Here is a 53,237-nt window from a genome sequence, read left to right as displayed (position 1 = left end):
AACAAACCCAACTCACCCTCGCCCTCACCCACCGCCAACAGCGACACCACACCCGACACCACCACACCACCCACCGCCGCACGCAGCTCACCCGCCACCCCAGCCCGATCCCCAGCCCCCACCTCAACCACCCGCACATCAACCCCACGCCCCGCCAACCCACGCACCACACCCTCCAACCACACACCACCAGCCCCACCAGCAGCCTCACCAGCAGGCACCACAACCACCCAGCAGCCACCCACCACACCAGCCGCCGACCCCATCCCCACCGGCTTCCACACCACCCGATAACGCCAACCGTCCACCACCGAACGCACCGACTCCTGCCGCCGCCACGACGACAACGCCGGCAACACCTCACCCAGCGAAACCCCCGGATCCACCGCCAACTCCGCCGCCAACGCGGCCACATCCCCACGCTCCACCACATCCCAGAACCGCCCATCGACGGCACCACCCGGCACAACCTCCGCGCCCGGTCCGGCCGGGGCCGGGGCGTTGAGCCAGTACCGCTGGCGCTGGAAGGCGTAGGTGGGCAGGTCGATCGTGCGGGCGCCGGTGGTGGCGTACGGGGCGGCCCAGTCGGCCTTCTTGCCCCGGACGTACGCCAGCGCCACGGCCGCGGTCAGGGTTTCCGCCTCGGGGCGCCCGCCGCGCAGCGCGGGGGCGTACCCGGTGCCGTCGGCGTCGGCGTCGGCGTCGGACAGACAGTCCTGGGCCATGGCGGTGAGCACGGCGTCGGGGCCCAGCTCCAGGAAGGTGGTGGCGCCCTTGTCGGCGAGGGTCCGCACACCGTCGAGGAAGCGGACCGCCGCACGGACATGGTTCACCCAGTACTCGGGCGAGCACAGCTCCTCGGCGGTGGCGACCCGCCCGGTGACGGTGGAGACCACGGGGATGTGCGGCGGCGCGTACTCCAGCACCTGGGCGACGCGCCGGAACTCGGCGAGCATGCCGTCCATGAGCGGGGAGTGGAAGGCGTGGCTCACGGTGAGCCGCTTGGTCTTCCGGCCCCGCGCCTCGAACGCCGCCGCGATCTCCAGCGCCACCTCCTCGGCGCCCGAGACGACGACGGAACGGGGGCCGTTGACGGCGGCGACGCCGATCCGGTCCTCGCGTCCGGCGAGCAGCGGCAGCACCTCGTCCTCGGTGGCCTGGAGGGCCACCATGGCGCCACCGGCGGGCAGTTCGCCCATCAGCCGGCCGCGGGCGGCGACCAGCGCGGCGGCGTCCTCCAGGGACAGCACCCCGGCCACATGGGCCGCGGCGATCTCGCCGATGGAGTGTCCGGCGAGCAGGTCGGGGCGCAGCCCCCAGGACTCGGCGAGGCGGTAGAGCGCGACCTCGACGGCGAACAGGGCGGGCTGGGTGTAGTCGGTGCGGTCGAGGAGGGCGGCCTCGGGGGTGCCCGGCTCGGCGAAGAGCACGTCGAGCAGGGGAAGTTCGAGCTGCTCCTCGAGATACCAGGCGGCGTCGTCGAGGGCTTCGGCGAACACGGGGTAGGTGTCGTAGAGCTCGCGGCCCATGCCGAGGCGCTGGCTGCCCTGCCCGGTGAACAGCAGGGCGAGCTTTCCGGCGGCGGGCGCGCCGCGGACGACGGACGGCCCGTCGCCGCCCTCGGCGAGGGTGCGCAGGGCGGCGAGGAAGCCGTCGCGGTCACCGGCGAGGAGCACGGCGCGCTGTTCGAAGGTGGCGCGGGTGGTGGCCAGGGAGTGGCCGATATCGGTGAGGGCGAGCCCGGGGTCCGCCTCCAGCAGCGCGTGCAGCCGCCGGGCCTGGCCGCGGAGGGCGTCGGGGGTCTTGGCGGAGAGGGCCCAGGGCAGTACGGCGGGGACCCGCCCGGCGGACTCCGCGCTCCCCTCGTCGCCCTGACCGTCGAGCCCGCCCTGGCCACCGAGACCGTCCTGACCACCGAGCCCGTCCAGTCCGTGCTGGACGGCCACCCCCTGCTGACCGTCGGCGGGGGCCGGGGCCTGTTCGATGATGGCGTGGGCGTTGGTGCCGCTCATGCCGAAGGAGGAGACGCCCGCGCGGCGCGGGCGGCCGGTCTCCGGCCAGGGCCGCTCCTCGGTCAGCAGCTGGATGTCACCGGCGGTCCAGTCGACGTGCGGGGTGGGCTCGTCGATGTGCAGGGTGCGCGGCAGGACGCCGTGGCGCATCGCCATGACCAACTTGATGATGCCGCCGACCCCGGCCGCGGACTGGGTGTGGCCGATGTTGGACTTGAGCGAGCCGAGCCACAGCGGCCGGTCGCCGTCCCGCTCCTGCCCGTACGTGGCGAGCAGCGCCTGCGCCTCGATGGGATCGCCGAGGGTCGTGCCGGTGCCGTGTGCCTCCACCACGTCCACCTCACCGGCCGACAGCCCGGCGTTGGCGAGGGCCTGGCGGATGACGCGCTGCTGGGCGGGGCCGCTGGGGGCGGTGAGGCCGTTGCTGGCGCCGTCCTGGTTGATCGCGGTGCCGCGGACGACGGCGAGGACCCGGTGGCCGTGTCTCCGGGCGTCCGAGAGCCGTTCGACGAGCAGCATGCCGACGCCTTCGCCCCAGGCGGTGCCGTCGGCCGCGGCGGCGAACGGCTTGCAGCGGCCGTCGGGGGCGAGTCCGCGCTGGCGGCTGAAGGCGATGAACGAGCCGGGGTTGGCCATGACCGCCGCGCCGCCGGCGAGCGCCATGGTGCACTCGCCCGCGCGCAGCGCCTGGACGGCCAGGTGGAGCGCCACCAGGGAGGAGGAGCAGGCGGTGTCGACGGTGACGGTGGGGCCTTCGAAGCCGAAGGTGTAGGCGATCCGGCCGGAGGCGACGCTGGCGGCGTTGCCGGTGACCAGATAGCCCTCGAAGCCCTGTTCGGCCTCGTGCAGCCGGGGGCCGTAGTCCTGGGCCTCGGCGCCGACGAACACACCGGCCCGGCCGCCCCGGAGGGTGGCGGGGTCGATACCGGCGCGTTCGAAGACCTCCCAGGAGGTCTCCAGCAGCAGCCGCTGCTGCGGATCCATCGCCAGCGCCTCACGCGGCGAAATTCCGAAGAACGCCGGGTCGAACTCATCGGCGTCGTGCAGGAATCCGCCTTCACGGGTATAGCTGCTGCCCGCCCTGTCCGGATCGGGGTCGTAAAGCCCGGCGAGATCCCAGCCCCGGCCCACCGGGAATTCGGAGATGACGTCTTTTCCGCCCGCGACGATTTCCCACAGTTCTTCGGGGGAGTCGACCGAACCGGGGAACCGGCAGCTCATTCCGATAATCGCGATGGGTTCGTCGGCGGCGATCGGGCCCATTGCGGCGTCGGCCGCGGCCGGGCCGGAGCCGTCGCTCTCACCGAGCAGTTCGGCCCGCACATGGCGGGCGAGGTCGGCGGGGGTGGGGTGGTCGAAGGCGAGGGTGACCGGCAGCCGCAGTCCGGTGGCGGCGGTCAGCCGGGCGTGCAGTTCGACCGTGGCGAGGGAGTCGAAGCCCAGGTCGAGGAAGGGGCGCTCGGGGTCGATGACATCCGGCGCCTTGTCCTTGAGGGCCTGTGCGACGATCTCGCCGACCCATGCGGTGAGGGCCTCGGCGCGCTCGGCCTCGGGGAGCCCGGCGAGCCGCTCCCGCCACGGGGACGCTCCGTCGGGGCTCGCGCCCCGCATTTCGGTGTGCTCGGGCGTGAAATCCACGGACTCACTCACCATCGCGCGCCCCATTACCCTCGCAGACATAACACCAAGACCGTACGTCAGCTTTACACAGGGCAGGGCCGCTAGAAACCCCTTCAAACCCCCTATGGACCCCTATCATCCCTGTGGAGTCCCGTATCCGGGGGGTGTCGCGCAAGGGCCACGCTTAATTCACCAGAGTGCATGAGAATTCCGGTGGCGACAAGGATCTCTCGCAAATAAACGCGTCCAGTATTCGGTTGTTTCAGAGGTGGAGGGGCGGCCTTTCGGTCCGCCCCTCCACCTCTCGGGGGATCGCCAGTTGGTCTCGGGGAGGGTCAGCCGCGGTCGGGGGCTCTCTCGATGAACGGGGCCAGCAGCCCCGGTACCGCGGTCTCGGCGAAGGCGATTCCCTGGCCCTCGGTCAGGTCGTGCACGTGGTAGACGCCTTCGCCCGCGGCGGTGGTGGCGCCCACGGTGAGCAGTCCGGCCCGGCGCTGGAAGGGGGTCCGGGAGAACTTCCAGCCGATGATCCCCTCGCGCTGGAGGGCGACGGTGCGGCGGGCGAACGCCCCGGAGGACGCCACCAGATAGTGGCCGCGCAGTCCGTGGCCCAGGGTGCGGTAGGCGGTGAAGGCGAACGCCACCAGGACCACCACCAGCACCACGCCGGTGATCACACCGGTGGTGATGAGCCAGGAACCGAACCACAGGCCCAGCACCACGGGGACGGCCGCGATCAGGACCGACCACATGAGGGCCCGGTTGATCCGGCGCCGCAGGGCCGCCTTGGGGTGCGGGAGCAGGCCCTGGCGCTCGATCAGACCGGGTCCGCCCGGCAGCGCCTGGGCGGCGACCCGCAGCGCCTCACCGCGCGGGGTGGGCGGGGTCAGGCCGCGCCGCCTGCGGTTGTCCTCGCGGTCGCCCAGGCCGCTGGCGACGGCGTTGAGCTTGGCGCCCTTGGCCCAGCGCAGCGGGATGGGCTCGACGAGTTCCAGGCCGCGCAGATGGCGTTCCTCGATGCTCACGGAGCGGGTGGCCAGCAGTCCGCGGCGGATGCGGAGGACTCCGCCGTCCTCGCGGCGCAGTTCGTAGCCGGCCCAGTTCTCGATGAAGGTGGCGGTGGAGCCGGCCATGCCGAGGACGACGATGACGACGACGGCCAGCAGGATGCCGTACCAGAGCGGAATGGTGCCGAAGCGGTGCTCGATGTCCTTGACGATGCCGAGTTCGAGCGGGTTGACCTGGAGTTCGTGGAGCACGCGGAAGGCACTGGCCGCGGCGATGAAGACACCGCCCACGCCCCATACGGTCAGCGGGCCGTAGCGCAGCCAGGACCAGTCCAGCCGGCTGAGGACGCCGTCGCTGTCGGCCACCGGCCGGGCCCGTCCGGCGTCGCGCAGGGCGATGATCCGGCGGCGCAGTTCGAGGGCCTCGGCCTTGGTGATGCCGTCGAGGGAGAGCCGGCGGCCGGCGTCGGCGCTCTGCTCCCCGCTGTCGATCCGCAGGGTGGTGAGGCCGAAGATCCGGTGGACCGGGTTGGCGGTGAGGTCCACGCCGCGGATCCGCCCGATCGGGACCGAGCGACGGCTGCGGAAGAGCAGACCGGAGTGGAGTTCGAACCGGTCCTCGGTGAGCCGGTAGCGGGTGGTGAACAGCCGCATCAGCCCGATGCCGCTGATGACCAGGAGGGTCACGAACAGCGAGCCGAGCGTGATGATGACCTGGAGGTTGGCCTCGCCGCCGGTGATCGCGAGGCTGGCCAGGAACATGGCCACCGGTGCGGCCAGGATGGAGAGGTTGACCAGGAGCAGCCGGCCGTTGAGCCGCCCCCAGTCGTGGTCGGCCGCGTGGGACGGCGACCGCACGGAGGTGTCGGACGTCATGTGGCGTCTCCCGGGACGGCCTGGGTGCACTTGGCCAGGTACTCGACCAGATCACTGGCCAGTTGGTGGTCGATGCCCTTGATCTTCACGGCGGCCGAGGAGGAGGCGGTGGTCACGGTGACTCCGGAGAGCCCGAACATCTGCTGGAGCGGGCCGCGCAGGGTGTCCACCGTCTGGACCCGGGACAGCGGAACGACCCGCCACTGCTGCCAGAGCCATCCGGAGGCCGCGTAGACCGCCTCGTTGGTGGCCTCCCAGCGGTGCACCCGGTAGCGCCAGGCCGGCATGACGGCCATGTAGAGCAGCCCGGGGACGAGCGAGATCAGCGTGGCCCACATGAAGAACTCGCGGGTGGGCGGGATGGAGGCCCACAGGATCCCGAAGGTGAGCGGCAGGGGCAGGGCGAAGACGGCGGACTGCAGAGTCCACCAGCCGATGGCGCGGCGGTCGACCCGGTGCCGAGGCGGTCGGAGCCTCAGGTTGTCATGGCGTTCCACTGGTTCACCCTGCTCTTGCGTCAGACGGGTGCCGGGTCCGGCCCGGCGGGGGTTGATGGACTATGAAACCAGGCGGTTCAGACCGACGCACCGGTGGCGCTCTGCTGCGGCAGCCGGCCGCCGCCCGTTCCCTGGGCGTTCAGCTTGCGCATCTTGGCCAGCAGGACGGCGGTGCGGGTCAGCACCATGGCCAGCGACATGAAGACGAACGCGTTGGCGTAGGTGTCCTGGCCGCTGATCTTGTAGTCGATGGAGAACTTGACCAGGTCCATGGTGAACCAGTGCTCGGCGCCGTAGGCGAAGAGGATGCGTCCGCTGGACAGGACGATCCACACCAGGGCGTAGCCGATGCCACCGATGGTGTACAGCTCACCGGATGTGGCGTCCCGGTAGGCGGGCAGCAGCACTCCGGCGATCAGACCGCAGATGACACCGGTGCCGACGCCCACGAGCTGCAGGGACAGGTCGTTGCCCTTGGTCGGGAAGGAATCGACGAAGATCGCGATGACCACGGCGACGGCGATGACCGAGCGCACCATCCGCATCGTGGTGATGCGGCGGCGGCCGATATCGGTCGCCAGGATGATGATCAGGATCGTGCCACTGGCGATCAGTGCGGACATGAACTGGCTCATCTGTGGCATATGCGACGTTCTCCAAGCCAAGGGATGATGTGCGTCCGGTGCGACGGCTTTCCGTCCCACCCAGCTCAACGCTAGGAGCGGACCGATCGCCGCGAGACGACTGAACGGTGGGTTCTGACTGTCAACCGTCCGGTGGACACGGTGGACACGCGTGGTAGTACTGAGGCCGTGCGCAATCACTCTCCGGGGGAGGGCTCGCCGACCGGGGCGTACTACGGTCCGGAGTCCGGTACCCGCTGGTTCGGCCTGTGGGACGGCTTCTTCGCCGTCTCCTATCTCGTCACGGCGATCCTGCTCTTCCTCTCCAGCGACTCCCAGGTCAACGGCTCCGTCCCGATCGCGGCGCTGACGCTGATGGTGCCCTGGTACGCGGCGGTCGGCCGGTCGCTGATGATCGAGGACGTCCACGGTCCGCGGAACCTGGTTTTCGCGGCGGGCCTGGTGACCCTGTTCTGCGTCACCACGGCGTTCAACCTGATCGGCGCGTTCGCGCTGTTCGCGGTCATCCCGATGCTCATCATGAGCCTGCCGATGGGCTCGGCGGTGGCGCTGGCCACGGTGGCCAACCTGTGTCCCGTGCTGGTGGTCGCGTTCATCGGCGAGGAACTGGGGCTGAGCGTCTGGGGCGTGCTGCCCGTCTCGCTGCTGAGCATCGCGCTGTCGGTGCTGCTGGGGATGTGGATCAAGCGGGTGGTGCGGCAGAGCAAGGAGCGCGGGCAGCTCATCGAGGAGTTGCGGCACAGCCGGGAGCGGGTGGCCCGGCTCTCCCACGAGGCCGGTATCTCCGCCGAGCGCGAGCGGCTGGCCCGGGAGATCCACGACACCCTGGCGCAGGGTCTGACCAGCATCATCAGCCTGGTACAGGCGGCCGAGTCGGAGGTGCGCGACGCTCCCGACCAGGCGGTGAACCATCTGTCGCTGGCCGGCCGGGTGGCCAAGGAGTCGCTCGCCGAGGCCCGTGACTTCGTGGCCGCCCTCACCCCGCCCGCGCTGCGCGGCGGTTCGCTCACCCAGGCGGTGCGCCGCCAGGCGGAGGGCCTGATCGCCGAGACCGGCCTGGAGGTGCGGTGTTCGGTGAGGGGCGAGGAGAAGCCGCTGCCGATGGCGGTGAGCGTGGTGCTGCTGCGCACGGTGCAGGAGGCCATCGCCAATGTGCGCAAGCACGCCCGGCGGGCCCGTACGGTGGATGTGATCGTGGTCTTCGACCAGGGCGGGGTGCGGCTGCTGGTCCGCGACGACGGCGAGGGGTTCACCCCGGACGGTACGCAGGAAGGCTACGGGCTGCGCGGAATGCAGGCCCGGGTGGAGGAGATCGACGGGGTGGCGTCCGTCACCAGCAGCCCCGGACGGGGCACCACCGTGGAGGTGAGCGTGCCGGTGACGGCGCTGACCGGGGAGGCAGTGAATGGCTGAGCCAACGGCGAGCGGCCGGAGCGGTCCGATCAGGGTCCTGCTGGCCGATGACCATCCCGTGGTGCGGGAGGGGCTGAGCGCCATGCTGGAGTCGGCCGACGGGATCACAGTGGTCGGCCAGGCCGGTTCCGGTGAGGAGGCGGTGGTCCAGGCGGTCGCGCTGCGGCCGGACATCACCCTGCTGGACCTGCGCATGGGCGGTATGGACGGGGTCGAGGCCACCGGGCAGATCCTGCGGCAGGTGCCGGGCTGCAAGGTGGTCATCGTGACCACGTACGAGGACGACTCCGACATTCTGCGCGCGGTGGAGGCGGGCGCCGCGGGCTATCTGCTCAAGGGCAGTTCGCGTCAGGAGCTGATCGACGCGGTGCAGACGGCGGCGCGCGGCGAGACGGTGCTCACCCCGTCCCTGGCGGGCAAGCTCTTCCGCACCCGGGTGGCCGAACCGTCCCCGCTGTCCGGCCGTGAGCGCGAGGTGCTGCGGCTGGTCGGCCGAGGGCTGACGAACGCGGAGATCGGCGCGCAGCTGTTCGTCAGCGAGGCCACGGTCAAGACGCATCTGCTGCGCTCGTACCGCAAGCTCGGCGTCTCCGACCGCACGGCGGCGGTGATGACGGCCATGGAACGCGGTCTGCTCTCCTGACCGCGGCTTGACGACGCCGTCGCCGTGGCCGAACGCCGCCTTGCGGACACAACGCCGCGTTCCGTGCGGCGAACGGCGCGCTCCCCGCGGCCAACGGCACGTTCCGTGCGGCACACGCCGCGTCCCCCCCGCGGCACACGGCGCGCTCCCCGCGGCACTCGGTGGCCGACGGGCCCTCACACCGTCCCGGTCAGGCTGCTGTCCGAGAGTTTCGCGGGCAGGTCGCGGCGCCGCTTGACGTTCAGCTTGCGGTAGATGCGGGTCAGGTGCTGCTCCACGGTGCTGACGGTGACGAACAGCTTGGAGGCGATCTCCCGGTTGGTGTTGCCGTGCGCGGCCAGCACCGCGATCCGCACCTCCGCCTCGGTCAGGGCCTCCACATCGCGCTGCGGCTCGCTCCCCTGGCCCGGCTGGGCGGCGGCCGCGGCGAACTCGCCGCTGTCCGCGTGCCGCGGCATCAGCTCCCGGCACAGCGGATCGGCGCCGCAGGTCTTCGCCACGTGCCAGGCCTTGCGGACGAACACCCGCCCCCGGTTGAAGTCGCCCAATGAGCGGTAGGCGCGGCCGAGTTCACCGAGCGCGCCGGCCAGCTGGACGCGGTCGTCGCCGCCCTCCAGGATCTCGACGGCCTCCTTGAGCCGGGGCACCCGGCGCTTGAGCTCGTCGGTGCGGGCCAGGACGACCAGCAGGGCGCCGCGCAGCCGGGCGTCGTCCGGGCCGCGCCGCAGCTGCTCCTCGGCCAGCGCGCGGGCACGCCCCGGATCGCCGAGGGCGAGCCAGGTCTCGGCGGCGTCCAGCCGCCAGGGGATGAGCAGGGGCATGTCCATCCGCCAGGTGTCCATCAGCTCACCGGCGGTCGTGAAGTCGCCGAGCGCGGCGTGGTAACGGCCGGTGGCCAGATGGCAGCGGCCCCTGGCCCGCAGGTAGAACAGCCCGGGGAGGGTCCGGAAGAGCTCGTCGGGCAGCGGCTGTTCGAGCAGCGCCATGGCCTCGTCGTAGTGGCCCATCCCGGTCTCGGCCTGGATCAGGGTGGACAGCGGCAGTCCCAGCCCCACGCCCCAGCCCTGGACCGGGATCCGCGCCATCGCGGTGCGCGCCTGGTTCGCGGCGACCTGGAGATCGCCCTGGCGCAGCGCGATCTCGGCCCGTACCGCGGACAGCAGCGCCTGCCAGCTGGGGACGCGGCGGGAGGCGCATTCGCCCAGCAGCCGCTCGCACCAGGACAGGGCGAGGTCGAGCCGGCCGGCCAGGACCAGCGCCAGCAGCGCGACGACCAGCGGCTGGAGGGTGCTGTCGCTCAGGTGGTAGCGCTGGAGGGCGCGTTCGGCCTCGATGACGGCCCGGTCGGCCTGGCCGTCGGTGAGCGCGGCGGACATGGTGGCCGCGGCGTGGGCGTGGGCCAGGCCGGCCGGGTCGCGCGGGGCGCCGGTGGCCGCCGCGCCGCCGGCCCCGACGGTGGGGAGGCGGTCGCGCAGCGGCGGGCTGAGCATCGTCAGCCACTGGGCGGCGGCGGAGACGGCGGCGGTCGTCGCGGGGTCGTCGCCGGTGCCGGCCGTGCGGGCCAGGGCGCTGACACCGTCGGCCGCCGCGTCCAGCCGTCCCGACCAGGCGAGGTAGGAGGTGATCGGGGCGATGTCGCGCGGGGCGAGCAGGCCCTTCCGCGCGTCCTCGGTGAGCTCCGGCAGATGGCTTTCGGCGGCGGCCGGGCCGTTCCGCCAGGCGACGCCGGCCAGCCGGGCCTTGAGCGCGGTGCGCTCGGGGCCGGGCTCGCAGGCGCGGTGGGCGTGTTCCAGGCAGCGGAGCGCGAACTCCAGCTCCTCGTCGACCAGGGCGAACTCGGCGGCCTCGCGCAGCACCGGGACGGTCCAGCGTTCGGCGTCCTGGCGGGCGGAGACCAGCTGGCGGGCGACGTCGAGGGCGGAGGCGCCGTCGGTGTGCAGCAGCCGGGCGGCGCGGGCGTGCAGGGCGCAGCGGGCGGCCGGGGGGATCGCGTCGAGCACCGCGGTGCGGGCCACCTCGTCGCGGAAGGCGTTGTGTTCCAGCAGGGCGCACTGGTGCAGGTCCTGGACGCCCTGCTGGACCGTGTTGACGCTCAGGTCCAGGAGCTGGCCCAGCAGGCGCGGGGAGCGGGCGTCGCCCAGGACGGCGATCCCGCGGGCGATCGGCACCACCTCGGGCTCGCCCCGGTGCAGACAGCCGAGGACGGCGTGGGCGAACGCCTCACCGGGCGCGGGGCGCTGAAGGGCTTCGCCGTGCTCGCCGAGGGTCCGCCAGTCCTCCAGCAGGGCGCGCAGCAGCAGCGGGTTGCCGCCGGAGACGCGGTGGCATTCGGGGGCCAGGCGGGCGGCGACGGTGGTGGACATCGAGCCGGCCAGCGCCTCGGCGACACCCGCCTCGGTGAGCATGTGCAGCCGCATGCGGACGCAGTTGGGCTGGCGGAGCAGTTCGGCGTGGAAGGTGAACTGTTCCTGGCGGAGCCGGGGGGATTCGGTGAGGACGATGAGAACCTTCGCCTGACGCACCCGGCGGGCCAGATGGAGCAGGAATTCCAGGGACTGGTCGTCACCGCAGTGCACATCGTCGACGAGGACGACAAGAGTGCGATCGTCGACCATTCGCAGCAGTACCGAGGAAATCTGGGACATCACGTGCATGCGTCCCGCGGCGGTGCTTTCCAGTGCGTTCCCGTCAAGCAGCGCGATCGCTTCGGATCGCACATCGGGGGGCATCGCGGCGTTGTCGAAAATCTTGCGCAGAATTCCGAAGGGAAGGTCGCTCTCGGCGCGCGAACCGGTCGCTTCCAGGAGCAACGCGCCATTTTCGATGACCTGTTCGGCAAAGGTGTTCAGCAGCGTGGTCTTCCCACTGGCCACCGCACCGCTGACAAGAGCCAGCCGGCCGCGGCCCTGCGTCGCACCGCGAAGCATTTCGCGCAGCGCCGACAGGTGGTTCTCCCACTCGAAGAGGTTCGCAGGCAAAGAATTCATCCCCCGAGGAACGCCACCTGGTGCCCCCTGACGGACCGCCGGGTACATCGGGCGTGGCGCGCGGTGTTTTCCAGTGCGTCGGCTAGGTTTCGAAGCGGTCGGCTCAGGGTCTCGGCCCCGAAAGCGCCTCCGCGACGAGGCTCATGATCTGCTCTTGATGTCCGGCCAGGAAGAAATGGCCGCCCGGGAACACCCGGATGTCGAACGCCCCGGTGGTGTGCGACCGCCACGCGGTGGCCTCCTCGAGGCTGGTCCTGGGGTCGTTGTCGCCGGTCAGCACGGTGATCGGGGTGCGGACGGCGGCGCCGGGCGCACAACGGTAGGTCTCGATCGCCTTGTAGTCACCGCGAATCGCCGGCATCGCCATGCGCAGAATCTCCTCATTTCCGAGGACGCGCGCATCGGTGCCGCTCAGCAGCTTCATCTCGCGTACGACACCGTCGTCATCACGCCGGTGCACATTCTCCTCGCGGTAACAGGACGGCGCCCGGCGGCCCGAGGCGAAGAGGGCGAGCGCGGAGAACTCCGCGTCGGCCTCCTCCAGCCGGCGGGTCACCTCGAACGCGAGAACCGCGCCCATGCTGTGCCCGAAGAAGACCAGCGGGAGATCGAGCCAGGGCTTCAACTCCGCGGCGATGGTGTCGGCGTACTCACCGATGTTCTCGATCAGCGCGTCCTGCCGCCGGTCCTGACGCCCCGGATACTGCACGCACAGGACATCGGCGGACGAGGAAAGCGTTTGGGACATCGGGAAGAAGAACGACGCGGAACCCCCGGCATGCGGCAAACAGACCAGCCGGGCGCGGCTGCCGGGCGCCGGATGGAATCGTCGTATCCAGACGCTGTCTTCTCGCTGTGCACCCATGCGTTGGGAAAGTCTTTCACTCATCGGGCAATCCGTGGGGGGACAGGCAGGGCAGCCTCCCGGCGAAGCATCCCAGGACGCGCCGGAACAGCACTGCCCCCTCATGACTAACACGACCAATGATGTAGGGGGCACCCCTAGTTTAGGGGGATCCTCATTGACTGGGGCCTCGGGGCGTGCGCCGCTGCCGCGCGCTCTTGCCGAGCGCCTCCGCCAGATCGTCCAGGGCGTCCTGGAGTTGACCGGCCCCGCGCAGCGCCACCCCCGGGCGGTCCCCGGCCTTCCGCTGCCACCGCTCCAGCGACCGGCGCACCGCCTCCCAGTCCAGCGGCTGCCGCTCCCGCACCGCCTCGACCGCCTTCGGCAGCGCCTGCCGCAGCGCCGCGGCGAAGTCCGCGGCCTCCTCGGACGGCGCCGCGTCACGCTCCGGCAGATGCGCCTCGAGCAACATGACGACCCGTCCCATCGTGGACAGCGCCGTCTGCGCCGCCCGTGCCGCGTGCCGGGACAGTCCGCGGTGGCGCACCGGTTCCCGGTGGGCCTGTGCCTCGCTCCGCTCCCAGGCCGCCCGCGCCGCGCGGGCGTCCAGCAGGGCGTCCCGCACCTGGCGGGGCCGGCGGTCGGCGGGGCGGGCGTAGGCGTCGAAGACGGCGGTGGCGAAGGAGCCGTTCGCGGCCAGCCAGTCCGCGAGCCGGTCCCGCAGCCGTGGCGTCTCCCAGGCGGGGAAGACCGCGTACGCGGCCATCGCGATCACCCCGCCGAGCAGCGTCAGCGCCACCCGCGCCTGGACGGTCTGCGCCCACGCCTCGCCCGGGATGCTGAGCAGGAAGACGACATAGGCGCTCACGCACGCGGAGGTGACGATGAAACCGGTGCGCAGCAGCAGGTACATCGACAGGACGCACAGCACCGCCAGTACGGCGCTCAGGTACGGGCCGGGGTGGACCAGCGCCACCAGCCCGCCGCCGACCAGCACCCCCGCTAGGGTGCCCAGGAAGCGGGCGATGCCGCGGGAGTAGGTCTGGGCGAAGTCCGGCCGCAGGACCATCGTGGAGGTCAGCGGCGCCCAGTAGGCGTGCCCCAGCGGCAGAGCCGTGCTCAGCAGATAGCCGCTGGTGGCGACCGCGCACAGGCGCACCGCGTGGCGCAGCACCGGCGAGGACCAGCGGGCCTCGCGGCGGATGGCGCGCAGCGCCGCGGCCACGGTGCCCGGGATACCGGGGCGGGGCAGGAAGCGGTGGACCGTCCGGCCCTCGGCGGACACCTCCTCCACCGGCTCCTCGGACGCCTCCACCACGTCCGCCACCAGGGAGATGAGCCGCAGCGCGGCGCGGCGGGCGGGGCCGCTCAGCTTGGGGCCCTCCTCCGGCACCTGCAGGACGGACATCGCGTCGGAGGGCACCCGCACCGGTCTGCCGTGGCGGATGGCGTGGGCCACGGCGTCCAGGACGGTGCCGGTGGCGGCCAGCAGTTCCCGCACCCGGTCGCGCTCCGGCCCCTCCTCGGGGGCACCGACGACCGGGTCGGCGAGCGAGGCGAGCACCGGGCGGATCCGTTCGGCCAGCAGCCGGTAGCCCCGCAGCTGGCGCGGGCGCCGCCGGGCCTGACGAGGGGTGAGGGCGGCCGCGCTGCGGGCCTCCATCAGCGGCTTGGGGTCGAACGGCGCCATCGGGTCGTGGCGCAGTCTGCGGGCGTAGTCCGCGACGGCGGCGAGCGCGTCCGCGAGGGCGTCGCGCTGTACGCCCCAGGGCCGCACCGGGAAGAGCACGATCAGCAGGGCCTGCACCACACCGCCGAGCCCGATCAGCAGGGCGTGCCCCAGTGCGCCCAGGACCGAGGTCGGGAGGGTGACCGTGACCAGCATGACGGCCACCATCTGCGTGGAGACCAGCCCGGAGACCGGGCCGACCGCCCAGGACATGCCCGTCAGCAGCGTCCAGACGGCGAGCATGAGGACGAAGGTGGCGGTGTGGCTGGCGGCCAGGTAGCCGAGGAAGGTGCTCACCGCGAGCCCGGCCGCGGCGGCCAGCGCCAGCCAGGGGCGGGGCCGCCAGCTGCGCTGGAAGGTGGCGATCCCGGCGGAGAAGGCGCCGAAGGCCGCCGAGACGGCGAGCGTCGGCGAGCCGAGCCACAGCGCCATCCCGATGATGAGCGCGACACCGCAGGCGCCGCGGATCGCCACCAGCGGTTCGGTCCTGGTGCGCTCGATGGCGAGTCCTGTGCGGGCGGTCTCCTTCAACGCGTGCGACCAGGTCATACGGCGAGACTACGGGGTGGCCCCAGGAGAACTGAACCAACCGTTCCGGACCCGCCTCGGTAACGCCCGCCACATCCCTGCCACCCGCTCACCCGCCGCGGCCCGGCCCTTCCGCAACGGGTCACCTGTCGACGCGCCGCCGCAGCAAAGCGGCGATGCCCCAACGGCATGGTCGAGGACTCACGGCGGTCCAGGCGGACGGCTGGCCCCTCATCTTTGGACCACGACGGGCCGCGCCCGGAAATGCGGCCCGGCTTGTGAGTACGTGTACTCATGAGCCGCCGTATTGTTCCCTCTAGCCTGGCCGCGACTGATGAGGGTGATGCGCGGCTCAAGCGTGGTGGAGGGGGAAGATGAGTTCGTTTCGAGGAGGAACGGGCGCGACTCAAGGGCGGCGCCACGAGCGGGCCCGGGATGCGGCTGGCGGGCGCCGTGCACGGCGGCGGCGGGGAAAGTGACCTGAGCCATGGACATCGAGGCGCTGAAGACGCTCAAGCTGCACGAGTTCGAGGACCAGGCGACCGGCTACCGCTCGGTCAGCGACATGGCGAGTCAGGCGAAGGACGCGCTGGAGCAGCGGATCACCATCCAGATGCGGAAAGCGCTGAAAGGTGAGGCGGTCGATGCCGCGGTCGTCCAACTGCGCGCGGTGGCGGAAAACTTTCATTACGTGCAGGTCGAGTGCGGTCTGGTCGCCACAGCCCTGAACGCCTTCGCGGCGGACATGCGCCCGGCGCAGGACAAACTGAAGCGGGCGCTGTCGGAGGCGGCCGAGCACACGTTCACGGTGGGCGCCGATGGCTCTGTGGCCTATCCGGCAGCCGGTGAGAACCCGGGCGGCTCCCCGCCGCAGCCCGGTTCGGCCAGCGCACCCTGTCCGAACAGGTCCGGGCGATCCAGCGCCAGGCGGGCAACTTCGACCCGAACCCGAACTACGCGATAGCCCAGGGTATCGCCAACCGCATCGCGGAGGCTCTGAAGGAGGCCACGGACGCGGACCAGAAGTGGGCGCCGCAGCTGCGCAAGCTCAAGGCGGACGACGACCTGGTCGTGTCCGCCGAGGACTGGGCAGATGCGGGGAAGGACACGGAGGGCGTCCGCAGGGTGGGCCGGGACTATCTGGACTCCCTGCCGCAGCCCCCGAAGGACGGCAGCCCGAAAGCCAACGCGGACTGGTGGAAGGGGCTCGACCCCGAACAGCAGGCGGCCTGGACCGCGCTCCAGCCGAACACCGTCGGCGGGCTCGATGGCCTGCCCGCCACGGCTCGGGACGAGGCCAACCGTATCGTCCTCGACGAGAAGCGGGGCCAGTACCGGACGGAGCTGAACGGGATCCCCAAGCCGCCCGCGAACGAGTGGACATGGATCACCGCCGGCATGTTTATCCTCCAAGGTACACACCGACGAGTGGATGGAGTGGGACAAGAAGTACGGCGACCAGTACCGGCACCTGAAGTCGTCCCTCAAAGGCATGAACGCCATCCAGACCCGGTTCGACCAGACCGGCGTGGGCGGCTTGCCCGAGGCGTATCTGCTCGGCTTCAGTCCGGAGGGCAACGGCCGGGCCATCGTGGCCAACGGCAACCCGGACACCGCTCGGCACCAGGCCGTATACGTGCCCGGCACGACGTCGAACCTGGGCAGTATCGGGGGCAACGTCGACCGGATGACCGAGCTGTGGCGCCAGACACAGCAGGCGACATCGAATGCCTCCGTGTCGACCATCACCTGGCTCGGCTACGACGCCCCGCAGAGCATCGTCAAAGATGCCCCGTTCGAGCACTACGCCTACGACGGAGCGCCCGCTTATCGGAAGTTCCTGGACGGTCTCGACGCCTCGTACAGTGGTTCCAGCGAGCCGCACCGCACGGCCATCGGGCACTCCTACGGCACCACCCTCATCGGGGCAGCGGCCCAGACAGGCGACCTCAATGCGGATGATGTGATCTTCGCCGGGAGCCCAGGGGTGAAGGTGGGGTCGGCCGATGAGATGGACGTTCCGAAGGGGCACGTGTGGAACGAGGAAGCGGACGGGGACAAGGTCCCGGACATCGGCCGCTGGGGTCACGGCGGCAGTCAGTGGAAGATGGGCGGCGGCGTATTCCTCATCCCCAGCGACGATGCCTTCGGCGCGCACCAGATGAACACGCACGCTGAGGGCAGTGGCCCCCAGGCGACCACGGGAGCGGAGGGTCACAGTGAGTACTGGGAGAAGGGCACGACCGCGCTGAAGAACCAGGCTCTGGTCGTGGTCGGGGAGTACGGCGACGTCACCGCTCCCCGGTAACGAACCCCACCCAGGCGTGCAAACACCCACCCCCATCGGCCTGCCGGACAACACCAAGGACTCGCATGCTCCGCGCACCGCTTCCCACCGCTCATCGGCGTCGCCCGGGGCGTGCCGTGTTCCCTCTGGTGTTGACCGGCCTTCTTCTCAGTGGATGCGGCATGACCAACGACGACACCCCCGAATCTCCCACCACCAACACCAGCGAGTCGGGCGACTCGGCGTCGGGGATTCCCCACGCGGGCACGGCCGGCACCGACGAGGCGGTCGCCGCCGTGAAAGCGGTCTCCAGCCAGATCTACGACTTCCTCGGGGTGCCCGGTACGGCGTCCCAGGCGGGGCCCGGTGTCAAGGCGTGTTCCGGCAAGGACCCGGACACGTACTTCCAGGTCTACCACCCGTGGAACTTCACGCCCGAGTCCGGCGCGGACAACGACGTCGCCATGGAGAACCTCAAGGAGAAACTCGGTACGGGCGATTGGGTGATCAAGAGTTCTTACCGCGACAACAGTGCGAACAAGAACCTCAATGTCGTCGCGGACAACGACGCCAAGAAGATGAGTGTCTGGATCGTCGGGTACAGCAAGCGGGACACCCCGAGCATCGGCATCGAGGTCACCTCGGGCTGCTACCGGGTCCCCGAAGGACAGACGATCCAGCACTCCTAGCCGCGCCCCGGCGGGATCAGTCCCCGGGGGCGCAGTCCACGTCGAGGAGCTGGAGCGGCCGACTGCCGTCGAGGTCCACGTACGCGGTGAAGGCCGCGGTTCGCGGCGACTGGGACCAGTGGGTGGTGATGGTCGCCCAGCCGACCCGCGCGGACTGGGCGGTGGTCACCTCGCCGACCTCGATGTCCCGCGGCTCGTTCTGCGCGCACAGCAGCAGGTCGTAGCCGGGTGTCTGGGCGATCCGCTCCTTGAGCCGGTCCGAGACCAGGTGCTCGCGCTCCCAGGGGCGCGGGCCGTGGTTGCCGTAGAAGCCCTCCAGGAAGTGGTGGATCTCCTCGGCGGTGTAGCGGTCGTTGGGGTCGGTCCGGTCGGTGGCCGAGGCGGGCGCCCCGGCGGCCAGGGCGGCTGCGATGCCGAGCGCGGCCACACAGCCTCCGGCCGCCGCGACACGGGAACGAAGCATACGAAGCATGGCAAATCCCCCGGTGTGTAGATGTGCGGTGATGAATCGCTCTTTAAGCGGTCGCACACCCGAGAAGACCTTTCAGCCGCCCGAATGGTTGCCTCAGCTGTCGCGGGGACACCGAAACTCGCCGTGCGGACCCCAGCGCGTGATCCGCCCCGCCGGATTCTGGGTGAACGCGCCGCAGTACAGCACCGGCTCCGAGCCCCGGTCGGTGTGGTGCAGGACGATCACCGGTTTGTCCCGGGGCACCGAACGGCCCCGCCCGACGTCCAGATAGCCGCTGGCCCCCTGCTTCCGGATGCCGTTGTCGAGGCCGATCTGCACATTGGAGCGCTCCACGTCGTGGGTGCTGCGGTACGCCCGGTTGGCCGCCTCGGCCATCAGCTGCATCGCGTCGTGGGCCAGGGCGGCCCGTCCGTCGTCGCGCCACAGGTCGTGGGAGCCGAAGCGCCGGGCGTAGTCGGCGTTGAACTTCTTGGCGATGTCGCTCAGCCGCGGATGGCCCGCGGGCAGCACATGGACGGTGTGGTACAGCCGCAGCCAGGGCCGGTCCGCGTACTCACCGGCGAGGGCGGCGGTGGTGAGGTCGTTGCCGCCGAGCACCGTCAGGCTTCTGCCCTCGCACGCGGTGTTGTCCTCGAAGTCGTCGAGGAACGCGCTGAACTGGAGTGCGCGGGAGGCCCAGTAGACGACCGTACGGGGGTTGCCGCTGATCCGCTCGCACACCGCGTCGGCCAGATCGCTGATGCTGTCCGTGCGGGCGACACCGTCCTCCCCCGGGCCCTGGGCGCCCCCGTCGGCCCGGCCGCCGGGGGTGTATTCCAGGGTGAAGGGCCGGGCGCCGAACCGCTCGGCGAACAGCGTCCCCACCTCGTCGCTGTACAGGTCCCGGGGGTCCTTGACGACCACGGCGGCGGCGGCCGGGGAGCACTTCCCGGTGCCGTCGTCCATGATGTTGCCCCGGCGGGCGAAGCCGGCCTCGACCGCCGCCTCACGGCTGTTGGTGGGCGCCACCCGGCGGTAGTACCCGTCCACCTGCATCAGATCGGCGGTGGCCGTGGTGCCGACGACGGGGATCTGCGCCCGGCCCAGGATCCGCACGGCCTCCTGGGTCTGCCTCAGACTCTTGGAGAAGCCCACCACACCGATGATCCCGGACCCCTTCTTCCGGGCGTCCTCGGCGACCCGGCGGGCGATGCGGGGCGCGTCCGCGAAGTCCTGGCCCGCGTTACGGCTGTCCACGCGCAGCCACACCTTCTGGGAGTCGTTGCGCGCCTCGTCGTTCAACGCCCGCTGGGCCAGTGCGATACCGCGCAGCTCGGGCACGGCCGCGTTGTACCGCTGCCCCTCCTGGTCGGCGGCCACGTCCGAGCCGATGTGCACCACCGTACGGGCCGTGCCGTGGTGGTCCGCGACCGCGCGGTCCACCCGCGCGTTCTCCTCGCGGATCAGCCGCCGGGCGTCCTGGTAGCTCTTCCGCGGCGAGTCCGCGCTCAGCTCGGGCCGGGCGGCGACGACCTCGCTGGACGCCCCGCCCAGACAGGAGCGGTCCGGCTCGTCCGGGACCCGGTCCAGCAGCCATCCGCCCAGCCCGCTCAGCACGGCCGCCACCAGCACTCCGGTCAGGGTCAGCTCGGCGACCGGGCCGAGCCGGAACGTGGGCGGCGAGACGGCGTCCGGCTCCAGCGCCTCCGACTCCGGCGCCGGCTCGGGCAGCACGGCCCGCAGCGGCCCCGGCGCACGCTGCGGCACCCCGCTCGCACCCCGCAGCCTGGCCGCCGCACGGCCCAGCCCACCGCGCTCTCCCTCGGCCGCCCCGCCCGCCGGGACGACGGCCACCACCACGGCCGCGGCGCACCGAGTGTCCCGGGCCGCGGCCCCGTACCGCTCCAGGAAGCGCTCCCCGGCCGCCGCGCCGCCCGCGTCCTCCGGAAGCTCCAGCAGGAAGACGCACCGGGTGCGCCGCCGGCGCCGCCACGGCGAGATCCGGCCCGGCCGCGCCACCCGCCGCAGATCCGCCAGCAGCGCCCGCAGCAGCAGCTCCTCGAACCTGCCGACCGCCGCCGCCCGGTCCCGTCCGCGCTCGGCGCGCAGCAGCCGCGCGACGTTCTCGAAGAACTCCTCGGCGGTGCGGCCGTGGCTGATGCCCCGCCAGTCGGCGTACCAGCCGCGGCGGGTGGAGCGCAGCAGCCGACGGGTGCGGCGGCGCCCCCACCACCAGCGCGGCAGCGACTGGAAGACGGGGCGCACCAGCAGCCGGCGCAGTTCCGCGACCCAGCCCGGCCCCGCGGTGCCGCCACCGTCGCCGCCCTCCCCGCCGAGCGTCCACAGCGCCCCCAGCAGCGGCCCCCGGGCGATCCGGCGCGCGTAGCAGTGGTCCCGCAGCGCGGTGCCGTCCGGTTCGGGGGCCCGCGGGTCCAGCGCTTGCTCGACGATGTCCCGCATCAGGTGGAAGTCGGGGACCCGCAGTCCGCCGGTGCGGCGGGGCACATCGACGCACAGCTCCTCGCCGAGGGCCAGGGTCAGCGGCCGCCGCCCCGCGGCCTCGCGGATCTCATCGGGGCCGAGCGCCGCGTACGGCACCCGCTTGGCGCCGTCGGGACGCAGGACCTCGAGCAGCCCCCGCATCACCTGATGGGCGCGGACCGCCGCCCGCTCGCCCTCGGCGAGCAGCAGCACGGGCGGCAGCAGATCCCGCAATGTGGCCTTCCGGTCCCGGGGCAGCACAGCGCCCTTGAACGCCTCGATGAACTCCTCGGCCCCTTCTCCTGCCGTGAACCCAGGCATGCCGCTCCCCCGTTCCCCCGCCCCCTGAGGCTTGTTGGGCCTGGATTCCCCGCCCTCCGGGACGGCGAAACCCCCTGCCGGACCGGGTCCGGCAGGGGGCGGGGAAACCACTCGGACGTGCGAATCACACGTCACATAAGGTCAGTTGTGCCTCAGTGGTTCTTCGCGTTCGTCCTCAGTGGCACGATGCCTCGGTAGCACGGCGCCGCAGTGGTGCTACGCCTCAGTGGTTCTTCGGGAAGCCGAGGTTGATGCCGACCTCCTCCGACGGCTCCGGCCAGCGGGTGGTGACGACCTTGCCGCGGGTGTAGAAGTGCACCCCGTCGTTGCCGTAGATGTGGTGGTCGCCGAAGAGCGAGTCCTTCCATCCGCCGAAGGAGTGGTAGCCGACGGGCACCGGAATCGGCACGTTGACGCCGACCATGCCCGCCTCGACCTCCAGCTGGAAGCGGCGCGCGGCGCCGCCGTCCCGGGTGAAGATGGCCGTGCCGTTGCCCCACCGGGAGCTGTTGATCAGCTCGATGGCCTCGTCGTAGGTCTCGGCGCGGACCACGCACAACACCGGGCCGAAGATCTCGTCGCGGTAGGCGTCGGCGGTCGGCTTCACCTTGTCCAGCAGCGAGACGCCGATGAAGAACCCGTTCTCGTGGCCCTCGACGGTGTACCCGGTGCCGTCCACGACCACCTCGGCGCCCTGGGCGGCGGCCCCGTGCACGTAGGAGGCGACCTTGTCGCGGTGCTCCTTGGTGATGAGCGGGCCCATCTCGGAGGACGGGTCGTTCCCGGGGCCGATCCGCAAGCGGGCGGCCCGGTCGGCGATCTTCTTCACCAGTTCGTCGCCGATGCCGCCGACCGCGACCACGACGGAGACCGCCATGCAGCGCTCACCGGCCGAACCGTACGCCGCGTTGATGGCGTTGTCCGCGGCGAAGTCCAGATCGGCGTCGGGCAGCACCAGCATGTGGTTCTTGGCCCCGCCGAGCGCCTGCACCCGCTTGCCGTGCTCGACGGCCTTGGACTGGATGTACTTCGCGATCGGGGTGGAGCCCACGAAGCTGACGGCGGCGACGTCCGGGTGCTCCAGCAGGCGGTCGACGGCCACCTTGTCGCCGTTGACGACATTGAGCACCCCGTCCGGCAGCCCCGCCTCGGCGGCCAGCTCGGCCAGCCGGTGGGCGGCCGAGGGGTCCTTCTCGCTGGGCTTGAGGACGAAGGTGTTACCGCAGGCGATGGCCACCGGGAACATCCACAGCGGCACCATCGCGGGGAAGTTGAACGGCGTGATGCCCGCGACCACGCCGAGCGGCTGCCGGATCGAGGACACATCGACCCCGGTGGAGACCTGGGTGGACAGCTCGCCCTTGAGCTTCTCGGCGATCCCGCAGGCCAGCTCCACGATCTCCAGACCGCGGGCCACCTCGCCGAGCGCGTCGGAGTGGACCTTGCCGTGCTCGGCGGTGATCAGCTCGGCGATCTCGTCGCGGTGGGCGTCCAGCAGCCCGCGGTACGCGTGGAGGATCGCGGTGCGCTTGGCGAGGGACACCGACCCCCAGGTGCGGAACGCCTCCTTGGCCGCGGCCACGGCCGTGTCGACCTCTTCCACGGAGGCGAGGGCGACCTGGGTGTCCTGGGCACCGGTGGCGGGGTTGTAGACCGGGCCGTACGCCCCGGTCGCGCCCTCGACGGTCTTTCCGCCGATCCAGTGGTTGACGGTCTTCATGGGTGCGGAGCCTTTCTCTCGAAAAACGTCAGAGGTGGCGGCGGCGTGCGGCGGCCTGCCGGTCGTACTCCTCACGGGCCTTCACGGCGGCCGGACGGGTCGCGGTCCGGGCGACAGGCACATCCCACCACGCCTGTGCCTCGGGTGCGCCGGACACTGTGTCGGCCGTTTCGGTCTCCACATAGACACATGTGGGCCGGTCCGAGGCGCGGGCCGCGGCGAGCGCCTCCCGCAGCTCGCGCACGCTTCCCGCCCGCAGCACGTCCATGCCGAGCGAGGCGGCGTTGGCGGCCAGATCGACCGGGAGCGGATCGCCGGTGTACTGGCCGTCGGCCGCCCGGAAGCGGTAGGCGGTGCCGAAACGCTCGGCGCCGGTGGCCTCCGACAGACCGCCGATCGAGGCGTAGCCGTGGTTCTGGACCAGCACGACGTTGATGTTGATGCCCTCCTGGACCGCGGTGACGATCTCGGTCGGCATCATCAGGTACGTACCGTCGCCGACCAGCGCCCAGACCGGGGTGCCGGGCGCCGCGAGCCGTACGCCGATGGCCGCGGGGATCTCGTAGCCCATGCAGGAGTAGCCGTATTCGAGGTGGTACTGGCGCGGGGAGCGGGCCCGCCACAGCTTGTGCAGGTCACCCGGGAGCGAGCCCGCGGCGTTGATCACCACGTCCTCGTCGCCGACGACCGCGTCCAGCGCGCCCAGCACCTGGGTCTGGGACGGGCGGGCGGTCCCGTCCCCGGCGGCGTAGGCGGCGTCCACCCGGCGCTCCCAGCGCTCCTTGCCCGCGCGGTACTCCGCCTGGTAGGCGTCCTCGACCCGGTGTCCGGACAGCGCCTCGGCAAGCGCTTGCAGCCCGGCGCGGGCGTCGGCCACCAGGGTGGTGGCGCCGAGCTTGTGGGCGTCGAACGGCGTGATGTTGAGGTTGAGGAAGCGGACGGCCGGGTCCGCGAACAGGGTCGCGGAGGCGGTGGTGAAGTCGCTGTAGCGGGTGCCCACGCCGATGACCAGGTCGGCGGTGCGGGCGAGGTCGTCCGCGACGGCGGTGCCGGTGTGGCCGATGCCGCCGATGTCGGCGGGGTGGTCGTAGCGCAGCGAGCCCTTGCCCGCCTGGGTGGAGGCCACCGGGATGCCGGTCGCGTCGACGAGGGCGCGCAGGCTGTCCTCGGCCTCGCTGTGGTGGATCCCGCCGCCCGCGACGATCAGCGGCCGGCGGGCGGCCCGGATCGCCCGCGCGGCGGCGGCCACCTCGGCCGGCTCCGGGGCGGGGCGGCGGACCGGCCAGACCCGGTCGGCGAAGAACTCCTCGGGCCAGTCCAGCGCCTCGGCCTGGACGTCCTGCGGCAGGGCCAGGGTGACCGCGCCGGTCTCGGCCGGGTCGGCCAGCACCCGCATGGCCTGCAGCGCGGCCGGGATCAGCGACTCGGGGCGCACCACGCGGTCGAAGTAGCGGGAGACCGGGCGCAGCGCGTCGTTCACCGAGATGTCGCCCGCGTACCCCACCTCCAGTTGCTGGAGCACCGGGTCGGCGGGGCGGGTGGCGAAGATGTCGCCGGGCAGCAGCAGCACCGGCAGCCGGTTGACGGTGGCGAGCGCGGCGCCGGTGACGAGGTTGGTGGCGCCGGGGCCGATGGAGGTGGTGACGGCCTGGGCGGCGAGCCGGTTGTTCTGGCGGGCGTAGCCGACCGCGGCGTGCACCATCGCCTGCTCGTTGCGGCCCTGGAGGTACGGCATGGTGTCCGGTCCGGACTCCAGCAGCGCCTGGCCCAGCCCGGCCACATTGCCGTGGCCGAAGATGCCCCAGGTGGCGTTGATCAGGCGGTGCCGCCGCCCGTCCCGCTCGGTGTACTGGTGGGCCAGGAACTCCACCAGGGCCTGGGCGACGGTGAGGTGACGCACGGCCGAAGCGTTCATCGTTGGTCTCCAGCGGGTGCTTGGTAGCGGGGCAGGCGGGGGTCGACGGGCTGGTCCGGCCAGGTGGCGCGGATCCAGGCGTGGTCGGGGTGGTCGCGGATGAGCCAGGCGCGCTCCTCCCCCGGGCCGGCCATGACGTTGAGGTAGTACATGTCGTGGCCGGGCGCGGCGATGGAGGGGCCGTGCCAGCCGTCGGGGATCAGGACGGTGTCACCGGAGCGGACCTCGGCGAGGACGTCGGTGCCGCTGCCGTGGCCCGAGGGGGAGACGCGCTGGTAGCCGAGGCCCTCGGTGCCGTGGGCCGCGGCGATCTCGAAGTAGTAGATCTCCTCCAGCTCGCTCTCCTCGCCGGGGCGGCACTGATCGTGCTTGTGCGGCGGGTACGAGGACCAGTTGCCGCCCGGGGTGAGCACCTCGACGGCGATGAGCTTGTCGCATACGAAACCGCCCGTTGATGTTCCGCCCCCGGCGGGGGCCGCGGCGGCGAAGTTGTTGACCTGGCGCGAGCAGGCGCCGCTGCCGCGCAGTTCCACGGGGACGGCGGAGGCCGGTCCGTAGCGGGCGGGCAGCCGGCGCTCGCAGCGGGCGCCGGTGAGCGCGAACCGGCCGCCCGCGCCGCCGGCGATCCGGGCGTGGGAGTCGCGCGGCAGATAGCAGAAGTCGCTCACCCCGCTGAACACGCTCTCGCGCCCGTGCAGTTCGAAGACCTCGCCCTCGGCGATCACGGTGCAGCCGCCGCTCAGCGGCAGCACGATCCACTCGCTGTCCCCGGTGGCCAGGGAGTGCGAACCGCCGGGCGGCAGATCGAGGATCCGCAGACTGGAGTAGCCCCAGCCGGCCCGCGCGGGGTCGATGTGCACGGTGTAGGGGCCGTCGGCCGCCGTGCCGGCGGGCAGATGGCGGCCGGGGAGGGGATCGGTGGTGGTCATGGTGTGAAGTCTCTGCCTTTCGTCGCGTCACAGCAGGCCGACGGCGGTGTCCACGGCGGTGGCGACACTGCCCTCCGCCGGGTAGAGCAGGGAGCGCCCGACGACCAGCCCCTGTACGGTGGGCAGGCCCAGCGCCTTGCGCCACTTCTCGTACGCCTCCTCCTGGTCCCGCGGAGACTTCCCCACATCGCCGCCGAGCAACACCGCCGGCAGGGTGCTCGTCTCCATCACCGTCGCCATCTCGTCGGCGTCCCTGGTGACCGGCACCTTCAGCCAGGTGTAGGCGGAGGTCCCGGCGAGGCCCGAGGCGATGGCGATGGACTTGGTGACGGCCTCGGCACTCAGATCGTTGACGACCCTGCCGTCCACCCGGCGGGAGATGAACGGCTCGACGAAGACGGGCAGCCGCCGCTCGGCCATCTCGTCGATGGCGCGGGCGGTGGTGGCCATGGTGGTCAGCGAGCCGGGGTCGTCGTAGTCGATCCGCAGCAGCAGCTTGCCCGCGTCGAAGCGCAGCCGGGTCAGGTCCTGGGGGCGGTGCCCGGTGAACCGGTCATCGAGTTCGAACGAGGCCCCGGCGAGACCGCCGCGGTTCATCGAGCCCATGGCGACCTTGCCTTCGAGGGCCCCGAGCAGCAGCAGGTCCTCGAGGATATCGGCGGTGGCGAGCACCCCGTCGACACCGGGGCGGGACAGCGCCACGCACAGCCGCTCCAGCAGATCGGCCCGGTTGGCCATGGCCAGTTCGCGGCCGCCGACGGCGAGGGCGCCGCGCGCCGGATGGTCGGCGGCCACGATCATCAGACGGCCGCTGTCACCGATGAGGGGGCGGCGGACCCGGCGGGCGGCCGCCTCGGCGATGGCCTCCGGGTGACGGCTCCGGACCGTGACGAGGTCGGAGATGCTGATGCTCAAGGTTCTTGCTCCTTCTTCTGTGAAGGCTCGTTCGCCTTTGTGAAGGCTCGATCGCCTCCGGGGCACTTCTGCCTCCCCCAGCCACCGCCGGGAGGGCTCCGGCCGGACGTCCCCAGGGGGCCGGAACGTCAGTCCCCCGCCAGCAGGGCCTCGACCTCCGCCTCCGTGGGCATCGCGGAGGAGCAGGCGAGCCGGGACGCCACGATGGCGCCCGCGGCGTTGGCGTACCGCATGACGTGTTCCAGCGGCCGGCCGGTGAGCAGCCCGTGGCACAGGGCGCCGCCGAACGCGTCGCCCGCGCCGAGTCCGTTGACCACCTCGACCGGGACGGGCGGGACCTCGGCGGTGGTGCCGTCGCGGTGCACGGCCAGTACGCCGCGGGGGCCCTGTTTGACGACGGCCAGCTCCACCCCCGCGTCCAGCAGCTTCTGCGCGCACGCCTTGGGCTCCCGCACACCGGTGGCGATCTCGCATTCGTCGACGTTGCCGACGGCGACCGTGGCGTGGCGCAGCGCCTCGGCGTAGAAGGGGCGGGCGGTTTCCGGGTCGGACCAGAACATCGGCCGCCAGTCGAGGTCGAAGACGGTCGTGCCGCTCTTGGCGCGGGCGGCGAGCGCGGCGAGGGTGCTGGTGCGGCTGGGCTCCTCGCTGAGCCCGGTGCCGGTCATCCAGAAGATCCGGGCGGCGCGGATGGCGTCGTAGTCCAGCTCGTCGGGGTGGATTTCCAGATCGGGCGCCTTGGGGCGGCGGTAGAAGTACAGCGGGAAGTCGTCGGGCGGGAAGATCTCGCAGAAGGTGACCGGGGTGGGGTACCGCTCGACGGGGGTGACGAAGCGGTCGTCCACCCCGAAGGCGCGCAGCTCCTGGTGGATGTAGTCGCCGAACGGATCCGCCCCGGTGCGGCTGATCACCGCGGCGCGGTGGCCGAACCGGGCCGCGGACACCGCGACATTGGTCGCCGAGCCGCCGAGGAACTTTCCGAACGATTCGACCTGCGGCAGGGGCACACCGGTCTGCAGCGGGTAGAGGTCCACTCCGATGCGGCCCATTGTGATCAGGTCGTACGGCTCAGTCATGCCTGCCCCTTCGGGAAAGACGCGGCTCAGGAACTGGTGCACAAAAAATTCCGGGACACCCGGCGTTCCAGGTCTAGACGTGTTGCCCCCACACTGTCAAGACTTTGTCCTGACATACTGACGTGACCATATGAGCGATGGCGCGGGGGCGGGCCCAGACGGCCGCTCCCCCGCAGTGTCGCACCCCTGACAAGACGTCCGAATGTCCTGACGAAGTCTTGACGGCCGCCCGTCCGGCCGGTGAAGCTGCCCGGAGCAGCACGACGCGGGCAACCCAGCACAGCGAGGAGACCCTCTGCCATGACCGCCGACGCCTCCCCCGCCCCCGCCTTGAACCGCATCCGGGTCGGCTCGGCCCCCGACTCCTGGGGGGTGTGGTTCCCCGACGACGACCAGCAAGTCCCCTGGCAGCGCTTCCTCGACGAGGTCGCGGAGGCCGGGTACGAGTGGATCGAGCTGGGCCCGTACGGCTATCTGCCGACCGACCCGGTCCGGCTCGCCGAGGAGACCGGGAGGCGCGGCCTCAAGGTCTCCGCGGGCACCGTCTTCACCTCGCTGCACCGCGGCCCCGAGGTCTGGGACGCCACCTGGGACCATGTCTCGCAGGTGGCCGAGCTGACCCGGGCGATGGGCGCGGGCCACCTGGTGGTCATCCCCTCCTTCTGGCGGGACGACAAGACCGCCGAGCTGATCGAGCCCCCGACGCTCAGCGCCGAGCAGTGGCGCCATCTGTCCACCGGGATGGAGCGGCTCGGCCGCGAGGTGCGTGAGCGCTTCGGGCTCGACATCGTCGTCCACCCGCACGCCGACACCCATATCGACACCGAGGAGAACGTGGCCCGCTTCCTGGACGCCACCGACTCCGGCCTGGTCAGCCTCTGCCTGGACACCGGCCACTACGCCTACTGCGGCGGCGACAGCGTCAAGCTGATCGAGACCTACGGCGAGCGCATCGGCTATCTCCACCTCAAGCAGGTCGATCCGGAGATCCTCGCCGATGTGGTCGAGAACGGGGTGCCGTTCGGCCCGGCCGTCCAGCGCGGCGTCATGTGCGAGCCGCCGAACGGCGTCCCGGCGCTTGGGCCGGTCCTGACGGCGGCCCAGAACCTGGAGGTGGACCTGTTCGCCATCGTCGAGCAGGACATGTACCCCTGCCCGCCCGACCAGCCCTTCCCCATCGCCGAGCGCACCCGGCGCTTCCTGCGCTCCTGCGGCGCCTGACCTCCCCTCGCCCCACGGGCTTCCCACACCCACGCAGAGCACGGACAGAACAGAGCACGGACAGAAGAGAGAAAAGCCTATGACGCAGCAGGGGACGCTCGGGGTCGCGGTCATCGGGACCGGCAAGATGGGCGCCGACCACGTCCGTCGCATCAACGACGTGATCAGCGGCGCCCGGGTGGCCGCCGTGGTCGACATCGACGAGACACGGGCCAAAGCGGTGGCCGACACCGCCGACGGCTGCCAGGCGTTCACCGACCCGGCCGCCGCGATGGCCGCGCCCGGCGTGGACGCGGTGCTGATCGCCTCGCCGGGGCCCGCCCATGAGGCCGCGCTGCTCAGCGCCTTCGAACACGATCTGCCGGTGCTCTGTGAGAAGCCGCTCACCCCGGACTCGGTGTCCGCGCTGCGGGTGCTGGAGGCCGAGCGGAAGCTCGGCCACCGCCGGGTCCAGGTGGGCTTCATGCGCCGCTACGACACCGAGTTCATGAAGCTCAAGGCGCTGCTGGCCGGCGGCGAGCTGGGCCGGCCGCTGCTGCTGCACTGCCGCCACCGCAACCTCGCGGTGCACTCGTACTTCACCAACGAGATGATGATCAGCGACTCGGTGGTGCATGAGATGGACCAGTCGCGCTGGCTGCTGGAGCAGGAGATCGCCGCGGTCACCGTGCTCAAACCGGCCCCCAGCTCGCTCTCCCCCGAACCGCTCAGCGACCCCCAGCTGGTGATCTTCGAGACCACCGGCGGCGCGCTCGTCAATGTGGAGATCTTCGCCACCTGTGGCTTCGGCTACCAGGTACAGACGGAGGCGGTCTGCGAACGGGGCACCGCCCGCGTCGGCGACGCCCACGGCATGCTGGTCAACCGGCCCGGCACCTGGGGCGGGGAGATCGCCCCCGACTTCGTGGTCCGCTTCGAGGAGGCGTACGACCGCGAGGTGCAGAGCTGGGTCAACGCCGCCCGGCGCGGGGAGGTCGAGGGCCCCAGCGCCTGGGACGGCTACGCCGCGGCCGCCGTCTGCGAGGCGGGGATCCGGGCCCAGGCCACGGGGCAGCGCACGGCCGTCGAGATGATCGAGCGCCCCGCCTTCTACCGCTGACGCCCCTTCCGCCCAGGTCTCCGGCCGACGCCAGCGGGCCGCACGACGCCCAGCGGCCTGGCCCACGCCCCGCGGCTCGGCCGACGCCCAGCGGCCTGGCCCACACCCAACGGCCTGGCCCACACCCAACGGCCTGGCCCACACCCAACGGCCTGGCCCACACCCAACGGCCTGGCCCACGCCCAACGGGCCCAGCCCACGCCCCGCGGCTCGGCCGACACCCAGCGGGCCCGGCCGACGCCCCGCGGGCCCGGCCCACATCCAACGACCCGACCCACACCCGCGACCCGGCCGACACCCACCGGGCTCGGCCGACACCCAGCGGGCCCGGCCCATGCCCTGCGGCTGGCCCACATCCAACGACCCGACCCACACCCGCGACCCGGCCGACACCCACCGGGCTCGGCCGACACCCAACGACCCGGCTCGCCGCCGGTGTCACCCGGATGTCACAGCCGTCACGTCTCCACACGCCTTCCGTCACAGGTGCTCAACAGCCCCCGGCCGCCCTTCACTCGGCGTCGTTGACCGAGCACAGGCTGATGAGCGCGAGCAGGCGCGCCGCGGCTCCCCCGACGGCCCCACCGGGCCGTGGCCGCGGCGCCTGCGGAAGGGCAGGGGAGATGACCGACCGGAGGCTGTGGTCCTACAAGGAGATCGCCGCGCATATCGGTGTGCGGGTCGACACCGTACGGTCCTATCGCAAGCACGGCCTGCTGCCATCCCCCGATCTGGTGGAGAACGGCAGGCCGTACTGGTACGCGGACACGATCCGCTCCTGGGTGGTCCGCAGACCCGGCAACCGCCGCGCCCGGCGCGACGCCGAGGATTAGCGACGCCGAGGGCTCAGGGCGCCAGGGGCAGGCCATGCCGGGGGCCGGGGCGCCAGGGGCCGAGGGCGCCCGAAGACAAGCGACACCGAAGACCGAGGGCGCCAGGGGCAGGCCATGCCGAAGTCCGAGGGCGCCAGGGGCCGAGAGCGCCCGAAGAAAGCGACGCCGAAGACCGAGGGCGCCGACGGCCAGCGACACCGAAGGCCGGACCGAGGGCGCCGACGGCCAGCGGCGCCGAGGGCCTGCCGCGCCGCGGACTGATGGCGCCGACGACCCGTGCGGCCTCGGGCTCACGGTGGCGAGCATGGCGTTCGCCCTGGGCAGGCCAGGGCGGCGCTGGTCCTCGGCCATGCGGGCGCGGAGCGGGAGGCGCATGCCGCGACGCTGGGGTCCACGCTGGGGTCCGCCCGGTACGGCCATCTCGCCCCCGCGCTCGGTACCGGGGGAGTCCCCGCCCGCCCCTGAGCACCCCCGCGCCGCTCCCCACCCCTTCATCCGCCCGCCCTCCCGCCCGCGCGCCGGATCGAGGGGCGTGCGCGCGGGCGCGGGGCCCGTTCCACGGACCGGTGCGCCACCGGCTTCCGGGAATACCCCCTAGGGGTATAGAGTTGGTAGTGCCAGGAGACGCTGGGGCATTCTGGCGCCCCCTGCGCACCGACCGTCACGCTCACCCCACACAGGAGAACCACCATGAGCTCCGAGGCTGTCACCACCGTCTACCAGGTGACCGGCATGACCTGCGGCCACTGCGAAGGCGCCGTATCCGAGGAGATCGGCGCCCTCGACGGCGTCACCTCCGTCAAGGCCGTGGCCTCCACCGGCCAGGTCACCGTGGTCTCGGCGGCCCCGCTGGACGACGAGGCCGTCCGCGCCGCCGTGGACGAGGCCGGATACGAGCTCACCGGCCGGGCCTGAGCCCCACCCAGCTTCCGCCGGGCCGTACCGCCCTGCTCATACAGCCGCCGTACGGCCCGGCCCTCCTCCCAGGAGACCAGACATGACCAGCACGGCTTCCCCCGCCGCGCCCACCGCCGGCACTCCGGCGCCGGCCGGCGGGCACTCCTCCCAGGTCGAGCTCGCCATCGGCGGCATGACCTGCGCGTCCTGCGCGGCACGCATCGAGAAGAAGCTCAACCGGCTCGACGGCGTCACCGCCACGGTGAACTTCGCCACCGAGAAGGCCAAGGTGTCCTACGCCGAGGGGATCGAGGTCGCCGACCTGATCGCCACCGTCGTCAAAACCGGCTACACCGCCGAGGAACCGCGCCCCGCCGCGCCCGAGCCGCGCACCACCGAGGACACCGGCACCCCGCCGGACGACCGGCACGGCGAGTCCGGGCCGGACCCCCTGCGCCACCGCATGCTCGTCTCCCTCGCCCTGTCGCTGCCCGTCGTGGTGCTGGCGATGGTGCCGTCGCTGCAGTTCGACAACTGGCAGTGGCTCTCGCTCACCCTGGCCGCGCCGGTCGTCGTCTGGGGCGGCGCGCCCTTCCACAAGGCCGCCTGGACGGGCCTCCGGCACGGCGCGGCCACCATGGACACCCTCGTCTCCATCGGCACCCTCGCGGCCCTCGGCTGGTCCCTGTGGGCGCTGTTCTTCGGCGACGCGGGGATGCCGGGGATGCGGCACGGCTTCGACCTCACCGTCTCCCGGTCCGACGGGTCGTCCTCGATCTACCTGGAGACGGCCGCCGGGGTGACCACTCTGATCCTCCTCGGCCGCTTCCTGGAGGCGAGGTCCAAGCGCCGGGCGGGCGCCGCGCTGCGCGCGCTGCTGGAGCTGGGCGCCAAGGACGTGACCGTGCTGCGCGGGGACCGCGAGGTACGGATCCCCGTCGGCGAACTGTCGGTCGGCGACCGCTTCGTGGTGCGTCCCGGTGAGAAGATCGCCACCGACGGCACGGTGGTCGAGGGTTCCTCCGCCGTGGACACCTCGATGCTGACCGGCGAATCGGTGCCGGTGGACGTGGTGTCCGGCGACGCGGTCGCGGGCGCGACCGTCAACACGGCGGGCCGGATCGTGGTCGAGGCCACCCGCGTGGGCGCGGACACCCAGCTGTCCCGCATGGCCAAGCTGGTGGAGGACGCGCAGAACGGCAAGGCCGAGGTGCAGCGCCTCGCCGACCGGGTCTCCGGGATCTTCGTGCCGATCGTGCTGCTGATCGCCGTCGGCACCCTGCTGGGCTGGCTGCTCACCACGGGCGACGCGGTCGCCGCCTTCACCGCGGCGGTGGCCGTCCTGATCATCGCATGCCCGTGCGCCCTGGGCCTGGCCACCCCGACCGCGCTCATGGTCGGCACCGGCCGCGGCGCCCAGCTGGGCATCCTGATCAAGGGCCCCGAGGTGCTGGAGTCGACCCGCCGGGTGGACACCGTCGTCCTGGACAAGACCGGCACGGTGACGACCGGACGGATGCGGCTGCGCGGGGTCGTCCCAGCACCCGGTGTGGACGAGGAGGAGCTGCTGCGGCTCGCGGGCGCCCTGGAGCACGCCTCCGAGCACCCGGTCGCCCGTGCCGTCGCGGACGGCGCGGCCGAGCGGATCGGCACCCTCCCGGTGCCCTCGGACTTCCGGTCCGAACCCGGCCTCGGCGTCCAGGGCGTGGTGGACGGACACGCGGTGCTGGTCGGCCGCGAGAAGCTGCTCGGCGCATGGGCCATCGAGCTGCCCGAGGAGCTGTCCGCCGCCAAGGCGGCGGCCGAGTCGGAGGGCCGGACGGCGGTCGCGGTGGCCTGGGACGGCGAGGCGCGCGGCATCCTCCTGGTGGCCGACGCCGTCAAGGAGACCAGCGCCGAGGCGGTCGCCCAGCTTCGGGGGCTCGGCCTCACCCCGGTCCTGCTGACCGGGGACAACAGGCTCGTCGCCGAATCGGTGGCCCGCGAGGTCGGCATCGAGGACGTCATCGCCGACGTACTGCCGCAGGACAAGGTGGACGTGGTGCGACGGCTGCGGGACGAGGGCCGTACGGTCGCCATGGTGGGCGACGGGGTGAACGACGCGGCCGCCCTGGCCACCGCCGACCTCGGTCTCGCGATGGGCACCGGCACGGACGCGGCCATCGAGGCCGGGGACCTGACCCTGGTCCGGGGCGACCTGCGGGTGGCGGCGGACGCGATCCGGCTGGCGCGCCGTACGCTCGGCACCATCAAGGGCAATCTGTTCTGGGCGTTCGGCTACAACGTCGCCGCGCTGCCGCTCGCGGCGGCCGGACTGCTCAGTCCGATGATCGCGGGGGCCGCCATGGCGTTCTCGTCGGTGTTCGTGGTGACGAACAGTCTGCGACTGCGGTCCTTCACAGCGTCCACATAGCTTCACCAAGTCCCCATAAGCCGCACAACACCCATACGGCAGAGCCTCGATCTTCAAATCGAGGCTCTTGCCCTTTTGCGGCCCATATGGCAAGAGACGCAGATCACAGACAACCCAACGTAACCATCGCGGGGGATCGCGAGTCTAATGGGACGGTGGGGATTCGTCTTGGGGGACGCAATCCTGCTACGCGTGGCCGGGGCGACGTACTCGGGGAGCTTTGAGCGGCCCTCCCGTAGGTACGCGTCCCGGCAGATCGCGTCACCATACGGCCCGCGAGGGCCCGTAGACGCCCGGCCGGATCCCGTGGGGGGAATCCGCTCCGGGGCAAGGGGAGCGCCCCGCTCCGACCCGTGGGGGGATCGGAAGCGGGGCGCTTCTCGTACCTTCTTTTTTGAGGCTCGGTTCGCCTCCGGGGCGCTTCAGTCGCTTTTTTTGAGGCTCGGTTCGCCTCCGGGGCGCTTCAGTCACTGTCGACGGTCGACCGTGCTCGGTCGCTCGTTCCTCGCTCCCTGCGCGCGCTCTCCCTTTCGACAGCGACGCGCCCCTTCGGCTCACTCGCCGGAAGACCCAAGGGCGCCGGAAGACCCAAGGGGCCGGATACGACTGAGGCGCCCGGCCCTTTCAGAGGGGCGCCCGGCCGGGGACCAAGCACCCGTATGCACCAAGTGCCCCCGGCCCAAGCAGGACGGGGGCACTCGCTCCCTGCGCGCGCTCTCCCTTTCGACAGCGACGCGCCCCTTCGGCTCGCCCCCAGCTACCGCCGGGAGGTACCCCCGGCCGGAAGACCCAAGGGGCCGGATATGACTGAGGTGCCCGCCCTTTCAGAGGGGCGCCCGGCCGGGGACCAAGCACCCGTATGCACCAAGTGCCCCCGGCCCAAGCAGGACGGGGGCACCGGAGAAGTGAGGGTCAGCGCTGCTCCACCGGGACGAAGTCGCGCTCGACCACGCCGGTGTAGATCTGGCGCGGGCGGCCGATGCGGGAGCCCGGCTCCTTGATCATCTCGTGCCACTGGGCGATCCAGCCCGGCAGCCGGCCGAGCGCGAACAGCACGGTGAACATCTCGGTCGGGAAGCCCATCGCCCGGTAGATCAGACCGGTGTAGAAGTCCACGTTCGGGTAGAGCTTGCGCTCGACGAAGTAGTCGTCCGCGAGGGCGTGCTCCTCGAGCTTGAGCGCGATGTCGAGCAGCTCGTCGGACTTGCCGAGCGCGGAGAGGACGTCGTGCGCCGCCGACTTGATGATCTTCGCCCGGGGGTCGAAGTTCTTGTAGACGCGGTGCCCGAAGCCCATGAGCTTCACGCCGTCTTCCTTGTTCTTCACCTTGCGGATGAAGGTGTCGACGTCGCCGCCCGACGCCTGGATGCCCTCCAGCATCTCCAGCACGGACTGGTTGGCACCGCCGTGCAGGGGGCCCCACAGGGCGTTGATGCCCGCCGAGATGGAGGCGAACATGTTGGCCTGCGAGGAGCCGACCAGCCGGACCGTGGAGGTCGAACAGTTCTGCTCGTGGTCGGCGTGCAGGATCAGCAGCTTGTCGAGCGCGCTGACCACGATCGGGTCGAGCTCGTACTCCTGGGCGGGGACCGAGAAGGTCATCCGGAGGAAGTTCTCGACGTAGCCGAGGTCGTTACGCGGGTAGACAAAGGGGTGGCCGACCGACTTCTTGTACGCGTAGGCCGCGATGGTCGGCAGCTTGGCCAGCAGCCGGATCGTCGAGAGGTTGCGCTGCTTCTCGTCGAAGGGGTTGTGGCTGTCCTGGTAGAAGGTCGACAGCGCGCTGACCACGGAGGACAGCATCGCCATCGGGTGGGCGTCACGCGGGAAGCCGTCGTAGAACCGCTTGACGTCCTCGTGGAGCAGCGTGTGGCGGGTGATGTCCTCACGGAAGGCCGCCAGTTCATCGACGGTCGGCAGCTCCCCGTTGATCAGCAGGAAGGCCGTCTCCAGGAAGGAGGCGCGCTCCGCCAGCTGCTCGATGGGGTAGCCGCGGTAGCGCAGGATGCCCTGCTCACCGTCCAGATAGGTGATCGCGGATTTGTACGCGGCGGTGTTGCCGTAACCGGAATCCAGGGTCACCAGACCGGTCTGGGCGCGCAGCTTGCCGATATCAAAGCCCTTGTCGCCGACCGTGCTGTCGACCACCGGGTAGGTGTACTCGCCGTCCCCGTACCGCACTACTACAGAGTTGTCGCTCACGTCATCCCTCACCGACGTCTGGTTCTCTTCTTCGAGGTGCCCTGACTCCCCCCACCTTCCCCTACTCGGGTCGCGAACGTGCACTCGGGGTCGGCTGAAGAGCCTTTTGGCGGCACTCAGTGCCGCCTTCACGGCCATCTTGCCCCGTTCGTCATCGTTCGGAAACCCATCCGACACGCTCGACTCGCACTTCGCCGCCGAGTCGGTGATCCAGCGCGGTACAACGCCTCCCCGCCGAGACGGTGCGCACCGCCTGCCCCAGTGCCCGGCGCGAGCCGACCAGCACCACAAGACGCTTGGCGCGGGTCACGGCCGTGTACAGGAGATTGCGCTGCAGCATCATCCAGGCTCCGGTGGTCACCGGAATCACGACGGCCGGGTACTCACTGCCCTGTGACCGGTGGATGGTCACGGCATAGGCGTGAGCCAGCTCGTCCAGCTCGTCGAAGTCGTACGGTACCTCCTCGTCCTCGTCCGTCCGCACGGTCAGCCGCTGCTCATCGGTGTCGAGTGAGGTGACGACGCCAACCGTGCCGTTGAAGACCCCGTTGGCTCCTTTCTCATAATTGTTGCGGATCTGGGTCACCTTGTCGCCGACCCGGAAGACCCGGCCTCCGAAGCGGCGCTCCGCGAGGTCCGGGCGGGCCGGGGTGATGGCCTGCTGAAGCAGTCCGTTGAGCGTGCCGGCGCCCGCCGGGCCCCGGTGCATCGGGGCCAGAACCTGCACGTCACGGCGGGGGTCGAGACCGAACTTCGCGGGGATGCGGCGGGCCGCGACATCGACGGTGAGCCGCCCGGCCTCCTCGGTGTCGTCCTCGACGAAGAGGAAGAAGTCCGACAGGCCCTGGGTGACCGGCGGCACCCCCTCGTTGATCCGGTGGGCGTTGGTGACCACCCCGGACTGCTGGGCCTGGCGGAAGATCCGGGTCAGCCGCACCGCCGGGACCGGGCTGCCGGGGGCCAGCAGATCGCGCAGCACCTCCCCGGCGCCCACGCTGGGCAGCTGGTCCACATCTCCGACGAAGAGCAGATGGGCGCCGGGCGGGACCGCCTTGACCAGCTTGTTGGCCAGCAGCAGATCGAGCATCGACGCCTCGTCGACCACCACCAGATCGGCGTCGAGCGGGCGGTCCCTGTCGTACGCCGCGTCCCCGCCGGGCTTGAGCTCCAGCAGCCGGTGGACGGTGGACGCCTCGGCGCCGGTCAGCTCGGACAGCCGCTTGGCGGCCCGGCCGGTGGGCGCCGCGAGCACCACCTTGGCCTTCTTGGCACGGGCCAGCTCCACCACGGACCGCACGGTGAAGGACTTGCCGCAGCCCGGCCCGCCGGTCAGCACCGCGACCTTCTCGGTGAGCGCGAGCCGCACCGCCTGGCTCTGCTCGGGCGCGAGATCGGCGCCGGTGCGGCGGGCCAGCCAGCCCAGCGCCTTGTCCCAGTCCACATCGCGGAAGGCGGGCAGCCGGTCCTCCTCGGTGCGCAGCAGCCGCAGCAGCTGGCCCGCGAGGGAGATCTCGGCGCGGTGGAAGGGCACCAGATAGACGGCGGAGACCGGCTCACCGCCCTCCGGGCCCGGGACCGGCTCGCGCACCACGCCCTCCTCCTCCGCCGCCAGCTCCCCCAGACAGTCGATGACCAGGCCGGTGTCCACCTGGAGCAACTTCACGGCGTCCGCGATGAGCCGCTCCTCGGGGAGGTAGCAGTGGCCCTGGTCGGCGGACTGGGACAGCGCGTACTGCAGACCGGCCTTCACCCGGGCGGGGCTGTCGTGCGGGATGCCGACCGACTGGGCGATCTTGTCGGCGGTGAGGAAGCCGATGCCCCAGACGTCGGCCGCCAGCCGGTACGGCTCGTTCTTCACGACCGAAATCGACGCGTCGCCGTATTTCTTGTAGATCCGCACCGCGACGGAGGTGGAGACCCCCACCCCCTGGAGGAAGACCATCACCTCCTTGATGGCCTTCTGCTCCTCCCAGGCGGCGGCGATCATCTTGGTGCGCTTGGGGCCGAGGCCCGGCACCTCGATCAGCCGCTCGGGCTCCTGCTCGATGACGTCGAGGGTGTCGATGCCGAAGTGCTCGGTGATGCGGTCGGCGATGCGGGGGCCGATGCCCTTGATCAGACCCGAGCCGAGATAGCGCCGGATGCCCTGGACGGTGGCGGGGAGGACGGTCTGGTAGTTCTCGACGGTGAACTGTTTGCCGTATTGCGGATGCGAACCCCAGCGGCCCTCCATCCGCAGCGACTCGCCCGGCTGGGCGCCCAGCAACGAGCCGACGACGGTCAGCAGATCACCGGAGCCACGGCCGGTGTCGACCCGCGCGACCGTATAGCCGTTCTCCTCATTGGCGTAGGTGATCCGCTCCAGGACCCCTTCCACCACCGCGAGTTTGAGCATGCCCCGACCGTACCGCCGGGAGCCGACAGGCGGTTCGGGCCTGTGGACAACGCCCGCGGCGGCGCGCGAGCACGGCCGCCGGACGGTCGCCGGGCGGCCACCGGGCGGGCACTGGGCCGGGCACTGGGCCGGCCACCGGGCGGGCACTGGGCGGAGGACGTGAGGCGGAACATCACGATCCGGTTTCAGCGGGGGCCGGCCTCTTGCCCCACCCTCATGTAATCGATTCCAATTCCGTGTAATCGATTCCACAAGGAGGTGGACGATGCCGGCCATCAAGGATGTGGCGCGGCGTGCCGGGGTCTCCGTGGCGACGGTCTCACGGGTGCTCAACGACCACCCCTCCGTCCGCCCGGACACCCGCGAACGGGTGCTCGCCGCGGTCGCCGACCTCGGCTATCGCCCCAACGCGGTGGCCCGCTCGCTGCGCACCGACCAGACCCGTGCCCTGGGGCTGGTCATCAGCGACGTGCTGAATCCCTTCTTCACCGAGCTGGCCCGTTCGGTCGAGGACGCCGCCCGCGAGCTGGGCTACAGCGTGGTCATCGGCAACGCCGACGAGCGGCCAGAGCTCCAGGACCACCATGTGCGCACCCTGATGGACCGCCGCATAGACGGCCTGCTGATCAGCCCCACCGACGGCGGCTCCCCGATGATGCAGGCCGCCGCCCGCGCCGGCACCCCCATGGTCTTCGTCGACCGCTGGATCGAGGGCGCGGGCCTGGACGAGGTGCCGGTGGTCCGCACCGACGGACGGGCCGCCATCCGCGATCTGGTGGCCCATCTGTACGCCCTGGGCCACCGCCGGCTCGCGATCATCTCGGGCCCGGCGGCCACCACGACCGGCCGCGAGCGGGTGGACGCCTTCCGCTCCGCGCTGCGCGAGTTCGGCCTGGTCTTGTCCAACGACCACATCGGCCAGGGGGACTTCCAGGCGGACAGCGGTCGCCGGGTGACCGCCCGCTTCCTCGGTCTGCCGCACCCTCCGGACGCGGTCTTCGCCGCGGACAACCTGATGGCGCTCGGCGCGATGGACGAGATCCGCGCCCGGGGGCTGCGGGTGCCGGACGATGTGGCGCTCGCCGCGTTCGACGACATCCCCTGGTTCCTCCACACCGATCCGCCGATCACCGCCATCGCCCAGCCCACCGGAGCGCTCGGCCACGCCGCCGTGACGGCGCTGGTCGATCTCGTCGAGGGGCGGCCCGCCGAGTCGGTGACCCTGTCCGCCCGTCTGGTCACCCGCCGCTCGTGCGGCGAGCCCGAAGGGAGCACGCCATGAGCCGGACCCCGAACGCCGAGGGCACGTCCGCGGCCGGTCCCGGCGCGGAGCTGCTGCGCATGGAGGGGGTCCGCAAGACCTTCCCCGGGGTGGTCGCGCTGGACGGGGTGGACTTCGACCTGCGCCGCGGCGAAGTCCACGTCCTGCTGGGCGAGAACGGCGCGGGCAAGTCCACGCTGATCAAGATGCTCTCCGGCGCCCACCGCCCCGACGGCGGCCGGATCCTGGTCGACGGAAGCCCGGTGCGCGTCAACGGCGCGCAGGACGCCGAGCGGCTCGGAATCGCCACCATCTACCAGGAGTTCAACCTCGTCCCGGACCTCACCGTGGCCGAGAACATCTTCCTGGGCCGCCAGCCGCGCCGCTTCGGCATGATCGACCGCAAGGCGATGGACGAGCGGGCCGCCGAGCTGCTGGCCCGGGTCGGACTGGACGTCTCACCGCGGGCCCGGGTCCGGGACCTCGGCATCGCCCGGCTGCAAATGGTGGAGATCGCCAAGGCGCTGAGCCTGGACGCCCGCGTCCTGATCATGGACGAGCCGACCGCCGTGCTCACCACGGAGGAGGTCGACAAGCTCTTCCGGATCGTGCGCACGCTGCGCGCGGACGGTGTGGGGATCGTCTTCATCACCCATCACCTGGAGGAGATCGCGGCCCTGGGCGACCGCGTCACCGTGCTGCGCGACGGCCGCAGCGTGACCCAGGTACCGGCCGGCACCGACCGGGACGAGCTGGTGCGGCTGATGGTGGGCCGCTCCATCGAGCAGCAGTACCCACGGGAGCGCGGGGACGCCGGTGAGCCGCTGCTGAAGGTCCGGGGGCTCACCCGGAACGGCGCCTTCCAGGACATCGGCTTCGAGGTCCGGGCCGGGGAGGTGGTGGGCCTGGCCGGGCTGGTCGGCGCGGGCCGTACGGAGGTCGTCCGGGCGCTGTTCGGCGCCGACCCCTACGACTCCGGCACCGTCGAGGTGCTCGGCCGCCCGCTGCCCCGCCATGACGTGGTGGCCGCCATGCGGGCCGGGATCGGCCTCGTCCCGGAGGACCGCAAGGGGCAGGGCCTGGTCCTGGACGGCTCCGTGCAGGAGAACCTGGGCCTGGTCACCCTGCGCTCCGCCACCCGCGCCGGGCTGGTCGACCGGGCCGGTCAGCGGCGCGCGGCGGCCGGTGTCGCCGAGCGGCTGGCCGTCCGGATGTCCGGGCTGCACCAGCGGGTGCGCACCCTCTCCGGCGGCAACCAGCAGAAGGTCGTCATCGGCAAGTGGCTGCTCGCCGACAGCAGGGTGCTGATCCTCGACGAGCCGACCCGCGGTATCGACGTGGGCGCCAAGGTCGAGATCTACCAGCTCATCAACGAACTCACCGCGTCCGGCCACGCCGTCCTGATGATCTCCAGCGATCTGCCCGAGGTCCTGGGGATGAGCGACCGGGTGCTGGTCATGGCCCAGGGCCGGATCGCGGGCGAGCTGACCGCGCGGGAGGCGACCCAGGACGCCGTGATGGCCCTGGCGGTCACGGACGTCAAGGACGTCAAGGGTATTGAGGGCGACGAGGACATCACGGACGTCACGGACGTCGAAGGAAGCGTAGAAGGCGTCGACGAAGGAGTCGGCGGCAACGGAAAGGAGGGCTCCCGTGGCCACTGACACGCGTCTGTCCACGAAGGACCCCGGGGGCTCGGCGGCGCTGCGCCGCGTGCTGCTCGACAATGGCGCGCTGAGCGCCCTGGTGCTGCTGGTGGTGGCCATGTCGCTGCTGTCCGGCGACTTCCTCACCACCGACAACCTGCTCAACGTCGGTGTGCAGGCGGCGGTCACCGCGGTCCTCGCCTTCGGCGTCACCTTCGTCATCGTCTCCGCGGGCATCGACCTGTCGGTCGGCTCGGTGGCCGCGCTGTCCGCCACCGTGCTCGCCTGGTCCGCCAGCTCACAGGGGCTGCCGGTGTGGTTCTCCGCGCTCCTGGCCGTCGCCACCGGTGTCGCCTGCGGTCTGGTCAGCGGGGCGCTGGTCTCCTTCGGGAAGCTGCCGCCGTTCATCGCCACGCTCGCGATGCTGTCGGTCGGCCGCGGTCTGGCCCTGGTCATCTCCCAGGGCAGCCCGATACCCGTCCCCGACGCGATGTCCGGTCTCGGCGACACGCTCGGCGGCTGGCTGCCCGTCCCGGTGATCGTGATGGTGGTGATGGGGCTGATCACCGCGGGGGTGCTGGGCCGTACGTACGCGGGCCGCGCGATGTACGCGATCGGCGGCAACGAGGAGGCCGCCCGGCTCTCCGGGATCCGGGTGGCGCGCCAGAAGCTCGTCATCTACGCGCTCTCCGGCGGTTTCGCGGCCGTCGCGGGCATCGTGCTCGCCTCCCGGCTGTCCTCCGCGCAGCCGCAGGCGGCCGTCGGCTACGAACTCGACGCGATCGCGGCGGTCGTCATCGGCGGTGCGAGCCTGTCCGGCGGTGTCGGCAAGGCGTCCGGCACGCTGATCGGCGCGCTGATCCTCGCGGTGCTGCGCAACGGGCTCAACCTGCTGGAGGTGTCGCCCTTCTGGCAGCAGGTCGTCATCGGTGTCGTCATCGCGCTCGCGGTGCTGCTGGACACGGTGCGCCGGCGCGCCGGGGCCGGTCCGGGCGCGCCCGGGGCCGCGGCGGGCGGGCCGTCCGGTGGCGGCCGTAAGGCGGCCGTGGGCGCGGGCAAGTTGGCGCTGGCCGCCGTGGTCGTCGTCGCCATCGCCTTCGGCGCCTCCTTCTGGCGCTCCGGCTCCTCCGACGGCGCGTCCACCAAGGTCGGACTGTCGGTCTCGACGCTCAACAACCCCTTCTTCGTCCAGCTGAAGGCGGGCGCCCAGGAGGAGGCCAAGCGCGCCGGGATCAGCCTTACGGTCACCGACGCCCAGAACGACGCCTCCCAGCAGGCCAATCAGATCCAGAACTTCACCAGCCAGAACATGAAGTCGATCATCATCAACCCGGTCGACTCCGATGCGGCGGGCCCCTCGGTCCGGGCCGCGGACAAGGCGGGCATCCCGGTGCTCGCCGCCGACCGCGGCGTCAACAAGGCGACGATCGCGACCCTGGTGGCCTCCGACAACATCGCGGGCGGCAAGCTGGCCGCGAAGGCGCTCGCCGAGCGGCTCGGGGAGAAGGGCACGATCCTGGTGCTCCAGGGCACGCCCGGCACCTCGGCCTCGCGTGAGCGCGGCAAGGGCTTCGCGGAGGGCCTGAAGGCGTACCCCGGTATCAAGGTCGTCGGCAGGCAGTCGGCCGACTTCGACCGGGCCAAGGGGCTCGATGTGACCGCCAATCTGCTCCAGAGCCACCCGGGCGTCGACGGGATCTTCGCCGAGAACGACGAGATGGCGCTCGGGGCGGTCAAGGCGCTCGGGTCCAAGGCGGGCAGGTCGGTCAAGGTCGTCGGCTTCGACGGCACCCCGGACGGGCTCAAGGCGGTCGAGAACGGCACCCTCGCCGCGACCGTCGCCCAGCAGCCGAAGGAGCTGGGCCGGATGGTGGTGCGGAACGCCGTCAAGGCCGCCGAGGGGAAGAAGATCAGCGGGACGGTGAAGGTGCCGGTGAAGGTCGTCGCGGCGAAGTGAGCGTCCCACCACCGGGGACGTCGGACGTCCCGCCGCCACGGACGTCAAACGTTCCACCGACACGGACGTCGAACGTCCCACCCGGGGACACGTCGAACGTCCCGCCTACGGGCACGTCGAACGTCCCGCCGCCACGGACGTCCGACGTCCCCACCCACGGGCACGTCGAACGCCCCCGCCTGCGGGCACGTCGGACGTCCCGCCACCGCCGATCGTCAAACGTCCCACCACCGCGGACCGGACCGTCATCGGTGTCCGTGAGGTGAACGAGCGAAGCGAAAGGACGCGCGCATGCACGACTACGACCTGCTGGTCGTGGGGTCGGCCAACGCCGATCTGGTGATCGGAGTCGACCGCCGCCCCGGGGCCGGTGAGACCGTCCTCGGTTCCGACCTGGCGGTCCACCCGGGCGGCAAGGGCGCCAACCAGGCCGTCGCCGCGGCCCGGCTGGGGGCCCGGACGGCCCTGCTGGCCCGGGTCGGGGAGGACGACTACGGCCGGCTGCTGCTGGACTCGCAGCGGACGGCCGGGGTCGACACCGCGGGCGTCCTCGTCGGCGGCGCGCCCACCGGGGTCGCGCTGATCACGGTGGACCCCTCGGGTGACAACAGCATCGTGGTCTCCCTGGGGGCCAACGCCCGGCTGAGCCCCGGCGACATCCGGGCCTCGGCACGCCTGCTGGCCGCGGCGCGGGTGGTCTCCCTCCAGCTGGAGATCCCGCTGGAGACGGTCGCCGAGGTGGTCCGCACGGCGACCGCGGGCTTCGGTGACCGCCCCGGGCCGCGGGTGGTGCTCAACCCCTCGCCGCCCGCGCCGCTGCCCACCGATGTGCTGGCCGCCTGTGACCCCCTGGTGGTCAACGAGCACGAGGCGCGGTTCCTGCTGAGCGACGGCCCGGCAGGGTCCTCCGAGGACCCCGAGGTGTGGGCCGAGGCCCTGCTGTCGCGCGGTCCGCGCTCGGTCGTGGTGACCCTGGGCGGCGAGGGCGCGCTGGTCGCCGACCGCGACCGTACGGTGCTGGTGCCCAGTCTCGCGGTGCCGGTGGTGGACACCACGGGCGCCGGGGACGCCTTCACCGGCGCGCTCGCCTGGCGCCTCGGGCTCGGTGACGAACTGGAGGACGCGGTGCGGTTCGCGGTGCGCGTGGGCGCGGCGGCGGTGACCCGGGCCGGGGCGCAGGCGTCCTTCCCGGATGCCGGGGAGGTGGCGGCCCTGTGAAGCGGGCCGGGATCCTCAACCGCCATCTGAGCGCGGGCATCGCCCTGTTGGGCCACACCGACACGGTGCTGGTCTGCGACGTGGGCCTGCCGATACCGGACGGCCCGTTCGTGGTGGACCTCGCCTTCACGGCCGGGGTGCCGTCGTTCGAGCGGGTGCTCACCGGGCTGATGGACGAGCTGGTGGTCGAACGGGCCACGGCGGCACGGGAGATCCGCGGGGCCAACCCCGGGGCGTCCGCCCTGCTCGACCGCATCTTCCCGGCTCCCGCACTGGACCTGGTCCCGCACGAGGAGCTGAAGGCGCGAACCGCCGGGGCGAGGCTGGTGGTGCGTACGGGGGAGGCGCGGCCGTACGCGAACGTGCTGCTGCGGTGCGGGGTGCCGTTCTGAGCCGGGGCCGGTGGGAGCGGGGCGGCCGGTCCGAGCAGGCGCAGTCCTGAGCCGGGGGCGGGTCGCCATAGGCGTCCCACGCGCCGAGGCGGGGGTGCGCCGGGGTGCGGGGGCGGTGGACGTACGACGTTTCGAGGGGCCCGGTCCATGGCCGGGCCCCTCGTGTCCCCCTCCCACGAGCTTCCTCCGGATCCCCCCCGAGATCCCCCCCCAGGAAGCCCGATGCCAGGTACGACCTGCCAGGGGCCGGAAGGGTTGCACGGGTTCCGGCGGTTATCAGTTCGTTATGGGGCGTCGGCTCCGTAAGGGGTCGCGGATGGTCGCGGATTTTTTTCCAGGCCGCGGCAACCTCCGGTGCGGCCGCACGTCTGGTGGGGTGAAGGCGGGTTCCGGAACGGGTCCTCGGGCCCTCGGTGCGCGCCTCGCCCATCAGCGTTCGCCCAATCCTTTCGGGAGTCGTTCCGTATGCAGCACGTCCGCGCCAAGAAGCCGAACCGCCGTCTGCGCCCCTGGATCCTGGGGTCGGCCGCCGGTGTCGTCCTGCTCGTGGGCGGGGGCGTGGCCGCCCAGGCGGCCACCTCCGACCACTCGCGCCCGGCCAAGCCGGCCCCGGCCACCACCGCGAAGCCCGCGCCCGCCAAGCCGGTCCCGGCCACCACCGCGAAGCCCGCGCCCGCCAAGCCCGCGCCTGGGCGGACCAGCACGCCCAAGCCCGTGCCCACGCGGACCAGCACGCCCAAGCCCGTGCCCACGCGGACCAGCACGCCCAAGCCCGTGCCGACCCTGCCGGCCACCAAGCCCGCGCCGACGCAGCCGCCGACCAGCGTGCCGGAGTCCACGCAGCCGCCCACCAGCGTGCCCGCCCCCACCAAGGCCAGCCGCTAGCCGCGAGTCACGGATGCGGCGGGCCGGGTCCGGAACCGGCCCGCCGCACCGATGAGGTGAACGAGGACGATGCAGCTCACTCTTGTCCTGCCCTGGTGGGCCCGGCTGCTCCGCCGCGCCCGGACGACCGCCTCGACACCGGCGGTGGAAACGCCGCGCGCCGGGCGGCGGTTCCGGGTGCTCGGACCGGTGGGCGGCCGGGACGACGAGGAGCCCGGCCCCACGCTGGCCGATCTGTACCAGGCCCGGCGGCTGGACATGGTCCGGCTGGCGGTCTTCCTGGTGGACGATCTGCACACCGCCGAGGACGTCGTCCAGGACGCCTTCGCCGCCGTCTGCCGCCGGCACGGCTCACGGCTGGACAGCCTCGAGAACGCGCACGCCTATCTGCACACCGCGGTGGTCAACGCCGCCCGCTCCGTGCTGCGCCGACGCCGTACGGCACGTGCGTACACCCCGCCGTACCAGGGGCCCGGGGCCCCGGTCGACGAGAGGTTGCTGCTCGCCGAGGAGCACCGGCAGGTCCTCGCCGCGATGGCGCGGCTCACCTCGCGCCAGCGTGAGGTACTGGTGCTGCGCTACTGGTCGGAGCTGACCGAAGCACAGATCGCCGAGACGCTGGGCATCTCCCGCGGCACCGTGAAGTCGACCGCGAGCCGTGCGCTCGCCACCCTGGAAAAGCTGCTGGAGGTGGACCGATGAGCACTCCCCCGTCGCTCGAGGAACGGCTGCGCACCGCGCTCGACGCCCGTGCGCGGCTCATCAGCGCCCGCGACCTGTCACCGGCCCGGCCTCCCACCGGCCGGGCCTGGGGGACGCGGCGGATCCGGCGGGTGGTGTCCGCCGTCGCCGTGACGGCGGCGGCAGCGGCGGCCGTCGCCTTCCTGCTGCTGTCCCGCCCGCCGGAGAGCGACCGCCCGGCGCCACCGGCACGCGATCCCCGCACCCCCGCTCCGGCCACCTCGGTCCCGGTCTCCACCACCGGGCCTCCGACCCGGCCCTCCCCCACCTCTTCGCCCTCGCCCCCGTCCTGGACCGCCGACCCGTCGTCGGTGGCGCGCTAACCGGCGGCCCACCGCCACCCGGCCGCCGCTCGCGCGCACGTCGTACGCGTTTCCCCGGGGTCTGCCGGGGTGACGTGGTGGGTGCCCCGGCTCCGGCACGACGGCACGACGGCCGGCACCGTCCGCGCCAAGCAGCCCATGGGGAGTCTTCGCAGGTGAGGGTGTAGATCTGGGCCGGCCGATGAGTTCCGTACAGACGACTACAGACGACAGTCACCTGCGTCCGGTCCGACAGTGGCATCACGCACCAAGGTCAGCGGCGCTGGACGGTGACGATCGGCCGGTCGCGTCTGTCGCTCGAGCGGTACCTCCTCGATCGGTTCACCGGACTGGTCCGGTTTGCATCGCCTGTGTGCCCACGACGGTCAGCAGCGCGAGCTTCTCGGCGGTGTCGGTCCCGGCGCGTGGGGTGAACCAGAGCAACCGCTGGCGGCCGTCCTCGCTGAAGAGGCTGAGGCAGTTGAGGTCGAGCAGGCCAACGGTGGGGTGGACGATCCGCTTGCGCTCGTCTCTGCGCACCTCCACGTCCTGGTCGGCCCAGAGCGCCTGGAACTCCGGCGACCGCCGCAGCAGCTCGTCCACCAGCTCGGTCGCCTCGGCGTCGCCCGGGCTGCGTCGCCCGACCGCCGCACGCAGATCGGCAACGAACGAGCGTGACTGCGGGGCGAGGTCCTCCTGCGGGTAGGTCTGCCGCGCGGCCGGGTCGGTGAACCACCGGTAGATGAAGCTCGCCGCGCGGCCGTGGTGCGCGGACAGGTCGCCGAGCATCGCGATGGCGAGCGAGTTCTGGACCAGAACGGTGTGCAGGTCGGTGCACACCATCGCCGGGGTCCCGTCGATGCGTGTCAGCAGGTCGAGCATCGCGGGGTGGACGTGTGACGCCGTCCCGCTCTGGTGCGGGATCGGGCGGTTCGCCAACCGGTACAGATGGTCGCGTTCGTCGCGGCTGAGGCGCAGGGCGCGGGCGAGCGCGGCGAGCATCTGGTCGGAGGGCTGCGAGCCGGCACCGCGCTCCAGCTCGGTGTAGTACTCCACCGAGGCGCCGGCCAGAACGGCGACCTCGTCGCGACGCAGACCGGGGACGCGGCGCCGCGGGCCGGGCGCGATCCCGACCTCCTCGGGGCGGATCCGCTCGCGTCGCGAACGCAGGAAGCCACCGAGTTCGGAGTACCTCGTGTTCGACATGGGCACAGCCTCCCTGGGCGGCGCCGTTGGCGCCAGGGGATGGCGTCCCCACCTTCGCAAGCGACTGCCAGGGGACGGCGTCCCCACCTTCGCAAGCAACTGTCGCGGGCCCGCGCCGCGCCACAGAGTGGACGCCATGAACACTTCTGACTCCGGCGCATCGCCGGTCGCCGGAAAGACGGTCCTGATCACCGGTGGCACGAGCGGGATCGGCGCCGCGACCGCCCGGCTCCTGCTCATGCGTGGCCACCGGGTCGCCGTCACCGGGCGCGACCCTGGCCGGCTCAAGACCTTCCTCGACGAAGTCGGCCACCCGGACCGCGTCCTGGGCCTGGTAGCGGATGCCTCCGACTGGGACTCCACGAACACCGCGGTCACCAGCACGGTGGAGCGCTTCGGGTCGCTCGACGCGGCAATCGCGAACGCGGGCATCGCGTCCGCGGATCACTTCCGGACCGGCAGTGACGGCGTCATCGACGGCGGCGATCCGGAGCTGTGGGCCCCGATGGTACTCACCAACGTGCTCGGCCCGGCTCTGCTGGCCAAGGCGGCCCTGCCCCACCTCGAGCAGTCCCGCGGCCGGCTGGTGCTCATCGGCAGCGTGGCCGGAATCAAGAACAGCCCGGGCAACCTCTACTCCGCCACGAAGTGGGCAGTGGTCGGCTTCGCCGAGAACCTCCGCCTGCACGCCACGACCCGCGGCATCGGAGTCACGGTGGTGAACCCAGGCATGATCGACACCGCGTTCTGGCACGGCCAGGTTCCCCCCATCGCGATGCGCCCGGATTCGGTGGCCGAGGCGATCGGCTTCGCGCTCGACCAGCCGGCGGGCGTCGACCTCAACACGGTGACGATCCGTCCGATCGGCCAGCCCGTCTGACTCCAGGCGGGCAGCGTGCTCACTGGTGCATCGTCCTCGTGTCAGCGATCTTCGATGGATCGCTGACGCACCCGAGGTGCTGCCGGGCCATCGCCCTGCCCGCTTGACGCGTTGGACGTCCAGCATGAGTTTTGCGGGGCCCGGCAGGGAGGGGCGCGTCGGTGGCCGGGGAAAGGCCAGGGCCTGCCGATGATGACGGTCCTGCCCGCCTCGTCCAGAAGACCTCGACGTGTCCGGCCCCGCTTTCGCCCGCCCTGTCCTGACCCCGTTCTGCCGCCTGGACGAACTCGGGCTGGTCGTGACCGGCCGGCGCCTTGGACCTGACCGTGCGGCACTGGCTTGCGAGGTCGACAAGCCGACCGACTGGTGCCGCCGCTGCGGCTGCCAAGGCCCACCGCGCGACTCGGTGACCCGACGGCTTGCGCACGAGCCGTTCGGTTGGCGACCGACGACGCCGCTGCTCACGATCCGCCGCTACCGCCGCACCGGCTGCGGGCACGTGTGGCGGCAGGACACCAGTCACGCGGCCGAGCCGAAGGCGGAGCTGTCCCGTCGCGGGTTGGGGTGGGCACTGGAGGCGATCGTGGTCCGGCACCTGACCGTGGCCCGGATCGCCGAGGCGCCGGCGGTCGCGTGGAGCACCGCGAACGACGCCGTGTTGGCCGAGGGCAAGCGGGTGCTGATCAACGACCCGGCCCGGTCCGACGGCGTGAAGGTCATGGGGATCGATCAGCACGTCTGGCGGCACACCCGCAAGGGGGGCAAGTACGTGACCGTCATCATCGACCTGACCGCGATCCGTGACGGCACAGGCCCTTCTCGGTTGACCGACGCCGCCCTGCTCACCGTCAAACCTAAGATCCACCTCGATGAGTTGTTCGCCAACGAGGACCACCTGCCGGTCGAACCGCCTTCTCAACGTGACGGACTATCAAGCGTTCTGCGCTGAGCACGCCGGGCGTCAGATCGGGCACGCCACGAACGTGGGAGCCGGTGAAGTCTCCTGGGTCCGTGCCTATGAAGAGTTGTTCGGGCCGCTGCCCGAAATCTGGTTCACCGACCGGCACGGGCGACTGGACCACGAGGGGTTAGCCCAGTACCGCGAGACCGGGACCGTGGTCGCCGAATGGGACTGCTCGCCGGTCCCCGGCGACGGCGGCGATGAGGCCGCCCCCGCGCGGCAGTCGGCGGCCGCATCCCTGTGACCGCCATGTCCGTTGGAGGAGCGCTCCGGCCCAGTGCTGGGGCGCTCCGGCTCATCGCATCCCGCACCACCACCCCCAGAGCGGACATCGCCGCCTACGTCCGGGCTATGACTGCCCACTGTCCCTATCTCGCCCCGTCTCTCGATCACGGCCTGACCGGCTGGACGCTTTACGAAGCCGTCGGCGCTCCCCTGGACGTCGAGGCAGAGGTGTTTCACGCCGCCGTGCAGGCCGCCGAATGGGTCCGGCCATTGGCGACCCGCGCCCATGCCACGTTCGTCTGCGAAAACGTCGCCATCCTGGGGGCCGGACGGGAAGTGTTGCAGTGGCCGCACTGGGCCCTTAAGCACCTGTACGGGCCGGTCGGGTTGATGATCGGCAAGTTCGCTGCGGGGGAGGAGCGCACCGACGACAGCGGCCGCCGTATACCGTCACCACCGGTCTCGTTCCTGCCGGTACGGGCCGCCGTCCGGCCCCGCGACGGGCGGTTCCTGCAACGCACCCCGAACCTGGCGGCTGCCGTGGCGTCCGCGAGGGACGACGGCCGCGATGTGTTCAGCCACATTGGGCACGACTGGAAGGACATCAGGCTATGGGCCCAGCGCCTCCCGCCGAGGCTGTAGCAGCTCTGGACCATCTGTTGGGTCCCGTCACCTGCGCTCTGTTCAGTGACCGGCGAGGCTCCCGCGCATGGAAAGTCATCGGCTCCCGGGGCACTGCCGCGTTGAAGGCCAACAGCCCCGAGGCCGCGTCTGGACGCGACAAGGCTGCGGAGATGGCCCAGGAGGACCGGCACCTGCTCGCCCTCGCCGACGCGGGCGCCGTCAGTCCCGGGTACCGGGTCGATGCCGGCGCATGGGAGAGAGGCCGGTGGCTGGCGGTCCGCTGGATCGACGGAGCCCCCCTGTGGAACGCCACGGCCCTGGCACGCGGCCCCGAGGGCGACCGGCCCTCGGTACGGCCGTGGCTCCTGGGCATCGCCCGAACCTGGGCGGGGCGGCTTGAACGACTGCACGCCGCCGGTTGGGCCCACGCCGACGTACAGCCCACCAACACCCTCATCACCCGCGACGGCCGCGCCGCCCTCCTCGACTTCGCCCTGTCATGCGGGCCCGAGATGACAAGTCGGCTTCCGTACCGGGGCGCCCTGACCCACACCACCGCTCCCGAGATCGCCGACGCCCTGCTGACCACCCCCGCCGACACTCATATCCAGGCCCGGCCACCGGCCGACATCTGGGGACTGGGCGCATCCCTGTTCTGGTGCTGGACTGGATACCGCCCCGTCCCCTACGCCGACGACATCCCGCGGGCAGACAAACTCCGCGCCATCGCCGGTGGAAAGCGCCTCCAGCTCGAGGATGCCCGGCCGTGGTCCTTCCCCGTCTTAGAGGAGATCATCGCCGCGTGCATGGCACCGGCCCCCGACGAGCGGCCCACCGCCGACGACCTGGTCGCCATCATCGAGGCGGCCCAGTGATCCGGCTGCGGAACCTCGTCCCCGGCGACGTCTTGGCCGTGCAGAGGATCTACAGCGGCGCTTCCGTCACCTTCACTCGCGGCCACCCCATGACCAACGAGGAGGCCACCACCTGCGTCACCACCGCCATCACCCAGTCCTGGGCAACTCCCCGCCAGCGGTGGTGTTTCGGCGTCACCGCCGGCGATGACCTGGTCGGGTTGATCAAGCTCCGGGACCGTGCCGCCGGCCACGCCACCTTGAGCTACATCCTGCGGGAAGACAGTTGGGGACGCGGGTACGGCACCGATGCCGTCCGACAGGTCATCGCGTACGCGTTCACCACCACACATCTGCACCGGCTGAGCGCCAAGCATCACCCTGGCAATCCCGCCTCCGGTCGCGTGCTGTCCAAGGCCGGGTTCACCCGCACCACTGTCTTCCAGGGACGGGCGGCCGGCGCTCCGGTGGCCTACCCGGTTTACGAAATCCACCGCACCCCCGCACCCGGTCTGGTCGGCAGTGCCCCCGCCGACGGCGACTGACGGCTGAACCGCCCATAACACAACACAGTCATCGCCCTGCGCTCCGCTCCTCAACGTCGCCAGGCCCCCGGCGCGCGTTGTGCCGCGCCGGGGGGCGCCGGGCATCCGGGACGTGCGCTACAGCACCAGCTCGCGGTAGCGGCCGACGACCTCCGCCAGGACCTCCGCGCCGTCCCGGGCCCATAGGTCCGGGTTGAAGATCTCCACCTCGATCGGGCCGGTGTAGCCCGTCGCGTCGACCCGTTCGCGGAACCAGCGGAAGTCGACCGACCCGTCGCCGAGTTGGCCCCGGCCCAGGAGGACCCCCTCCGGGAGGGGGGTGATCCAGTCGGCGAGCTGGAAGGCGGCGATGCGGCCCCCGGCGCCCGCGCGGGCGATCTGGGCCGCCACCGTGTCGTCCCACCACAGGTGGTAGGTGTCCACGACCACGCCCACCTGGTCCGCGGGGAAGCGCGTCGCAAGGTCGAGGGCCTGGGCGAGGGTGGAGACCACGCAGCGGTCGGCGGCGTACATGGGGTGCAGGGGCTCGATGGCCAGGCGGACGCCGTGGTCGGCGGCGTACGGGGCGAGCCGTGCCAGCGCGTCGGCGACGCGCTCGCGGGCGGCGACGAGGTCGCGGCTGCCCGCCGGGAGGCCGCCGGAGACCAGGACCAGGGTGTCGGTGCCCAGGGCGGCGGCCTCGTCGACGGCCGCGCGGTTGTCGGCCAGGGCGGCGGCGCGCCGCTCGGGGTCGATGGCGGTGAAGAAGCCGCCCCGGCACAGGCTGGTGACGGTCAGGCCCGCGTCCCGCACCAGTTCGGCCGCCGCCTGGACGCCGTACCGCTGGACCGGCTCGCGCCACAGGCCCACGCCCGTGACGCCCGCCTTGACGCAGCCCTCCACCAGCTCCGGCAGCG

General features: G+C 71.9%; 41 protein-coding genes and 1 pseudogene. 24 read left to right on the top strand and 18 right to left on the bottom strand.

Going from position 1 to position 53,237, the window contains the following annotated elements:
* From AXW62_RS08735 to AXW62_RS08720, 4 genes are all read right to left on the bottom strand, one after another.
* A partial coding sequence (locus tag AXW62_RS08735) for a type I polyketide synthase (RefSeq protein ID WP_252368546.1) occupies positions 1–3,650 on the bottom strand: 3,650 nt, incomplete at its 3' end.
* A 317-nt stretch (positions 3,651–3,967) separates the two neighbouring features.
* Positions 3,968–5,515 (bottom strand): PH domain-containing protein, encoded by a 1,548-nt coding sequence (locus AXW62_RS08730; protein WP_060943998.1) that lies wholly within the window; start codon positions 5,513–5,515, stop codon positions 3,968–3,970.
* A complete protein-coding gene (locus AXW62_RS08725; RefSeq protein ID WP_030836730.1) occupies positions 5,512–6,012 on the bottom strand; it encodes a PH domain-containing protein in 501 nt (166 codons plus the stop codon). Before AXW62_RS08725 ends, AXW62_RS08730 begins: the two co-directional genes overlap by 4 nt.
* 77 nt (positions 6,013–6,089) lie before the next feature.
* On the bottom strand, positions 6,090–6,635 hold the full coding sequence (locus AXW62_RS08720; RefSeq protein ID WP_252368545.1) for a hypothetical protein: 546 nt from the start codon (positions 6,633–6,635) through the stop codon (positions 6,090–6,092).
* A gap of 189 nt (positions 6,636–6,824) precedes the next feature.
* Here AXW62_RS08720 and AXW62_RS08715 point away from each other — a divergent pair, with 189 nt between their 5' ends.
* Both AXW62_RS08715 and AXW62_RS08710 read left to right on the top strand, forming a co-directional pair.
* Positions 6,825–8,069 carry a sensor histidine kinase gene (locus AXW62_RS08715; RefSeq protein WP_079106144.1) on the top strand — a complete coding sequence of 415 codons (1,245 nt, stop codon included), beginning with the start codon at positions 6,825–6,827 and terminating at the stop codon, positions 8,067–8,069.
* The gene (locus tag AXW62_RS08710) at positions 8,062–8,712 is read left to right on the top strand and encodes a response regulator transcription factor (RefSeq protein ID WP_051886463.1); all 651 of its coding nucleotides are present in this window, start codon (positions 8,062–8,064) and stop codon (positions 8,710–8,712) included. The genes AXW62_RS08715 and AXW62_RS08710 overlap by 8 nt, the downstream gene beginning before the upstream one ends.
* A 176-nt stretch (positions 8,713–8,888) precedes the next feature.
* Here the strand turns inward: AXW62_RS08710 and AXW62_RS46625 are convergent, their stop codons facing one another.
* The 3 genes from AXW62_RS46625 to AXW62_RS08695 all read right to left on the bottom strand — a co-directional run bounded on the left by AXW62_RS46625 (position 8,889) and on the right by AXW62_RS08695 (position 14,821).
* A complete protein-coding gene (locus AXW62_RS46625) occupies positions 8,889–11,699 on the bottom strand; it encodes a helix-turn-helix transcriptional regulator (protein WP_060943995.1) in 2,811 nt (936 codons plus the stop codon).
* 103 nt (positions 11,700–11,802) lie between these two features.
* Complete coding sequence (locus tag AXW62_RS08700) at positions 11,803–12,564, bottom strand: thioesterase II family protein (protein WP_060943994.1); 762 nt, start codon at positions 12,562–12,564, stop codon at positions 11,803–11,805.
* Positions 12,565–12,718: 154 nt separating this feature from the next.
* Complete coding sequence (locus AXW62_RS08695; protein WP_060943993.1) at positions 12,719–14,821, bottom strand: FUSC family protein; 2,103 nt, start codon at positions 14,819–14,821, stop codon at positions 12,719–12,721.
* Between the two features lie 466 nt (positions 14,822–15,287).
* Between AXW62_RS08695 and AXW62_RS45580 the strand changes: the two genes are divergently transcribed.
* The 3 genes from AXW62_RS45580 (at position 15,288) to AXW62_RS08685 (ending at position 17,776) form a co-directional block, all read left to right on the top strand.
* On the top strand, positions 15,288–15,764 hold the full coding sequence (locus AXW62_RS45580) for a hypothetical protein (protein ID WP_252368544.1): 477 nt from the start codon (positions 15,288–15,290) through the stop codon (positions 15,762–15,764).
* A 468-nt stretch (positions 15,765–16,232) separates the two neighbouring features.
* Positions 16,233–17,108 carry an alpha/beta hydrolase gene (locus AXW62_RS45575; protein WP_252368543.1) on the top strand — a complete coding sequence of 292 codons (876 nt, stop codon included), beginning with the start codon at positions 16,233–16,235 and terminating at the stop codon, positions 17,106–17,108.
* Between the two features lie 161 nt (positions 17,109–17,269).
* Complete coding sequence (locus tag AXW62_RS08685; RefSeq protein WP_060943992.1) at positions 17,270–17,776, top strand: hypothetical protein; 507 nt, start codon at positions 17,270–17,272, stop codon at positions 17,774–17,776.
* Positions 17,777–17,792: 16 nt separating this feature from the next.
* Here the strand turns inward: AXW62_RS08685 and AXW62_RS08680 are convergent, their stop codons facing one another.
* From AXW62_RS08680 to iolC, 7 genes are all read right to left on the bottom strand, one after another.
* The gene (locus AXW62_RS08680) at positions 17,793–18,248 is read right to left on the bottom strand and encodes a hypothetical protein (protein WP_107406247.1); all 456 of its coding nucleotides are present in this window, start codon (positions 18,246–18,248) and stop codon (positions 17,793–17,795) included.
* Between the two features lie 93 nt (positions 18,249–18,341).
* A complete protein-coding gene (locus tag AXW62_RS08675) occupies positions 18,342–21,029 on the bottom strand; it encodes a type 1 periplasmic-binding domain-containing protein (RefSeq protein ID WP_060943990.1) in 2,688 nt (895 codons plus the stop codon).
* A 223-nt stretch (positions 21,030–21,252) separates the two neighbouring features.
* Positions 21,253–22,749, bottom strand: coding sequence for a CoA-acylating methylmalonate-semialdehyde dehydrogenase (locus AXW62_RS08670; protein ID WP_060943989.1), 1,497 nt, complete (start codon positions 22,747–22,749; stop codon positions 21,253–21,255).
* Between the two features lie 28 nt (positions 22,750–22,777).
* Positions 22,778–24,664, bottom strand: a complete 1,887-nt coding sequence (gene iolD, locus AXW62_RS08665) for a 3D-(3,5/4)-trihydroxycyclohexane-1,2-dione acylhydrolase (decyclizing) (protein WP_030836764.1) — start codon at positions 24,662–24,664, stop codon at positions 22,778–22,780.
* Positions 24,661–25,593: a 5-deoxy-glucuronate isomerase gene (iolB, locus tag AXW62_RS08660; RefSeq protein WP_060943988.1), complete on the bottom strand. Its 933-nt coding sequence runs from the start codon at positions 25,591–25,593 to the stop codon at positions 24,661–24,663. Before iolB ends, iolD begins: the two co-directional genes overlap by 4 nt.
* Positions 25,594–25,620: 27 nt before the next feature.
* Positions 25,621–26,508 carry a Cgl0159 family (beta/alpha)8-fold protein gene (locus tag AXW62_RS08655; protein WP_030836775.1) on the bottom strand — a complete coding sequence of 296 codons (888 nt, stop codon included), beginning with the start codon at positions 26,506–26,508 and terminating at the stop codon, positions 25,621–25,623.
* Between the two features lie 128 nt (positions 26,509–26,636).
* Entirely contained in the window at positions 26,637–27,584 is a 948-nt protein-coding gene (gene iolC, locus AXW62_RS08650) for a 5-dehydro-2-deoxygluconokinase (protein WP_060943987.1), read from the bottom strand.
* A 300-nt stretch (positions 27,585–27,884) separates the two neighbouring features.
* Here iolC and AXW62_RS08645 point away from each other — a divergent pair, with 300 nt between their 5' ends.
* The 5 genes from AXW62_RS08645 to AXW62_RS08625 all read left to right on the top strand — a co-directional run bounded on the left by AXW62_RS08645 (position 27,885) and on the right by AXW62_RS08625 (position 34,047).
* Positions 27,885–28,805: a sugar phosphate isomerase/epimerase family protein gene (locus tag AXW62_RS08645; RefSeq protein ID WP_060943986.1), complete on the top strand. Its 921-nt coding sequence runs from the start codon at positions 27,885–27,887 to the stop codon at positions 28,803–28,805.
* A gap of 79 nt (positions 28,806–28,884) precedes the next feature.
* Positions 28,885–29,904, top strand: a complete 1,020-nt coding sequence (locus AXW62_RS08640; protein ID WP_030836782.1) for a Gfo/Idh/MocA family protein — start codon at positions 28,885–28,887, stop codon at positions 29,902–29,904.
* A gap of 623 nt (positions 29,905–30,527) precedes the next feature.
* A complete protein-coding gene (locus AXW62_RS08635; RefSeq protein ID WP_060943985.1) occupies positions 30,528–30,737 on the top strand; it encodes a helix-turn-helix transcriptional regulator in 210 nt (69 codons plus the stop codon).
* Positions 30,738–31,427: 690 nt separating this feature from the next.
* Positions 31,428–31,652 carry a heavy-metal-associated domain-containing protein gene (locus AXW62_RS08630; RefSeq protein ID WP_102865740.1) on the top strand — a complete coding sequence of 75 codons (225 nt, stop codon included), beginning with the start codon at positions 31,428–31,430 and terminating at the stop codon, positions 31,650–31,652.
* An 82-nt stretch (positions 31,653–31,734) separates the two neighbouring features.
* A complete protein-coding gene (locus tag AXW62_RS08625) occupies positions 31,735–34,047 on the top strand; it encodes a heavy metal translocating P-type ATPase (protein WP_060943984.1) in 2,313 nt (770 codons plus the stop codon).
* 912 nt (positions 34,048–34,959) lie between these two features.
* Here the strand turns inward: AXW62_RS08625 and AXW62_RS08620 are convergent.
* Positions 34,960–36,249 carry a citrate synthase gene (locus tag AXW62_RS08620; RefSeq protein ID WP_030836795.1) on the bottom strand — a complete coding sequence of 430 codons (1,290 nt, stop codon included), beginning with the start codon at positions 36,247–36,249 and terminating at the stop codon, positions 34,960–34,962.
* 151 nt (positions 36,250–36,400) lie between these two features.
* On the bottom strand, positions 36,401–38,644 hold the full coding sequence (recD2, locus tag AXW62_RS08615; RefSeq protein ID WP_060943983.1) for an SF1B family DNA helicase RecD2: 2,244 nt from the start codon (positions 38,642–38,644) through the stop codon (positions 36,401–36,403).
* 265 nt (positions 38,645–38,909) lie between these two features.
* On the opposite strand from recD2, the gene AXW62_RS08610 reads away from it, so the two are divergent.
* The 8 genes from AXW62_RS08610 (at position 38,910) to AXW62_RS42585 (ending at position 47,067) form a co-directional block, all read left to right on the top strand.
* Positions 38,910–39,926, top strand: a complete 1,017-nt coding sequence (locus AXW62_RS08610; RefSeq protein WP_060943982.1) for a LacI family DNA-binding transcriptional regulator — start codon at positions 38,910–38,912, stop codon at positions 39,924–39,926.
* Complete coding sequence (locus AXW62_RS08605) at positions 39,923–41,569, top strand: sugar ABC transporter ATP-binding protein (protein ID WP_060943981.1); 1,647 nt, start codon at positions 39,923–39,925, stop codon at positions 41,567–41,569. The genes AXW62_RS08610 and AXW62_RS08605 overlap by 4 nt, the downstream gene beginning before the upstream one ends.
* Complete coding sequence (locus tag AXW62_RS08600) at positions 41,559–43,508, top strand: ABC transporter permease/substrate-binding protein (protein ID WP_060943980.1); 1,950 nt, start codon at positions 41,559–41,561, stop codon at positions 43,506–43,508. The genes AXW62_RS08605 and AXW62_RS08600 overlap by 11 nt, the downstream gene beginning before the upstream one ends.
* Positions 43,509–43,799: 291 nt before the next feature.
* On the top strand, positions 43,800–44,726 hold the full coding sequence (locus AXW62_RS08595; protein ID WP_030836806.1) for a ribokinase: 927 nt from the start codon (positions 43,800–43,802) through the stop codon (positions 44,724–44,726).
* Positions 44,723–45,118: a D-ribose pyranase gene (gene rbsD / locus AXW62_RS08590; protein WP_060943979.1), complete on the top strand. Its 396-nt coding sequence runs from the start codon at positions 44,723–44,725 to the stop codon at positions 45,116–45,118. Before AXW62_RS08595 ends, rbsD begins: the two co-directional genes overlap by 4 nt.
* Before the next feature lie 465 nt (positions 45,119–45,583).
* On the top strand, positions 45,584–46,003 hold the full coding sequence (locus tag AXW62_RS42590) for a hypothetical protein (RefSeq protein ID WP_060943978.1): 420 nt from the start codon (positions 45,584–45,586) through the stop codon (positions 46,001–46,003).
* A 69-nt stretch (positions 46,004–46,072) separates the two neighbouring features.
* A complete protein-coding gene (locus AXW62_RS08580) occupies positions 46,073–46,705 on the top strand; it encodes a SigE family RNA polymerase sigma factor (RefSeq protein ID WP_030836814.1) in 633 nt (210 codons plus the stop codon).
* Complete coding sequence (locus tag AXW62_RS42585) at positions 46,702–47,067, top strand: hypothetical protein (RefSeq protein WP_060943977.1); 366 nt, start codon at positions 46,702–46,704, stop codon at positions 47,065–47,067. The genes AXW62_RS08580 and AXW62_RS42585 overlap by 4 nt, the downstream gene beginning before the upstream one ends.
* A gap of 321 nt (positions 47,068–47,388) precedes the next feature.
* Here AXW62_RS42585 and AXW62_RS08570 read toward each other — a convergent pair whose 3' ends face one another.
* Positions 47,389–48,252, bottom strand: a complete 864-nt coding sequence (locus AXW62_RS08570) for a helix-turn-helix transcriptional regulator (protein ID WP_060943976.1) — start codon at positions 48,250–48,252, stop codon at positions 47,389–47,391.
* 136 nt (positions 48,253–48,388) lie between these two features.
* Here AXW62_RS08570 and AXW62_RS08565 point away from each other — a divergent pair, with 136 nt between their 5' ends.
* From AXW62_RS08565 to AXW62_RS08540, 6 genes and pseudogenes are all read left to right on the top strand, one after another.
* A complete protein-coding gene (locus AXW62_RS08565; RefSeq protein WP_060943975.1) occupies positions 48,389–49,132 on the top strand; it encodes an SDR family oxidoreductase in 744 nt (247 codons plus the stop codon).
* Between the two features lie 229 nt (positions 49,133–49,361).
* A pseudogene (locus tag AXW62_RS08560) lies at positions 49,362–49,964 on the top strand (transposase); the annotation flags it as partial.
* A gap of 88 nt (positions 49,965–50,052) precedes the next feature.
* On the top strand, positions 50,053–50,337 hold the full coding sequence (locus tag AXW62_RS08555; protein ID WP_060943974.1) for a hypothetical protein: 285 nt from the start codon (positions 50,053–50,055) through the stop codon (positions 50,335–50,337).
* 107 nt (positions 50,338–50,444) lie between these two features.
* A complete protein-coding gene (locus AXW62_RS08550; RefSeq protein WP_306305048.1) occupies positions 50,445–50,960 on the top strand; it encodes a hypothetical protein in 516 nt (171 codons plus the stop codon).
* Between the two features lie 101 nt (positions 50,961–51,061).
* The gene (locus tag AXW62_RS08545; protein ID WP_306305047.1) at positions 51,062–51,817 is read left to right on the top strand and encodes a protein kinase domain-containing protein; all 756 of its coding nucleotides are present in this window, start codon (positions 51,062–51,064) and stop codon (positions 51,815–51,817) included.
* The gene (locus AXW62_RS08540; RefSeq protein ID WP_060943971.1) at positions 51,814–52,341 is read left to right on the top strand and encodes a GNAT family N-acetyltransferase; all 528 of its coding nucleotides are present in this window, start codon (positions 51,814–51,816) and stop codon (positions 52,339–52,341) included. Before AXW62_RS08545 ends, AXW62_RS08540 begins: the two co-directional genes overlap by 4 nt.
* A gap of 117 nt (positions 52,342–52,458) precedes the next feature.
* Here the strand turns inward: AXW62_RS08540 and AXW62_RS08535 are convergent, their stop codons facing one another.
* Entirely contained in the window at positions 52,459–53,235 is a 777-nt protein-coding gene (locus tag AXW62_RS08535; RefSeq protein ID WP_079115531.1) for a sugar phosphate isomerase/epimerase family protein, read from the bottom strand.
* Positions 53,236–53,237 lie beyond the last annotated feature (2 nt).

The sequence above is a fragment of the Streptomyces hygroscopicus subsp. hygroscopicus genome (assembly GCF_001553455.1).
Classification (GTDB): domain Bacteria; phylum Actinomycetota; class Actinomycetes; order Streptomycetales; family Streptomycetaceae; genus Streptomyces; species Streptomyces hygroscopicus.
The sequence above is the reverse complement of the archived record's forward strand: the minus strand, read 5'-3'. Positions and strand labels throughout refer to the sequence as shown.

Bases quoted from the DNA above. Each gene is read 5' to 3' on its own strand.
- AXW62_RS08730 (WP_060943998.1), bottom strand. From the start codon at position 5,515: ATGACGTCCGACACCTCCGTGCGGTCGCCGTCCCACGCGGCCGACCAC.
- AXW62_RS08720 (WP_252368545.1), bottom strand. From the start codon at position 6,635: ATGTCCGCACTGATCGCCAGTGGCACGATCCTGATCATCATCCTGGCG.
- AXW62_RS08710 (WP_051886463.1), top strand. From the start codon at position 8,062: ATGGCTGAGCCAACGGCGAGCGGCCGGAGCGGTCCGATCAGGGTCCTG.
- AXW62_RS46625 (WP_060943995.1), bottom strand. From the start codon at position 11,699: ATGAATTCTTTGCCTGCGAACCTCTTCGAGTGGGAGAACCACCTGTCG.
- AXW62_RS08700 (WP_060943994.1), bottom strand. From the start codon at position 12,564: ATGGGTGCACAGCGAGAAGACAGCGTCTGGATACGACGATTCCATCCG.
- AXW62_RS08695 (WP_060943993.1), bottom strand. From the start codon at position 14,821: ATGACCTGGTCGCACGCGTTGAAGGAGACCGCCCGCACAGGACTCGCC.
- AXW62_RS45580 (WP_252368544.1), top strand. From the start codon at position 15,288: ATGGACATCGAGGCGCTGAAGACGCTCAAGCTGCACGAGTTCGAGGAC.
- AXW62_RS45575 (WP_252368543.1), top strand. From the start codon at position 16,233: ATGGAGTGGGACAAGAAGTACGGCGACCAGTACCGGCACCTGAAGTCG.
- AXW62_RS08685 (WP_060943992.1), top strand. From the start codon at position 17,270: ATGACCAACGACGACACCCCCGAATCTCCCACCACCAACACCAGCGAG.
- AXW62_RS08680 (WP_107406247.1), bottom strand. From the start codon at position 18,248: ATGCTTCGTATGCTTCGTTCCCGTGTCGCGGCGGCCGGAGGCTGTGTG.
- AXW62_RS08675 (WP_060943990.1), bottom strand. From the start codon at position 21,029: ATGCCTGGGTTCACGGCAGGAGAAGGGGCCGAGGAGTTCATCGAGGCG.
- AXW62_RS08670 (WP_060943989.1), bottom strand. From the start codon at position 22,749: ATGAAGACCGTCAACCACTGGATCGGCGGAAAGACCGTCGAGGGCGCG.
- iolD (WP_030836764.1), bottom strand. From the start codon at position 24,664: ATGAACGCTTCGGCCGTGCGTCACCTCACCGTCGCCCAGGCCCTGGTG.
- iolB (WP_060943988.1), bottom strand. From the start codon at position 25,593: ATGACCACCACCGATCCCCTCCCCGGCCGCCATCTGCCCGCCGGCACG.
- iolC (WP_060943987.1), bottom strand. From the start codon at position 27,584: ATGACTGAGCCGTACGACCTGATCACAATGGGCCGCATCGGAGTGGAC.
- AXW62_RS08645 (WP_060943986.1), top strand. From the start codon at position 27,885: ATGACCGCCGACGCCTCCCCCGCCCCCGCCTTGAACCGCATCCGGGTC.
- AXW62_RS08640 (WP_030836782.1), top strand. From the start codon at position 28,885: ATGACGCAGCAGGGGACGCTCGGGGTCGCGGTCATCGGGACCGGCAAG.
- AXW62_RS08635 (WP_060943985.1), top strand. From the start codon at position 30,528: ATGACCGACCGGAGGCTGTGGTCCTACAAGGAGATCGCCGCGCATATC.
- AXW62_RS08630 (WP_102865740.1), top strand. From the start codon at position 31,428: ATGAGCTCCGAGGCTGTCACCACCGTCTACCAGGTGACCGGCATGACC.
- AXW62_RS08625 (WP_060943984.1), top strand. From the start codon at position 31,735: ATGACCAGCACGGCTTCCCCCGCCGCGCCCACCGCCGGCACTCCGGCG.
- recD2 (WP_060943983.1), bottom strand. From the start codon at position 38,644: ATGCTCAAACTCGCGGTGGTGGAAGGGGTCCTGGAGCGGATCACCTAC.
- AXW62_RS08610 (WP_060943982.1), top strand. From the start codon at position 38,910: ATGCCGGCCATCAAGGATGTGGCGCGGCGTGCCGGGGTCTCCGTGGCG.
- AXW62_RS08605 (WP_060943981.1), top strand. From the start codon at position 39,923: ATGAGCCGGACCCCGAACGCCGAGGGCACGTCCGCGGCCGGTCCCGGC.
- AXW62_RS08595 (WP_030836806.1), top strand. From the start codon at position 43,800: ATGCACGACTACGACCTGCTGGTCGTGGGGTCGGCCAACGCCGATCTG.
- AXW62_RS42590 (WP_060943978.1), top strand. From the start codon at position 45,584: ATGCAGCACGTCCGCGCCAAGAAGCCGAACCGCCGTCTGCGCCCCTGG.
- AXW62_RS08580 (WP_030836814.1), top strand. From the start codon at position 46,073: ATGCAGCTCACTCTTGTCCTGCCCTGGTGGGCCCGGCTGCTCCGCCGC.
- AXW62_RS42585 (WP_060943977.1), top strand. From the start codon at position 46,702: ATGAGCACTCCCCCGTCGCTCGAGGAACGGCTGCGCACCGCGCTCGAC.
- AXW62_RS08570 (WP_060943976.1), bottom strand. From the start codon at position 48,252: ATGTCGAACACGAGGTACTCCGAACTCGGTGGCTTCCTGCGTTCGCGA.
- AXW62_RS08565 (WP_060943975.1), top strand. From the start codon at position 48,389: ATGAACACTTCTGACTCCGGCGCATCGCCGGTCGCCGGAAAGACGGTC.
- AXW62_RS08550 (WP_306305048.1), top strand. From the start codon at position 50,445: ATGACTGCCCACTGTCCCTATCTCGCCCCGTCTCTCGATCACGGCCTG.